The sequence below is a fragment of the Mediterraneibacter massiliensis genome (assembly GCF_001487105.1).
In the GTDB taxonomy this organism is placed as follows: domain Bacteria; phylum Bacillota; class Clostridia; order Lachnospirales; family Lachnospiraceae; genus Mediterraneibacter; species Mediterraneibacter massiliensis.
Genome location: NZ_LN913001.1, coordinates 1,670,257 through 1,727,927, shown reverse-complemented (window position 1 = coordinate 1,727,927; position 57,671 = coordinate 1,670,257). Strand labels below are relative to the sequence as shown.

The window sequence follows — 57,671 nt, the reverse complement described above, 5'->3', positions numbered from 1 at the left end:
CTGTCCGACGCAAAATGTTGGCTGATAAAGTTACAGCAGGACGGGCGCGGGTATAGCTCTATTCATTCTATCAGAGGTGTTATAAGACCAGCTTTTCAAATGGCGGTAGATGATGATTTGATACGCAAAAATCCGTTTGAATTTCAGCTTGCTACGGTTGTTGTAAACGACAGCGTAACAAGAGAAGCAATTACAAGAAAGCAAGAACGAGCATTTCTTGAATTTGTGGCAAATGATAAGCACTTTTGCAGATATTATGAGGGGATTTTTATCTTATTCAAAACAGGGCTTCGTATTTCAGAGTTTGTGGGATTGACATTATCAGATTTGGATATGCAGAATAGAAAAATTAGTGTCAATCATCAGTTACAAAGAAAACGGAATATGGAGTATGTAATTGAAGATACAAAGACTTCTTGTGGCACAAGAGAAATCCCTATGACAGATGAAGTTTATAAGTGCTTTCAACGTATTATTTCCAGTAGAAAGAAACCGAGGGTTGAACCTATTGTAGGAGGTAAATGTGGCTTCTTATATTTGGATAAAAACGATATGCCTATGGTAGCCTTGCACTGGGAAAAATACTTTCAGCATATTTGCGAGAAGTATAATAGTATTTATAGAGTGCAAATGCCAAAGGTTACGCCACACGTTTGCCGTCACACTTTTTGTTCTAATATGGCTAAAAGCGGCATGAACCCTAAAACTTTACAGTACCTCATGGGACATTCTGATATTAGCGTCACGTTAAATACTTATACACATATAGGCTATGACGACGCGAAAGAGGAACTGAAACGGGTAGTAAATGGCGAGTAGTAAAATGAGTATTCAGCCCTTAATTTACTACTTTTTGTACTACTTTTGAGGTAAAAGATGTGCTAATTTATGCTACGGTATGCCACGAATGAGAGGAAACAGCAAGCGAAAGAAAATGCCGATACATCAAGGAAATACAGTAAATTCAAGGAGTTTTACATAGATGATTAGAGTATTATTTATTTGCCACGGCAATATCTGCCGCAGCACCATGGCAGAATATGTTATGAAAGATTTGGTACATAGATCCGACCTATCGGATTCGTTTTATATTGATTCCGCGGCCACCAGCCGAGAGGAAATTGGCAATCCCGTTCACCACGGCACTCGTCGTAAGTTAAAAGAGGTAGGGATTCCCTGCGGAGACCACAAGGCACGCCAGATGGAGAAGGCGGACTATAGGAAATTTGACTATCTGATCGGGATGGAGGAGTGGAATCTGCGGAATATGCTGCGGATTTTAGGGGAGGATCCGAAGAAAAAGGTATATCGTCTTCTGGACTTTTCAGATTATCCAAGAGATATTGCAGATCCTTGGTATACAGGTGATTTTGACACAACGTACGAGGATGTAAAAGAGGGCTGTGAAGCCCTCCTCAAAGAATGTCTCCTACGCCTCTAAAGCGTAGGAGAGCAATTTTTTCAAATTGTGGTGAAATTGCCGGTTGCAAGATTTCAGCCGTAGTTTTTCCGCATTAGTTTTATTCTGTTCTACGAAAGCGTCATATCTGGCAAACAGAGTAAGATAATCTATGTTTTGTTTTTGTCCCCAGTGAACCAGAACCCAGTTCATAGCGTCAAGATTCCAGTAATCCATCGGGATTTCAGCATTTTTTAAAATAGCGATATATTGGATCGCCTGCAGAGATAATTGATTCAGCTGGCGAGTACGGAATGTATTTTCTTTTGCATCCTTCCCTATTTTTTTGAACAGCTTTTGGGGAAGGCGTTTTTTCGATGTCTTATGTTCCATCAGATGAATACTTTGTTCAAGCGTTTCATTCAATTTGCAGGCAGCGTTCCAGTAGGTAACAAAAGAAGGGGAAGAAGTTTTTTCTTCTTTTAGATCTGTCATTGTATAAGTACGGAAGACGCGCTGCTGTTTTCCGAATAATTTTTGATTGTATTTTTTTCTTTTTTCCGGATGAGAAAGTATCCGGTAAGCCTCCAGTATTTCCTGCATATATGCAGTTGTATCAATATCGTTTTGCATATTTGCATCTGGATGATAGACTTTTGCCAGCGCATTTTTTGCGCTGGTGATTTCTTCCAATGTTGCATCGCGGGATACGCCAAGGATTTCATAGTATGTACGAGTCCCCATGCCAACCTCCTTATTATTGTTCATTATTTATTCTACCCATGATAAATATACGCCATAAAAAAGGAAAAATCAAGAAAAATGACAGCGAAACCATTTTGCTGTATTGCAGATGAGCAGAGGCATGTTACAATAAAAACAGGAGGAAAGAATATGCAGTATACAGTTTTGCACTATTATAAAGAATTTACGTGCACGGCAGGGAAATGCCCGGATACTTGCTGTGCAGGCTGGAAGATCATGATCGATAAAAACTCTTTGAGAAAATACAAAAAAACAAAAACAGATTTTGGGAACCGTCTGAAAAATGAGATTGACTGGAAGGAAGGTTCCTTTCGGACCTACAGGGGAAGATGTGCATTTTTAAATGAGGAAAATCTATGCGATATTTACCGGGAAGCAGGGAAAGAAATGTTGTGCAGGACATGCAGGCAGTATCCCAGGCATATAGAAGAATATGAAGGACTTAGGGAAATTTCGCTTTGCCTATCTTGTCCTGAAGTAGCTAAAATTGTACTGGGGATGAAAGAGCCGGTAAGGTTTCTGACAGCAGAAACAGACAAAGAGGAAAGAGACTATTCTGAATTTGACTTTTTCTTATTTACCAAGCTGATGGATGCCAGAGATTTGATGATCGCTGTTTTACAAGACAGGAAGCATCCCATTGACGCAAGAATGGCAATGGTCTTATCGATGTCCCATGATCTGCAGGAACGGATCGACAAAAATGCACTGTCAGAAACAGGGAAGCTTTTTGCAAGATATGAGCAGCCGGAGGGGCTTGTGTGGTTTCAAAAAAGAGTAGAAGAGATTCGAAAAAAAGAGGGGTACCTCAAAGAGAAAGAAAGTATTATAAGAGAATGCTTCCGGCTGCTGGATAAGCTGGAAGTATTAAAGAAAGAATGGCCCGCTTATTTATCTGCGCTGCGGCAGAGACACGATCAAAAGAAACGAACGTCTGAGAAACAGGCTGAAAAAAGTGGGGGAAGGCAAATGGAGATCTGGACAGAACAGATCATGGTTTATTTTTTGTTTACCTATTTCTGCGGAGCCGTATATGACAGCGACGCCTACAGCAAATGTAAATTTTCGTTCGTATGTACGATCCTGCTGCGGGAAATGCTATGGGCGATGGATATAGAAAATATGGAAGAAGAAAAAAGCCTGGAAGAGGCGGCGGATTTGGTACATCAGTTTGCGCGGGAAGTGGAACATTCGGATAAAAATAAAAAGATCCTGGAGCAGCTTTTAAGAAAGGAGAATTTATTTTCCTTGGAAAGGCTTCTGGAAACGTTATAAACTTTGTGGTTGAACAGGAGGATAGAAAAAAGAATATGAAAGCAGTCGTATATCATGGAAATGGGAGGATTGGGCTGGAAGAACGTCCGATACCTGAACTTCGGGAAGACACAGATGCGTTGGTGGAAGTAACATTAACGACCATATGTTCCAGCGATATTCATATCAAACACGGGATGGTTCCCAAGGCAAAGGAAGGTGTCATACTGGGGCATGAATTTGTGGGAAAAGTCGTACAGACCGGAAGCGCGGTAAGGAAAATACAGCCTGGCGATCGAGTGGCAGTCAATGTGGAAACATTCTGCGGAGAATGTTATTTTTGCAAAAAAGGGTATGTGAACAACTGCCAGGATAAAAATGGCGGATGGGCGTTAGGATGTAGGATAGATGGCGGACAGGCAGAGTATGTACGTATTCCCTATGCGGATAATGGACTGACGAAGATACCGGCATCTGTCAGCGATGAAGCAGCTCTTTTTACAGGAGATTTACTTTCTACCGGTTACTGGGCGGCAAAAATGGCAGAGATACATCCGGAAGATACGGTGGCTGTGATCGGTGCTGGTCCGGCGGGGATCTGCACAATGCTTTGTGCGGCTCTGTACCATCCGGCAAAACTTATCGCCATAGACATAGATAAGCAGCGGCTGGAAGTGGTGAAACAAAAAGGGATAGCAGATGTAGTACTAGATTCCGGATCAGATCGTATAGAGGAAAGAATACGGGAACTGACAGAAGGCAGAGGTGCAGATTTTGTAATAGAAGCAGCCGGAACTTGTGAGACATTTGAGCTAGCGTGGAAGATCGCGCGTCCCAATGCAGTGGTCGGTATCGTAGCAATGTATGAAAGCCCGCAGATCCTCCCGCTTCCGGATATGTACGGAAAAAATCTGACATTTAAGACCGGAGGAGTAGATGCGGCAGACTGTAAAAAAATATTGGAGGAAATTGAAAAGGGAAATTTGAATACAGAATGTATGATCACACATCGGACTGCATTGGAGCATAGTATAGAAGCATATGATATATTTGAAAATAAGAAAGAGGGTGTCATCAAATACGCAATCAGGATGCGTGGAAAGTAAGTGTTGTATATGGTGTGGCGACACAACGGTCAGGGAAAAGCAAATGAAAAAGGAAGGGATATAAATATATATGAAGAGGGGTCGAAATATAGTGGCGTTTTTACTGTTCTTGGTATCCATGGTAAGTACTGCCGGATGTGAAAGTGTGATCACAGAAAACGCCTGTCTTTCCGAGGAACACGTGGAAGCATCGGATGTGCCGGCTTCAGAGAAAAAATATGAAAGCAGTAAACAGAACAAAAGTATAGAAGAAATGATGAGGGAGATAGAAAAAAAGCGCTTGCCCTCTTCAGTGGCCTTGGATGTGGAACCAATCTATCAGGAACCGGAACTTCCTACTGGCTGTGAAGCGGTATCCTTGACTATGCTGCTTGCGTACGAAGGGTTTGATCTGGAAAAGATGACCATTGCCGAGGAATATCTGGTCTATAGTAAAAACTGGGATTTGGATGAAGGATACGTAGGAAATCCGACTACATATGAAGGAGCAGGTTGTTTTCCGCCCACGATCGTGCAGACAGCAAAAAAATATCTCACAGCCCAAAAATCTTCTCTAGAGGCTGTGGATCTTACAGGAAAAAGTATGGAAGAATTACTCCATTATGTAGCGGATGGACATCCGGTGGCTGTGTGGACTTCTATGTACATGGAACCTCCTATTTTGACAGAACAGGAAGAAAGTACGTTTCCGTGGTATGATACGGAACATTGTGTCGTGCTTTCCGGGTATGATTTAGAAGAGGATATTTTGATCGTTCAGGATCCACTTATGGGAACGATCGACCGGAAACAGGAAGAATTTACAGAGATTTACGACTTCATTGGACAGTACGCTGTCGTACTTTTATGACAAGGATTTTTGTTCTATTTTCAAGCTTCCTTTACTATATTGATAATAGACGATATAGTAGAGGGAGTTATTTTATGAAAGCAGTTTTGGGAGTACTTTTAAGTGCCTTATTATGTGTGCAGAGTGTATATGCCATGCCGGCAGAAACAGAGATTTTGTATGAGGAGGAACAGGAGGAAACCATAGAAGAGACTGAGAAAGGAGAAGTACAAGAAAATACGGAACAGACAGATGATCTGGAAGTCAGTGCGCCGTCGGTGATCTTAATGGAGGCATCTACGGGCAGTGTGATATACGAAAAGGACGCAGATACAAAAAGACCCCCGGCAAGCGTAACTAAGATCATGACGCTTCTTCTGATATTTGATGCAATAGAAGAAGGCAAGATTTCATTGGAGGATAAAGTGACAACCTCGGAATATGCCGCATCCATGGGAGGTTCACAGGTTTTTCTGGAGGTCGGAGAAATGCAGACGGTGGATACGCTGCTCAAGTGCATCTCTGTTGCAAGCGCCAACGATGCCTGTGTGGCAATGGCAGAATATATAGCCGGCAATGAGGAAGAATTTGTTCGTAAGATGAATGAACGGGCAAGAAAACTGGGAATGGAAAATACAAATTTTGTCAATTGTAATGGATTGGATGCAGAAGGACATGAAACAAGTGCAAGAGATATTGCGTTGATGTCCAGAGAGCTGATCACAAAATATCCTCAGATACACGAATACTGTATGGTGTGGATGGAAAACATCACGCATACGACGGGAAAAGGAAGTTCCGAATTTGGGCTAACGAATACAAACAAACTTGTAAGACAGTATGAGTATACGACCGGATTGAAAACCGGCTCTACCGAGGACGCGAAATTTTGTGTTTCTGCTACAGCAGAAAAAAACGGTGTGGAACTGATCGCAGTCGTTATGGCGGCGGAAAATTCAAAAATAAGATTTAAGGATGCTACGACACTGTTAAATTATGGTTTTGGAAAATGCCAGGTCTATCGAGATGAAGAACCAGAGAAGATGAAGCCAATTGCTGTTGAAGGCGGCGTCCACGAGAAGGCTGCCTGCGGATATGCACAGACATTTACATATATGGACACGACCGGGGCAAACTTAAATGAAATTACAAAAAGTGTGGAAATAAAAGAACCGGTAAAAGCGCCTGTGAAAAAAGGAGAACAGATTGGAAAAATTATCTATAAACTGAACGGAAAAGAAATAGGCAGTACAATGATCATAGCAGAAGAAAACGTGAAAAAGGCAGGTATATGGGATCATCTGAAGAGGGTCTTCAAACAAGTATGTATTTGACAGCGCAAAAAGTGTATGCCGTCTGCCTGTGAGAGAAAAAAAGAAAGTCTGTACCAAATATAGACTATGTTTTATAATAGAAAAAGACATGATATGGCATAATGACAAGAAAGTACCAGAAGCATAAGGGGGATGGCAGATTGAAAACATTAGGGGTATTAGGGGGGATGGCAGCGGCAGCGTTGCTTTTATGTATTGGAGAAATGTATAGAGAACAAAAAATATTTCAAGTTACAAAATATGTATTTCAGACGAAAAAAGTATCCCCTTCGTCCGAAAAAATAAAGATCCTCTTTTTAAGTGATCAGCACAATAAAATATATGGAAATACGAATGAAGTGCTATATGAGGCTGTGGGGGAGGAAAAGCCTGATCTTATCTTGATCGGCGGAGACATGCTGATAGGGAAGCGGGGCGTTTCGGCAAAGCCGGCGCTTGATTTTGTAAGCCGGCTGCCCCGGATCTGTCCCGTGTATTATGTAAATGGGAACCACGAGCAGCGAATGAAAGAAGGAGAAGACTATTTTTGCAGTGCATATGAAAACTACAAGAAGATGCTGCAAAAAGCCGGTGTATATTTTTTGGAAAATGAAAGTGTAAATATAGATATACGAGGGACGGCTCTTTGTATCAGCGGCTTGGAACTGCCGCTGCATACATATAAAAAATTTCAGACATTTTCAATCTGCGCGGAAGATATCAAGAAATGTATTGGAGATGCTAGAGAAGAAAGACTGCATATATTGCTGGCCCATAATCCGGCTTTTGCAGAAGCTTATAAAAAATGGGGAGCAGATCTTGTGTTGGCAGGACATCTGCATGGCGGACTTGTCAGATTTCCGGGATGGAGAGGAGTGATCACTCCGCAATTTAAACTATTCCCAAAATATTCCGGAGAAATGCAAAAAGAGAACGGACAGGCGGTGATCGTAAGCCGCGGCCTGGGGATGCACACGATCAAGATCCGCCTGTTTAATAAAGCGGAGATTGTCTCTGTATCTCTCGTTCATCCGGCTGAAAAGATTTCCTTGTGAAAACAGAAAAATTCCCGTATAATGGGTAAAGTTGATATACATATGTGTATAAAACAAGATGGAGGAGATATGGGGATACCGGTAAAACTGGAGGTGTTTGAAGGTCCGCTGGATCTTTTGCTGCACCTGATCGATAAAAATAAAATAGATATTTATGATATTCCGATCGTAGAGATCACCAATCAGTATATGGAGTACATACGAAATATGCCGAGAGAGGATTTAAATATCATGAGTGAGTTCCTTGTGATGGCGGCCACTCTTTTGGATATTAAATGTAAAATGCTTCTTCCAAAAGAGATCAATGACGACGGCGAGGAGGAAGATCCACGAAAGGAGCTTGTAGAACAGCTTCTTCAGTATAAAATGTATACATATATGGCAGAGGAGTTAAAAGACAGGCAGGTAGAGGCGCAGTGTGTATTTTATAAAAAGTCAACTGTACCGCTTCAGGTACAGGAATATGAGGAACCTGTGGATCTGGACATGCTGCTGCAAGATCTGACTTTGCAGAAACTTCACCGTGTGTTTCAGGATGTTTTAAGACGACAGGACGAAAAGATCGATCCGGTCAGAAGTAAGTTTGGAAAAATAGAAAAAGAAGAAGTGACGTTAAATGATAAACTTGCCTATATCAAAGACTATATAGAAAAACATAGAAAATTTTCTTTTCGGCAGCTCTTGGAGAAACAAAGAAGCAGGATGCAGACAGTCGTTACTTTTCTCGCGGTGCTGGAGCTGATGAAAATGGGGACGATCCATGTGGAACAATCGGATATCTGCGGTGAGATTATGATTGAAAGGAATGTATAAACAGATGGAGATTGAAAAATTGCAGGGAATCATTGAAGCTATTCTCTTTACGATGGGTGATTCGGTAGAATTGAATAAGATCGCCGCGGCGATCGAACATGATGAAAATACGACAAGAAAGATCATCCACAACATGATGGACAGCTACGAAGAAGAAAATCGAGGCATACGTATTATCGAATTAGACGATTCGTTTCAGATGTGCACGAAAAAGGAAGACTATGAATATCTGATCCGGATCGCCAAACAGCCTAAGAGATATGTTTTGACGGATGTTTTGTTGGAGACATTGTCTATCGTCGCATATAAACAGCCGGTGACAAAGTTAGAGATTGAGAAAATCCGAGGGGTGAAATCAGATCATGCGGTAAATAAACTGGTAGAATATGGACTTGTGGAAGAAGCAGGCAGGATGGAGGCTCCGGGGAGACCGCTTTTATTTAAAACGACAGAAGAATTTTTACGGCGGTTTGGCGTGCAGTCTTTAGAAGATCTGCCTTCTCTGAACGAAGAACAGATCGAACACTTTAAGGAGGAAGCGGAAGATGAGGCGCAGTTGAAACTGGATATATAAGTGTTCTATTTTATCCGGAGGCAACATAGATAGTAGTAAGAGTATACTGTGGAGGCAGTATGGGAAAACGGATAGTATGCGTGATTCTTTTTTTGACACTTATTTTTATTTCACTGCCGGGAATGTCTTTAAAAGCCTTGGAGGAAGAAAAGACAAAAGAAACAGAACAGAAAATAGAGGAACCCCAAAATTTATACGCCCAGTCAGCAGTTTTGATGGATGCAGACAGCGGGCGTATTTTATTTGCGAAAAACGGACAAGAAGAACGTCCTATGGCAAGTACGACGAAGATCATGACGTGTATACTGGCATTGGAACTGGGAGAACCGGAAGAAAAAGTGACAGTGAGCAAAGAGGCGGCAGTACAGCCGCAGGTAAAATTAGGTATGCGTGAAGGCCAGACGTTTTATTTAAAAGACCTTTTGTATTCTTTGATGTTGGAATCGCATAATGATACGGCTGTTGCGGTAGCAGAACATATTGCGGGAAGCACAGAAAAATTTGCAGAAAAAATGAATGAAAAGGCAGAAGAATTAGGCTGTAGCCATACGTATTTTATCACGCCAAATGGTCTGGATGGAGAAGATGAAACCGGAAACCATCATACGACAGCAGAAGAACTGGCAGTGATCATGAAATATTGTATTACGAGTTCACCAAAAGCAAAAGAGTTTCTTACGGTCACACAGATGAAAGAATATAGCTTTTCAGACTGTGAAGGCACTGCAGAGTATCATTGTGTTAATCACAACGCATTTCTTGCCATGATGGAGGGAGCAATTTCGGGAAAAACGGGTTTTACGGCAGATGCAGGATATTGCTATGTAGGGGCGCTGACTGATGGAGGCAGGACCTTTATCGTGGTTCTTCTTGCCTGCGGATGGCCGAACCATAAAGGATATAAATGGGCAGATACAAGAAAGCTTATGCAGTATGGACTGGATAATTATCAATATAGAGACGTATGGAAAGATCTTCCGGTCCATACGATTTTCGTACAAAATGGCGTATCAAAAACTTTCCTGCCGGGAGAAAAAGCGAAAACAGCGGTATCGGTAACTGGGAAAGAATGTAAACTCCTTTTACGTAAAGATGAGCAGATCACGGTAGAATTTAAAATACCGGAGGAAATAACAGCTCCTGTAAAAAAGGGCAGTGTGATCGGAAAAGCGGTATATTCGGTTGGAGAAGAAAAGCTTGCGGAATATGAAATTTTAGCAGAAGAAAACGTTGAAAAGCGTTCCTTTTTCTGGAGTAGTACATATGTTTTTCGAAAATATTTTTTAAATGAGAATGCGTAGGTTAAAATAAATCAATATAAATGATTAATATTGCCACTGGTATATAGGGGATTACTGTGGTAGTATAAGGGAAAATAAAAAAAGACAATGAAATTGATAAAATATAAGGAGAAGAAAAATGAAAAACTGTGCGAAATACGAGAAAACTTATTTTATGCCTCCAGAAGAATGTTATGATTGGGTGAAAAAAGATTACATAGAGAAGCCTCCTGCCTGGTGTAGTGTGGATCTGCGGGATGGAAATCAGGCTCTGATCGAACCGATGAGTCTGGAAGAAAAGCTGGAGTTTTTCCAACTTTTAGTCGATGTAGGCTTTAAGTCGATTGAAGTTGGTTTTCCTGCCGCTTCAGAAACAGAATATCAATTCCTGCGGGCGCTGATCGAACAGAATATGATCCCCGAGGACGTGACAATACAGGTACTTACACAGGCCAGAGAGCATATTATCAGGAAGACATTTGAAGCAGTAAAAGGGGCACCTCATGCTGTTATACATGTATACAATTCTACGTCTGTGGCACAAAGAGAACAGGTGTTTAAAAAAGACAAGGAACAGATAAAGAAGATTGCCGTGGACGGTGCGAAACTTTTAAAGAAACTGGCACAGGAAACAGATGGAAATTTTACATTTGAATATAGTCCGGAGAGTTTTCAGGGGACAGAGGTGGAGTATGCGCTGGAGGTATGTAATGCGGTCTTAAAAGTGTGGAAACCGACGAAGAAGAATAAAGCGATCATCAATCTTCCTACGACAGTTGAGAATGCAATGCCGCATGTATTTGCGAGCCAGGTAGAATTTTTCCATAAGCATCTGCTTTATCGGGAAAATGTTATACTTTCTCTGCACCCACATAATGACAGAGGATCTGGGATCAGTGATGCGGAGTTGGGAATACTGGCAGGGGCAGACAGGATCGAAGGCACACTTTTCGGAAATGGAGAGAGAACCGGAAATGTAGATATTATCACGCTGGCTATGAATATGTTTTCACAGGGGGTGGATCCGGGACTGGACTTTTCGGATATGAGTGATATATGCGAAGTGTATGAGAGAGTTACACGGATGAAGGTCTCACCGCGTCAGCCTTATGCGGGAGAATTAGTATTTACAGCATTTTCCGGTTCCCACCAAGATGCGATCGCAAAGGGAATGGCATGGAGAGAAGAAAAGAACTGCAGTACATGGACGGTTCCTTATCTGCCCATTGATCCGCAGGATGTAGGCAGAAGATATGATTCTGATGTGATCAGGATCAACAGTCAGTCAGGAAAAGGTGGAATCAACTATATTTTAAAACAGAGTTTTGGTATCAGCCTTCCGGAAAAAATGAAGGAGGAAGTCGGATATCTTGTGAAAGATGTATCGGACAAAGCACACAAAGAGCTGACTCCAGATTGGGTATACCATATTTTTGAAGACCATTATATTAATGCAAAGACCACGTTTACAGTCGATGCATGTCATTTTAAACAGGAAGATGGGATCGTAGCAGAGGCGACGATCCATCACAAAGGAAATGATCGTGTGATCATGGGCGTAGGAAATGGGCGTCTGGATGCAGTCAGCAATGCGATCAAGCAGTATTTTGATATTAGTTATGAACTTGCGTTTTATGAAGAACATTCGCTGACAAAAGGGTCTTCCTCCAGAGCGGTTGCTTATGTGGGTGTGATCTGTAATAAAAAGAAATACTGGGGTGTTGGAATTGACGCAGATATTATCAAAGCGTCGGTGGAGGCTTTGGTAGTGGCTGTAAATAAGATAGAAGAAATTGCGAATCTGGATTCCTGCAAGGATGAAAGACTTTTAGAAATCACGAATTATATTTATGCCAATTACAAGGAAGTGACGCTGGATGATCTGTCGGAAAAATTCTTCCTTTCCAAACCGTATCTTTCTAAATATATCAAAGAAAAATCCGGTATGACGTTTGGCGACATTCTGAAAAAAGTAAGAATGAAAAAAGCAAGAGCCATGCTCAGAAGCAGCAATGCTACCGTTGAGAGTATAGCCGAAACTGTAGGGTATCAAAACGTAGAACACTTTAATCGTATATTTAAGAAAATGTATAATATCACACCAGTACAGTTTAGAAACAGAAAGGCTTGATTTAAGAAATGAGAAAATAGAGAAAACAGTTATAGTTGGACGTCCCATTACACAGACACGCCGCTATAGCTGTTTTTCTTCGTGTTTTATAAAAAATAGTTATTTTTTGTAGAAGAGATAATTGCAATTTTTGTTTTGTGATTTTTCATTATGTAGACAAGAAAAGAGGGGGAAGAAGAGGGGAGACAGTCTGTTTTACATTTAATATTTATGAAAGAAAATAGAAAAAATGCATGTAAAAAAGCCTTATCCGTTGTGCGGAAAAACTTTGTCATATGTCTTTGAAAATTTTAAAGAAGACACGACAAATACAGTGATCTTGCAAGTTTTAGAGAGTGGGATTTCATTCTGAAAATAGCGGGATTTCATTATGTGAAAAAAATGTCATTTTGGGTATTTATGAATTGAATTTTTAACGTAGATGTTATATACTTATAATTGGCAGAAATTTTGGTTTATTTAAAACAAATTTATTTATATGGAGGGCTAGAATATGAGCTACAATGCAACAGGAAACTCAGCAAGCAGAAGAATTGCCACTATGCTTGATGAGGGAAGCTTCGTTGAAATCGGCGGTGCTGTTACAGCCAGAAGCACGGATTTCAATCTGCAGGAACAAGAGACTCCTTCTGATGGCGTTATTACAGGATATGGGGTCATCGACGGAAATCTTGTGTATGTATACAGCCAGGACGCAACTGTATTAAAGGGAGCTATTGGCGAAATGCATGCCAAGAAGATTGCCAATATTTATGATATGGCAATGAAAATGGGAGCGCCGGTCATCGGATTGATCGACTGTGCGGGCTTAAGACTGCAGGAGGCGACAGATGCTCTTGAGGCGTTTGGAAGTGTTTATTACAAACAATCTATGGCATCCGGCGTGGTTCCACAGATCACGGCGATCTTCGGCATGTGCGGCGGTGGCCTTGCCGTTGTACCGGGACTTACGGATTTTACTTTTATGGAAAGTAAAGAAGGAAGATTGTTCGTGAATTCTCCGAATGCTCTGGAAGGAAATGAAATTTCTAAATGTGATACATCCAGTGCGCAGTACCAGAGTGCAACAGCAGGTCTGGTAGATGGGATCGGAACAGAAGAAGAAATCTTGGGACAGATACGGTCTCTTATCTGTATGATCCCGGCTAATTATGAAGATGATCTTTCTTACGTAGAGTGCACAGATGATCTGAACCGTGTCTGCGCAGAGATTGCAAACGCGGCAGAAGATACTTCGATCGCGCTTGCTATGCTGGCAGATGATCAGAACTTTTTTGAAACAAAGAAAGAGTACGCTCAAGATATGGTGACAGGTTTTCTGCGTCTGAACGGAATGACAGTAGGCGCCGTTGCAAATCGTTCTAAGGCATATGATGAAGAAGGAAAGGTTTCCGCGGAATTTGGCTGTGGACTTACTGTAGACGGCTGTAAAAAGGCAATTGATTTTGTGAATTTCTGTGATGCGTTTTCTATCCCAGTGTTGACACTTACAAATGTGTCCGGTTTTGCGGCAACAGTGGAATCAGAGAAAAATATGGCCAGAGCCGTTGCAAGAATGACTTATACATTTGCAAACGCAACAGTTCCAAAAGTGAATGTGATCGTAGGAAAGGCATATGGAAGCGCTTATGTGGCTATGAACAGTAAATCTATAGGAGCAGATATGGTGTATGCTTGGCCGTCAGCAGAAATTGGAATGATGGACTCTGCGCTTGCGGCAAAGATCATGTATGCAGATGCGGATGCGGATATGTTAAAGGCGAAAGCGGCAGAATATAAAGAACTGCAGTCGAGCCCAATGTCTGCGGCAAGAAGAGGATATGTAGATGCGATCATCGAGCCTGCAGATACAAGAAAATATGTGATCGGTGCGTTTGAAATGCTGTTCACAAAGAGAGAGGATCGTCCGGACAAAAAGCACGGTACGGTTTAGTGAGGTGAGGCGAAGTGAAGAAAAAAATTAGTTTATTAGGACTTGTCCTCATTCTCGTCCTTAGCTTTACAGGATGTGGCAGCAAGTCCGATGTACAAGAATATGATAAAAGCACCCTGGAAGAACAGGCTAATATGATTCTCTATAATTTCAGCATGATGACAGAGGAGGATTTTGAAACCTTTGAATCTATGTCTGACTTAGAATTGAATCTGACTCTGCTTCAATCAGGGATTAAAATGGAACCGGCTGATTTTCTGACGATGATCGAAGCGTGGAAGGCCGGGCAGGAAGAATGCGGCACCTATCAGAAAAATGACGCGTTTGAAATGGAAACGACAAATGAAGGTGTGAAATTGACAGCTCCGGCAGACTTTGAGGACAGAGACGGGACGATCGAATTTGTCTTTGATGAAGATATGAATATGGAAAGCCTGACTGTCAGTGCAGAGTATTCACTGGGAGAAATTCTTGAAAAAGCAGGATTGAATACAATATTAGGTATGGGAACTGTATTCGTAGTACTGATTTTTATTTCATTTATTATTTCCCTGTTTAAGTTTATTCCTGCAATTGAAAAGAAATTCAAAAAACAGGCTAAGACAGAGGCAGCAGAAACGCCGGCTGTACCGAAAGCAGAGCCAAAGGCAGCTGTATCAGAGCCTGATCAGGGAGACGAAGAACTGGCTGCAGTTATCGCAGCGGCAGTAGCTGCTTCGGAAGGAACTTCTACAGACGGCTTTATTGTCCGTTCAATTAAGAGAAGAAAATCAAATAAATGGAATTAATCAGGAGGAAACGAAAATGAAAAACTATACAATTACAGTAAATGGAAATGTGTATGATGTAACAGTAGAAGAAAAAGGCGCGGGCGTGGCACCGGCTGCACCAGTACCGGCAGCTGCACCGAAAGCAGCTCCAAAGGCTGCACCAGCACCGGCACCGAAAGCAGCAGGGGCAGGAAGCATTCAGGTGAAAGCCGGAGCAGCGGGAAAGGTATTTAAAATCGAAGCAAATGTAGGACAGAGTGTACAGTCGGGAGATACAGTCATCATTATCGAAGCTATGAAGATGGAAATCCCAGTAGTAGCCCCGGAAGCGGGTACAGTTGCTAGTATCGATGTGGCAGTAGGCGACGCCATTGAAGCAGGAGCAGTACTGGCTACATTAAACTAGTTTACCAGGAGGTTTGACAAATGGAATATATTTCAAATACGCTGGGGAATCTTGTACAGCAGACTGCCTTCATGAATCTTACGGTCGGAAACCTGATCATGATCGGCGTTGCGTGTATCTTTCTCTATTTAGCGATCAGACATGGTTTTGAGCCGCTTTTGCTTGTCCCGATTGCGTTTGGTATGCTGCTTGTTAATATCTATCCGGATATTATGCTGCATGCTGATGAAGCGGCAAATGGAACAGGCGGGCTTCTCTATTATTTTTATGTACTTGATGAATGGTCTATTCTTCCATCTCTGATTTTCCTAGGAGTTGGAGCAATGACAGACTTTGGTCCGTTGATTGCGAATCCGAAGAGCTTTTTGCTCGGTGCGGCGGCACAGTTCGGAATTTTTGCGGCATATCTTGGAGCTATGGCGATGGGATTCTCAGATAAAGCTGCTGCTGCGATCTCGATCATCGGCGGAGCAGACGGTCCGACATCTATCTTCCTGGCAGGAAAACTGCAGCAGACAGCGATCTTGGGACCGATTGCGGTGGCGGCATATTCTTATATGTCATTAGTGCCGATCATTCAGCCGCCGATCATGAAACTTCTGACGACGAAAAAAGAACGTCAGATCAAGATGGAACAGTTAAGACCTGTGTCCAAACTGGAAAGGATCCTGTTCCCGATTATTGTTACGATCGTTGTATGTGTGATCCTGCCTACTACAGCTCCTCTTGTAGGTATGTTGATGCTTGGAAACCTGTTCAGAGAGAGTGGTGTTGTAAGACAGCTTACAGAGACGGCTTCCAATGCTTTGATGTATATCGTCGTCATCCTGCTTGGTACATCTGTAGGCGCTACGACCAGTGCAGAGGCATTTCTGAACTGGGATACGATCAAGATCGTTATCCTTGGTCTGGTTGCGTTCGCGTTTGGTACAGCAGCAGGTGTATTGTTTGGTAAACTGATGTGTTGGGCTACGAAGGGAAAGGTAAATCCGTTGATCGGTTCTGCAGGTGTATCTGCGGTGCCTATGGCAGCCAGAGTTTCCCAGAAAGTCGGAGCAGAGGCAGATCCTACAAACTTCCTGCTGATGCATGCAATGGGGCCAAACGTTGCCGGAGTTATCGGTACTGCTGTTGCAGCCGGAACATTTATGGCGATCTTTGGTGTTAAATAAAAGTGGAGGAAAAATAAATGGCAGAGATTGAAAAGAAACCAGTTAAAATAACAGAGACCATTCTGCGTGACGCGCATCAGTCCTTGATCGCGACCAGAATGACAACAGAACAGATGTTACCGATTGTTGAAAAGATGGATAAGGTAGGCTATCACGCCGTAGAATGTTGGGGCGGGGCAACATTTGACGCTTCCCTTCGTTTCCTGCATGAAGATCCATGGGAAAGACTCCGCAAATTCCGCGATGGTTTCAAAAATACAAAATTGCAGATGCTTTTCCGTGGACAGAATATCCTTGGATACCGTCCATATGCAGATGATGTAGTAGAGTATTTTGTGCAGAAATCTGTAGCAAACGGAATCGATATTATCCGTATTTTTGACTGTTTAAATGATATCCGTAATCTTCAGACAGCTGTAACTGCCGCAAACAAAGAAAAAGCACATGCGCAGGTAGCGATGTCCTACACGCTGGGAGATGCTTATACATTAGAGTACTGGAAAGATCTTGCAAAGAAGATCGAGGATATGGGTGCGAATTCTATTTGCGTAAAAGACATGGCAGGGCTTCTTTGCCCATATCAGGCTACAGAGCTTGTAACAGCATTGAAAGAAGTCGTAGATATCCCGATCGAGATGCACACACATTATACATCCGGTGTTGCATCCATGACATATCTGAAGGCAGTAGAAGCGGGAGCCGACATTATTGATACAGCTATGTCACCGTTCGCACTGGGCACTTCACAGCCAGCTACAGAGGTTATGGTAGAAACATTTAAAGGCACACCATATGATACAGGACTGGATCAGAATCTTCTGGCAGAGATCGCAGATTATTTCAGACCGATCCGTGATGAAGCTCTGGATAGTGGCCTGTTAAATCCAAAGAATATGGGTGTAAACATTAAGACACTTTTATATCAGGTTCCAGGAGGTATGCTTTCTAACTTGACTTCTCAGTTAAAGGAACAGGGAGCAGAAGATAAATTCTACGATGTTCTGGAAGAAGTACCGCGTGTGCGCAAAGATTTGGGAGAGCCGCCTTTGGTTACGCCATCTTCACAGATTGTTGGCACACAGGCTGTATTTAATGTTCTGATGGGCGAACGCTATAAGATGGCTACAAAAGAAACAAAGGACATCCTGTCCGGAAAATACGGCGCGACTGTAAAACCGTTTAATGAAGAGATACAGAAGAAAGTAATCGGTGAGGATGCAGAAGTGATCACATGCCGTCCGGCAGACCTGATCCCTAATGAACTGGATACACTTCGTAAAGAATGCGAACAGTGGATACAGCAGGATGAAGATGTGCTCACATATGCACTTTTCCCACAAGTTGCGGTAGATTTCTTTAAATACAGAGAAGCACAGCAGACGAAAGTGGACGCAAAAGTTGCTGATACAGAGAATGGTTCTTATCCTGTATAAAGGCAGGAAAACTGTATAAAAATGAGAAAAAAGTAAATGGTATTCTTGAGAAAGAGTACCGTTTACTTTTTTTATGGCTGAAATCCATTTGTACTGGAAATGCTTTTCATGGTATAATGTTACAGGTTATAAGGAGGCATATATGAGTATAGCAGAGAGAATCGTCAGATTAAGGATGTATATGAAATCTCATGAGATAGATCTATGTATCATACCGACTGCAGACTATCATCAAAGTGAATATGTAGGAGAATATTTTAAATTAAGAGAATATATGACTGGTTTTACCGGCTCGGCGGGAACAGCAGTTTTTACGAGAGAAAAGGCTGGACTTTGGACAGACGGCCGGTATTTCCTCCAGGCAGAAGAACAGCTGAAAGGGACCGGGATTTCATTGTATCGCACAGGAGAACCAGGTGTGCCTTCTGTCGAGGAATTCATAAAGGAAGAACTGCCTGTGAAGGGCTGTATAGGGGTGGATGGAAGGACGATAGGCGTCAATACCGGAGAGGTGTATGAGAAGTTGGCGGCGGAAAAGAACGGCCGCTTTTTATATGATTTAGATATAGCTTCTTTCGTATGGAAAGAACGTCCCTCTTTGTCTCGCAAACCTGCTTTTTTTCTTCCTTTAAAATATACTGGAGAGAGTACACAGGAGAAACTGGGACGTGTGAGACAGGTTATGAAAAAGAACCGAGCAGATAGTCATATAGTGACAAGTCTGGACGATATAGGATGGCTTCTAAACATACGTGGACGGGATGTTGAATATTTTCCGCTGCTTTTGTCCTATTTGATGATCGGATCGGATACGGCGGAATTGTATGTTGACGAAAATAAGTTTTCAGAAGAAATAAAAGCAGAGCTAAAAAAGAATGGAGTCGTTCTTCTTCCCTACAACAGTATATATGAGCGGATAAAAAAGGCAGAATATAACGCAGTGCTTTTAGACAGAGATAGGGTAAATTATACATTATATAAAAATCTTCCTAAACAGGTGCGAGTCATCTGGAAGGAAAATCCGGAAATTATGATGAAGTGCGTGAAAAATGAAATAGAAGTAGAAAATATCAGGAAAGCGCATTTAAAGGATGGAGTTGCCCATACGAAATTTATGTATTGGCTGAAGAAAAATATAGGTACAAAAAAGATTACGGAATTGGAAGTATCCGACAAGTTAGAAGCCTTTCGAAAGGAACAAGAAGGCTTCTTATGGCCCAGTTTTGATCCAATCTGTGCGTATGGAGAACATGGGGCAATCGTCCATTACAGTGCCTCGCGAGAGACAAATGTCCAAATCAAGGAGGGAGGACTTCTTCTTACAGATACAGGCGGCAATTATTTGGAAGGTTCTACAGATATTACGAGAACGATTGCAATAGGAGAGATACCGCAGGAACAAAAAGAACATTTTACTCTGGTAGCTGCCAGTATGCTTAGGCTGTCCGATGCCCGATTTCTCTATGGATGTACCGGAGAAACTTTAGATTATGCGGCGCGGGAACCCTTCTGGAGAGAAAATCTGGATTTTAATCACGGAACAGGGCATGGAGTAGGATATCTGGGAAATATACATGAGCCTCCCATTGCTTTTCGCTGGAAAAGCGGCAAAAATTCTCTTCCGCCATTGGAAGAAAATATGGTGATCACAGACGAACCTGGGCTTTATATAACAGGGACATACGGAATACGGCTGGAAAATGAACTCTTGGTACGTGCGGGAGAAAAAAATGCCTATGGGCAGTTTATGTATTTTGAGACACTTACGTTCGTTCCCATTGATCTAGATGCAGTGGAACCGGAAAAATTGGACGAGCGGGAGAAGAAACTTCTGAACAGATATCATGCTGAAGTATATGAAAAGATCGCGCCATTCCTTTCAAAAGAGGAATGCAAATGGCTGCAGGAGTATACAAGACCAATATAAGAAGGATAGGTAGGAACATGGAAATAGGAGAAAACAGTGCAAATGAACTTTTGATCCGCATGGAAGAAAAATATGCGAAGCTGAGTAAAGGACAGAAGCGCCTTGCAGATTATGTACGGGAAAATTATGACAAAGCAGTATTTCTTACAGCATCTAAATTGGGGGAGATTGTGGGAGTCAGTGAATCTACAGTAGTCCGATTTGCCACACAGTTGGGATATAAAGGATACCCTGGATTCCAGAAAGCTTTGGAAGAATTAGTGAGAACGAGACTGAATTCCATACAGAGGATGGAAGTGACATACGGAAGGATCAGTCAGCCTGAGATATTAGCGACTGTCTTGCAGTCTGATATTGAAAAGATCAAACTGACGTTGGCCGGAATCGATCAGAAGGCTTTTGAGCTTGCAATCGATACGATATTACATGTAGAAAAGATTTATGTCATCGGCATCAGAAGCTGTGCTCCGCTTGCCTCTTTCTTAAGTTTTTATCTGAATCTGATCTGTGAGAATGTTGTTCTGGTCAATACAAACAGTTCCAGTGAGATTTTTGAGCAGCTGATCCGTATCAATGAGAAAGATGTGATCATTGGGATCAGCTTTCCGAGGTATTCGATGCGTACGTTGAAGGCATTGGAGTTTGCGAGCAACCGGAAAGCAAAGGTGATTACTTTGACGGACAGTGTGCATTCTCCGATGAATCTGTATTCGTCCTGTAATTTGATCGCCAGAAGTGATATGGCATCTATCGTGGATTCTTTGGTGGCGCCTTTAAGTGTGATCAATGCGCTTGTAGTCGCATTGTGCATGAAAAAGCAGACAGAAGTTGTCAGTACATTGGAAACATTAGAAAAAATCTGGGATGAATACCAGGTATACAGCGGGGATGAGTTGAATCATGTAAGTGATATGAGACTGCAAAAGGAGAAGAAGATAGATGAGTAAGGTACTCATAATCGGAGGCGGAGCCGCAGGGATGATGGCGGCAGTTTTTGCTGCCAGGCAAGGCAGTGAAGTACATATTTTTGAAAAGAATGAGAAACTTGGAAAGAAGCTGTTTATTACGGGAAAAGGGCGCTGTAATTTTACAAATGCCGCAGACGCGGAAGTATTTTTTGCTTCTGTTGTGAGCAATCCCAAATTTATGTACAGTGGTTTCTACAGCTTTACAAATGAACAGGTGATTCGTTTTTTTGAAGATCTTGGTGTGAAAACAAAGGTGGAGAGGGGAGAGCGGGCGTTCCCGGCATCGGATCATTCCTCTGATATCATACAAGCGCTGAAAAGAGAGATGGAAAGATTAGGTGTACACGTTCACCTGCAGACGGAGGTGGTAGAAGTATGTACAAAAGACGAAAGATTTAGCGCTCTTTGTATGAAAAACGGAGAAAGTATAGAAGGAGATGCCTGCATTGTGGCTACAGGAGGACTTTCTTATCCATCTACAGGTTCTACAGGAGACGGGTATCGTTTTGCCCGTGCATGCGGGCATACAGTGACAGAGCTTTTGCCGGCCCTTGTACCTTTGGAAGTAAAAGAGTGGTATGCAAAGGAACTGCAGGGACTCTCCCTTAAAAATATTTCTATACAAGTGACAGATGGAAAGAAAAAGTTATATGAAGAATTTGGAGAGATGCTGTTTACCCACTATGGTGTGAGCGGTCCGGTCATATTGAGCGCGAGCAGCATGGTGGGAAAGGCACTGAAGAAAAAGGAGCTGACACTTCATATTGATCTGAAGCCTGCGCTTTCTTATGAAAAGCTGGATCAAAGAATACTGCGAGAATTTGAAGCAAATCACAACAGGCAGTTTAAAAATGTAATCTCTGGTCTTTTTCCGGCAAAGCTGCGTCCTGTGATGATCGAACTGTCGGGTATACCTTCAGAGAAGAAAATCCACGAAATCACGAAGGAGGAACGAAAAGGTTTTATCCGTGTGATCAAGGACTTTCAGATGACACTGACAGGTTCGAGAGAATATCGAGAGGCGATCATCACACAGGGAGGAGTAAATGTTAAAGAAATCGATCCCGGAACAATGGAATCAAAATGTACGAAAGGTGTATATTTTGCAGGAGAAGTGTTGGATATAGATGCTCTAACCGGGGGATTTAATCTCCAGGTATGCTGGAGTACGGCATATTTAGCAGCATTTTCTGCGAGTGAGGAGATTTTCCAAGGAAAATAAAATAGAAAAAGACAGTAATAAAGAATACAAGGAGCGTGTATAAAATGGGATATAATGTAGCAGTGGATGGTCCGGCAGGTGCAGGAAAAAGCACGATTGCCAGACTGGTGGCTAAGAAAAAGGGATATATATATGTAGATACAGGAGCTATGTACCGTGCGCTTGCCGTATACTTCCTGGATAATGGAATAAAGGCGGAAAATACGGAAGAAGTGGTAAGAGCCTGTGAGAAAGCAGAAGTGAGTATTGCTTACAGAGACGGTGTTCAGCAGGTTATGTTAAATGGAGAAAACGTGACAGATAGATTAAGAAATGAAGAAGTGGGAAATATGGCGTCAGCTACTTCCGCTGTCCCCCAGGTACGGCAGAAACTACTTTCACTTCAAAAAAACCTGGCGAGGAAAGAAGATGTTATTATGGATGGACGAGATATAGGAACTAACATTCTTCCAAATGCGGATGTGAAAATTTATCTGACAGCGAGTGTGGATACAAGAGCTTTACGCAGATATAAAGAACTAAAAGAGAAAAAGATCCCATGTGATTTTGAAGAGATCAAACAGGATATTGCAAAACGGGATGAACAAGATATGAATCGGAAAACAGCACCTCTGCGCATGGCCGAGGATGCAATTTTGATCGATAGCTCGGATATGACGATTGAAGAAGTGGTGGAAAAAATTTGTAGTTACTGTAAATGAAAGGCAGGAAAATGAAGATCATAAAAGCAAAGACGGCAGGGTTTTGTTTTGGAGTCAGGCGCGCTGTAGATACGGTATATGAACAGCTTGCAGAAAACAGCGGACAGAAGATATATACCTATGGACCGATCATACACAATGAGGAAGTTATAAAGGACATGGAGAAAAGAGGGGTCACTGTTTTGCGGTCAGAGGAAGAACTAGAAGCGGTGACGGAAGGAATCGTGATCATCCGTTCTCATGGTGTTGAAAAGCGGATCTATGAAAAATTGAACAGCCGCCAGATCACTGTGGTGGATGCGACGTGTCCTTTTGTTAAAAAGATACACACGATCGTAGAGCGAGAAAGTGAGAAGGGAAAACATATCATCATTATAGGAGATCCCGAACATCCGGAGGTAAAGGGGATAAGAGGCTGGGCAGGTAAAGATACAACAGTTATACAGAGTGTTTCGGATATGGAAAAACTTCCTGTCGAAAAAAAGAAAAAAATCTGTATCGTCGCTCAGACGACATTTAATTACAACAAATTTAAAGATTTAGTTGAAATTATTTCGGAAAAGAGTTATGATGTAAGTGTTTTAAATACAATCTGTAATGCTACAAAGGAACGCCAGACTGAGGCACGAAGTATTGCAGAAGCGGTGGATGCTATGATAGTGATTGGCGATAAACATAGTTCCAATACCCAGAAGTTATTTGAAATTTGTAACAGAGCATGTAAAGATACGTACTATATACAGACGCTTGACGATTTGGATTTGAATCAATTAGGGTCAGTGGAAACAGTAGGTATTACAGCGGGGGCATCCACGCCCAACAATATAATTGAGGAGGTTCAAAATAATGTCAGAATTATCTTTTGAACAAATGTTAGATGAGTCATTCAAAACAATTCATAATGGAGAGGTAGTCGAGGGTACTGTGATCGATGTGAAGCCAGAGGAGATCATCCTGAACATCGGTTATAAAGCAGATGGTATCATTACGAAAAATGAGTACTCCAATGACCCGTCTATCGACCTTACGACAGTTGTTTCAGTCGGGGATACGATGAGTGTTAAAGTTTTGAAGGTAAATGATGGAGAAGGTCAGGTACTGCTTACATATAAGCGTCTTGCTGCTGAAAAGGGCAATGAAAGATTAAGAGAAGCGTACGAAAATAAAGAAGTATTAAAAGCAACGGTTACGCAGATTCTGGGTGGAGGCTTATGTGCAACTGTTGAGGAGGCACGTGTATTTATCCCGGCAAGTCTTGTATCAGACTCTTATGAAAAAGATCTCAGTAAATACGAAGGACAGGAGATTGAATTTGTGATCAGTGAATTCAATCCGCGCAGAAACCGTGTTATTGGAGATAGAAGACAGCTGTTAGTAGCAGAACGTGCAGAGAGACAAAAAGAGTTGTTCGCAAAACTGCATATCGGAGATACAGTGGAAGGTACTGTAAAGAATGTTACAGACTTTGGCGCATTTATTGATTTAGGTGGCGTTGATGGTCTTCTGCATATTTCTGAAATGTCTTGGGGCAGAGTAGAGAATCCTAAGAAGGTATTCCAGGTAGGGGATACATTGAAAGTTCTTGTAAAAGATATTCATGATACGAAGATTGCTTTGAGTTTGAAGTTCCCAGAGACGAATCCTTGGGCACATGCATCTGAGAATTTTGCGGTAGGTACTGTGATCAATGGAAAAGTAGCTAGGATGACAGATTTTGGCGCATTTATAGAGTTGGCGCCAGGAGTAGACGCATTGCTCCATGTTTCACAGATTTCAAGAGCACATGTGGAAAAGCCATCAGATGTACTTTCTATAGGACAGGAGATTACGGCTAAGATCGTGGATCTTAATGAGGCAGAAAAGAAGATCAGTCTGAGTATGAAAGTGTTGGAAGCAGAGGCAGTTCCTTCAGATGAAAGTGAGGAATAAGGGATTAGATTCTTTGGTGTTTAGAAAAGAATAAATGTATATTAAGAGGCGGTTGTGTTGACCGCCTCTTATTTTGGTTCTTTGCCAGTATATATTTTTAACAGGTAAGGACACTGTATTAAGAAAAGCAGAAATACCGTAGAAATAAATTTTAAGATGTTAAAAAATCGACAAAATGTACGTATAAATGTGCAATTATTCTATTTCAAATACTAGATTTTGTGTGGAGATTTTAGTACAATAAACATATTGTGAGACAAGCAAGGGAAAGGAAGGGAAAGAAAATGGGACTTTTAACTTTTAAAGGCGGCATCCATCCAAATGATGGAAAAAGTCTTGCAAAAGATCGGTCAATTATGCAGATCCTCCCAAAGGGACAGCTGGTCTATCCGCTTTCACAACATATAGGCGCTCCGGCAAATCCCGTTGTAAAAAAGGGAGATCATGTACTAAAAGGTCAAATGCTGGCAGAAGCAGGCGGGTTTGTTTCTGCTCCGATATATGCTTCTGTATCGGGGACTGTAAAGGGTCTGGAACAACACTTTAATCCAGCAGGAAGCAAGGTAGAGTGTATTGTTGTAGAAAACGACGGAGAATATGAGGAGATAGAATATGAACCGGTTAAGCCGCTTTCTGAGTTATCAAACGATGAAATTTTAACAAAGATAGGCAATGCAGGGATCGTAGGCATGGGAGGTGCCGGCTTTCCGACCAGAGTAAAACTGTCGCCAAAAGAGCCGGAAAAGATAGAGTATATCATTGCCAATTGTGCGGAATGTGAACCTTATATAACTGCAGATTACCGACGTATGTTAGAGAACACGCAGGAACTGGTAAGCGGAATGAAAGTGGTTCTTTCTCTTTTCCCTAAAGCAAAGGGGATTTTTGCAGTAGAGGACAATAAAAAGGATTGTATCGAGAAATTAAAAGCAGCTGTTGCAGATGAGCCTAGGATAGAAGTGAAGGTACTGATGACAAAGTATCCACAAGGAGCAGAACGGCAGCTGATTTATGCTGTAACAAAGAGAGCGATCAATTCGACGATGCTTCCGGCGGATGCAGGTTGTATTGTGGATAATGTGGAAACGATGATCGCAATCCATTATGCAGTGATCGAAGGAAAACCGCTGATGGAGAGAATTGTAACGGTAAGTGGAGACGATATTGAACATCCGGGCAATTTTAAAGTATTGCTGGGGACAAGCCATAGAGAATTAGTCGAAGCAGCGGGCGGTTTTAAAGAGGATCCTGAAAAATTGATTTCAGGAGGTCCTATGATGGGCTTTGCGATGGTCACGTTGGATGCACCTGTGACAAAGACATCTTCTTCCATCCTTGCCTTTAAAGAAGACATTGTGGCAAAATCACCTGCTACAGCCTGTATCAACTGTGGCAGATGTGTAGAGGTGTGTCCAAGCCGTATCATTCCTTCCAGATTGGCAGACTATGCCGAGAGGATGGATGAGGCTTCTTTTATCGGCATGAATGGATTGGAATGTGTAGAGTGCGGTTCCTGCAGTTATGTCTGTCCTGCAAAAAGGCCGTTGAAACAGGCGATTGGTTCCATGCGGAAAATTGCACTGGCAAATAAGAGGAAAAAGTAAGAGAGGTGGAAAAAGTGAAGGAAAATTTAAACGTATCATCCTCGCCGCACATTCGAGATAAGGTGACAAGCAGTAATATCATGCTCATGGTAGTGATTGCACTGCTTCCGGCAACTATATTTGGGATTTATAATTTCAGACATGAGGATGCGTGGATTTTAGTGGTTGTCACGACAGCGGCAGCGGTATTGTCTGAATATATTTATGAAAAACTTATGCATAAGCCAATTACGATCAAAGATTTCAGTGCTGTTGTAACCGGGCTTTTGCTGGCCTTGAACCTTCCACCGACACTTCCGTGGTGGATGGGAGTGCTAGGTGCAATATTCGCAATTATCGTAGTAAAACAGCTGTTTGGCGGTTTAGGACAGAATTTTATGAATCCAGCTCTGGGAGCAAGATGTTTTCTGCTGATCTGTTTTACCGGACGAATGACCTATTTTGTCTATGACGGAGTGACAGGCGCGACTCCGCTTGCAGAATTAAAAGCAGGACAGGCTGTGAATACGATGGATATGCTGCTGGGAAATATCCGCGGTACGATCGGGGAGACTTCCGTAATTGCGATCATGATAGGAGCAATGTTCCTTCTTCTAATGGGTGTGATCGATCTTCGGATACCGGGTACATATATTGTGACATTTGTAATTTTTATCACAATTTTTGGAGGACACGGGATAGATGCACAGTACATTACAGCACACTTGTGCGGCGGCGGTTTGATGCTTGGAGCGTGGTTTATGGCTACAGATTATGTGACGTCTCCGATCACAAGCAGCGGTAAAATCGTATACGGTGTCTGTTTGGGAATCCTGACAGGGCTGTTCCGGTTGTTTGGAGGTTCTGCAGAAGGGGTTTCCTATGCGATCATTATCAGTAACCTTTTGGTGCCATTGATCGAAAAGGTTACTCTTCCCAAACCATTTGGTAAAGGAGGAGAGAAATAATGCAAAAAATTATAAAAAATACGCTGATATTAACAGCAATCACAGTAGTTGCAGGGCTTTTGCTCGGAATCGTCTATGGAATCACAGAAAAGCCAATTGCGGTTTCACAGGAGAAAGCAAAACAAGAGGCATTTCAGGCAGTCTTAAAGGATGCCGCTTCCTTTGAGACATATAAGGAGTTTGACGCAGACGAGGCATCGTCTTTGTTAAAGGAAAACGGATATGCACAGGATGACATAATGGAAATTGCAGAGGCGAAAAATGCAGGAGGCGAAACAATCGGATATGTTATCAATGTAGCTTCCCATGAAGGTTATGGGGGAGATATAGAGATGTCCGTAGGTATCTTAAATGACGGTACTGTAAAAGGCATAGAAATGCTTTCGATCAGTGAAACAGCAGGACTTGGAATGAAAGCAAATGAAGCAGATTTCAAAGAACAGTTTAAGGATAAGCAAGTAGAAAAATTCTCTTATACAAAAACCGGAGAAGAAGGCGACGATAAAATCGATGCGATCAGCGGAGCTACGATTACAACAAACGCCGTCACGAATGCAGTGGATTCTGCGCTCGTATATTTTCAGAATGAGTTAGGGGGCGGTGTGAATGAGTAAATGTATAGAGCGAATTTATAATGGTGTGGTAAAAGAAAATCCGACTTTTGTTCTTATGCTGGGCATGTGTCCGACACTGGCGGTTACAACATCAGCTGTCAACGGTGTCGGTATGGGACTTTCTACGACTGCAGTGCTCGTTATGTCCAATATGCTTATTTCCATGCTCCGTAAGATCATACCGGATTCCGTGAGAATGCCGGCGTTTATAGTCGTTGTCGCATCTTTTGTGACAATTGTAGATTTCTTGTTGGAAGGTTTTGTTCCCTCCTTGTATGATGCTCTTGGGCTTTATATTCCGCTCATTGTTGTAAACTGTATCATTTTGGGAAGAGCAGAAAGTTATGCTTCGAAGAATCCGGTTTTGCCGTCCATTTTTGACGGAATTGGCATGGGGTTAGGTTTTACGATCGGACTCACCTGTATCGGGATCGTAAGAGAAATACTCGGCGCGGGGAAAGTGTTCAACATGCAGATACTTCCGGATTCCTATGAGCCATTGACGATCTTTATCCTGGCTCCGGGAGCGTTCTTTGTTCTTGCCGGGCTTGTTGCGCTGCAGAATAAAATAAAAAACAAGGCGGCAAAAAGAGGGGAGAAAAGGAATGAAACAGCACTGCATACTGGATGTGGAGAAGGATGCACATCCTGTGCAAATCAGTCAGTATGTAATGGGCATATATTCCCGACAGGTGCTGACAAGGAAGAGAAAGAATAGGAGGAAATGACAGTGAAAGAGTTATTATTGATCGCAGTAGGTTCTGCGCTTGTAAATAATGTAGTCCTTAGCCAATTTCTAGGTATCTGTCCTTTCCTGGGTGTCTCTAAGAATGTGAAGACAGCCGCCGGAATGGGCGGAGCCGTTGTATTTGTTATAACAATCGCATCTTTTGTGACTGGACTGATCTATAAATTCATACTTGGCAATAAAAATATTATGGGCGGAAAACTAGAATATCTTAACACAATCGTATTTATTCTGGTCATTGCCGCACTCGTTCAATTTGTAGAGATGTTTTTGAAAAAAGCAATGCCGCCGCTTTATAATGCGTTGGGTGTATATCTGCCCTTGATCACGACAAATTGTGCGGTTCTTGGTGTTGCGCTGACAAACGTGCAGGATGGATATGGTGTGCTGACAGGAGTGATAAATGGTTTTGCTACGGCAGTTGGTTTCCTTATTGCTATTGTTCTGATGGCTGGTATACGTGAGAAAATCGAATACAATGATATTTCGGAATCCTTTCAGGGAACTCCGATCGTTCTTGTGACGGCCGGATTAATGGCAATTGCATTTTTCGGATTTTCAGGATTGATATAGGAGGGACATAACGTATGAGTATAGGAGCAATAATTTTAGCCGCCGTTGTGGTAGGGGGTACAGGTGTATTCATCGGAGTCTTTCTTGGTATATCTGGAAAGAAATTTGCTGTTGAGGTCGATGAAAGAGAAGAGGCAATCCTTGGTGTTTTGCCAGGAAATAACTGTGGGGGCTGCGGATATGCAGGCTGTTCCGGACTTGCAGCTGCAATCGTTAAAGGAGAAGCGGAAGTGGGAGGCTGTCCGGTGGGCGGTTCTGAAGTTGCAGCAAAAATTGGAGAGATCATGGGACAGGCAGCTGGAGAACAAGAGCGTAAAGTTGCATTTGTAAAATGCGCCGGTACTTGTGAGAAAGCAAAGACAGAATATGAATATTTTGGGATAAAAGACTGCATCATGGCAAGTCAAATGCAAGATGGAGGCGCAAAAGGCTGTTCTTTCGGATGTTTGGGGTATGGAAGCTGTGTAAAAGCCTGTCCATTTGACGCCATCCATATTCAGGATGGTATAGCGGTAGTAGATAAAGAAGCCTGCAAAGCTTGTGGAAAGTGTATTGCTGCCTGCCCGAAACATTTGATAGAGTTGATTCCATATAAACAGAAAACATTCGTACAGTGCAGTTCAAATGATAAAGGAAAAGCACTCATGGATGTATGTGAGGTGGGATGTATCGGCTGTCGCCTGTGTGAAAAAAATTGTGAAGCAGGCGCGATCACAGTGAAAAATTTCCTTGCCCATATAGACGCAGATAAATGTACAAACTGCGGTGTCTGCGCAGAAAAATGCCCAAGGAAGATCATTAGAAGTTTCACTTTACTGCCAGAAGGCAGATTCCGCAATTAGATTTCAGAAGAAAAGACGACTTCACGCTGTTATATATCTCCAATCAGAAGGAAATACATACTTCTGTTTGGAAGTACGCAGCAGCGTGAAGTCGATTTTTTTAGCAGAAACATGAACTTAAGCGGAGAAAGTGTATGTGTGAGCGAGGAATTTCGGCAAAACTCTGACGAGCGATGTAATATACAGTTGACGCATAATCATTTTTTCGAATACTTCCGCAGTGTTAACTCAATTCCGCTTATGCTTCTTTTCGTACTGCTTGTTGTTTCGTTAAATGTATATTTAATTACTGTAGTGTAGTTCATAATCGTCTGTTACGAATATGGCTTCTATTCCATCCAGTTTTTGAATGAGTTCCATACCTTTTTCTAAACCTAGGTTATAGCAGGTTGTGCTCAGCGCGTCTCCATCCACGGAATATTCGGAAAGGATTGTTACTTGAACAAGGTTGTTTTCGCAAGGATAACCTGTATCGGGATCAAGGATATGATGATAGATCTTGCCTGCTTTTTCAAAGTATCGCACATAATTGCCGGAAGAAACGACAGAGCGGTCTTTGGTGTCCAGGTAGGTAATAGCAGTACCAGTTTCATCAAAGGGCTTTTGTATACCGATTTTAAAAGGAGTGCCGTCGACATGTCCGCCAAGAGCCAGGATATTTCCTCCCAGATTGATAAGGGCATGTTCGATTTCAGCACTTTCTAAATATTCTTTTAGTTTGTCTGCAATATATCCTTTTGCGATACCGCCAAGATCAATCTGGGCTTTTGGATCTTTTAAGGTAACTGTATTGCCGGTTACTTCTACATTTTGAAAGTTGATATGGGACAAAGCATCTTGAATAGCTTGTGGATCAGGAAGTTCTTTTGTTTCATTATCCTGAAACTTCCAGAGTGTGTTGACAGTTCCGACTGTAATATCAAATTTCCCATTAGAGAGTTCTCCGTAGTCAAGTCCGATCTGTATCAGTTCTGCCGTCTCATCTGCTACTTCTACAGGCATACCGTTAGAAGAATTAATACGAGATACATCACTACTTTCTATCGTACGGCTGAAAAGACTTTCATAGTATTCGCACAGGTCTTCACAATGGGCAAGTATTTCTTCGTCAGCTCCCCAAATAGTAAGTGTTATCACTGTATCAAAGTAAATACCTGTCATCTGCTGTTTTTCATTGAGCGGAGGAGAAGCACAGCCAACGACAGATACCATAATGGAACAAGAAAGCAAGTAAGTAAGTAATCGTTTCATAGGTACCTCACTTATTTTATCGTGTTTTAAATGACATAAAGCATTGTTGGTAAACAAAAATCATATTTTCCCTATTATACCGGGGATTCAGAAAAAGTACAATCGAACATGTGATTGCATTCTATATAACGGTATGCTATGATAATGCGTAAAGAGGTTGAAAAATGAAAAAAAATGATTGGTTTTTAGTTGGTATGGTATTGCTGACAGCAAGCGGCTTTTTCTTATTTCAATTTTTAAAGCCAGACAATGAAAACAAGCAGGTTGTCATAACGGTAGATAAGGAACTCTATGGAATCTATGACTTGGAAGAGGAGCAAAAGATTGATATAGAGGGAATGAATGTACTTGAAATAAAAGAGGGGCAGGTGAAGATGCAAGAAGCGGATTGTCCAGATTTGTTATGTGTTCATCACAAAGCAATTTCGAAAGAAGGAGAAAGTATCATCTGCCTTCCCAATAAGGTTGTAGTAACGATAAGAGGGGAAGAAGAAAGTAATGTAGATGCAATGACAAATTAGAGGAAGAGTTCCGACATAGGGGGAAATGGGGATAAGAAAGGAGACAGCTTGAAGAACAGAGCGGCATATTTCGGAGTATTTACAGCGCTGGCATTGATCTTTAGTTATGTGGAAACATGTATTCCCATCTCGTTTGGCATACCAGGAGTGAAATTAGGGCTTGCCAATCTTATGATCGTCATCATGCTGTACAAAGGAACTGCCAAAGAGGCCTGTTTGCTTTCTGTTGTGCGGATTTTACTTTCCGGTTTTTTATTTGGCAGTCTTTTTAGCATCTTGTATAGCCTTGCAGGGGGGATATTAAGCCTTGCTGTGATGATCGGATTAAAAAGAAAGAATACATACAGTGTGATCGGAGTCAGTATTGCGGGCGGTGTGTTTCACAATATTGGTCAGCTTATCGTAGCCATGATGGTCGTGGAGACGCTTTCGGTTGGCTATTATGTTCCGGTTTTACTTGTGGCAGGATGTGTGACAGGAGCGCTGATCGGAACAGTATCTGAAGCAGTATTAAAGCGTACGGCCAATATCAGATTAGAATGAGCGAAAGGAAATGCAGATGATTTCATATATCAGAGGAGAACTCGCAGCGATTGAAAAAGAAAAAGTAGTTGTAGATGTAGGCGGGGTGGGTTACGGTATCTATATGCCGGAACAATCTATGGGACTTCTGCCGTCTCCAGGGCATGAGGTAAAAATACATACGTACCTCAATGTGCGGGAGGACGCCATGCAGTTATTTGGCTTCTTGACAAAAGAAGAACTAGAGATTTTCAAAATGCTGATTGGTGTCAGCGGGATTGGACCCAAAGGCGGATTAAATATTTTATCCAGTTTATCTGGAGACGAGCTGCGTTTTGCGGTGCTTTCAGGAGATGTCAAAGCAATCTCAAAGGCACCGGGGATCGGAAAAAAAACGGCGGAGAAATTGATCATCGAACTGAAAGATAAGTTGGATATCGAGGATATACTGCATACAGATAAAGAAGAACCGAGGACGGCGCTGGACTCTGGCACAGGGGAAGTACAGACAGAGGCTGTACAGGCACTGGTTGCCTTGGGATATGGCAGTGCAGAAAGTCTAAGAGCTGTAAAAAAGGCAGGAGAACTTACGACAGTAGAAGCTGTCTTAAAAGAGGCGTTAAAATATTTATTCTAATACATTTACAGAAAAAATAGTATAAAGCAGGTTGGAAATATGGAAAAGCGAATTATCACAACAGAAAATCTGGAAGAGGACAGTAAGATCGAAAGCAGTTTGCGGCCTCAGTCTTTAGACGAGTATATCGGACAGGAGAAGGCAAAGAAAACGCTTTCTATATACATCAAAGCGGCTAAGGCAAGAAAGGAAGCGCTGGATCATGTATTGTTTTATGGACCGCCGGGACTTGGAAAGACGACATTAGCTGGCATTATTGCAAATGAAATGGGAGTCAACTTGAAAGTAACCAGCGGACCTGCTATAGAAAAACCAGGAGAGATGGCGGCAATCTTGAATAATCTACAGGAAAATGACGTTCTTTTTGTAGATGAGATACATAGGTTGAACAGGCAGGTGGAAGAAGTTTTGTATCCTGCTATGGAGGACTATGCGATCGATATAATGATCGGGAAAGGGGCGACCGCACGTTCTATCCGACTGGATCTGCCTAAATTTACACTGGTAGGAGCGACTACCAGAGCTGGTATGCTGACAGCACCGTTAAGAGACCGTTTCGGAGTTATAAACCGTCTGGAATTTTATACAGAGAAGGAACTTGCGACGATCATCATCCGCTCGGCAGCGCTGCTTGATGTTGCAATCGAACCGGATGGGGCGGTGGAACTGGCAAGACGCTCGCGGGGAACCCCCCGTTTGGCAAATCGTCTTTTAAAAAGAGTACGGGATTTTGCACAGGTAAAATATGATGGCATTATTACAGAACAAGTAGCGAATCTTGCGCTAGATCTTTTAGACGTAGATAAATATGGCCTGGATTCTATCGACAGAAATATTTTACAGACTATGATCGAGAAATTCAAAGGCGGTCCGGTAGGACTTGATACTCTGGCGGCCTCAATCTCTGAGGATGCAGGCACATTAGAGGAGGTATATGAACCATATCTGTTAAAAAATGGGTTTATCCAGAGGACACCGCGGGGCAGAGTCGTTACGGAACTTGCCTATGCACATTTAGGAATCCCGTTATAAAGCGAAAATACGTACAAACCGGACAAGACCGTCGGTTGTAGCGATGAAAAGGCTGATTCCAGGATCGGAACAACTATACGGATTCCTGACAGAGAAACGAAAAAAGAGTTGGTTTTTGTCTCTAAATAGTTTATAATAGCAGTTAGGAAATGCAAGGAGGAAGCTATGAGTTCAGCAAAGCACTATACAGAAGTATTGATCGGAGGAAAAGTATATACTTTAAGCGGGTTTGAAGGTGAGGAATATCTTCAGAAAGTGTCCTCCTATCTGAACCATAAGATCACAGAATGCGCAAACAGTGAGGGATACAGAAAGCAAAGCGCGGATACCCGTAATGTCCTTCTTGCTTTGAATATTGCAGATGATTATTTTAAGGCAAAAAAGCAGGGGGATTCCCTAGAGAACGATATAGAATTGAAAGATAAAGAGATGTATGATCTGAAGCATGAATTAATCTCAGCCCAGATCAAATTGGAAAATGCCGAGAAAGAACTTGCGAAGATGAAAGAGGATAACAATGACCTTCAGATGCAGATCGTAAAACTGGAGACAGAGATGAAGAACCGCAGAAGATAAGAATCTGTCATGGAAAGTCGGAGAAACTTCCTTTGTGAAGATAAACATGGGGTGTGTGGCTTTTGCCGGACATCCTTTCTTTATTGCCATGCAAAATAAAAGCAGTATACAGGAGAAAATGATATGTCTAGAATGCATAGGAAAATAGAAATTTTAGCACCGGCGGGAAATTTTGAAAGTTTTATGACTGCCGTGAACGCAGGGGCTGATGCAGTATATGCAGGAGGTCCCCGTTTTGGCGCGCGTGCGTATGCAGATAACTTTACCGTACAGGAATTGACAGAGGCGATCGACTATGCACATCTGCATCAGAAAAAGTTTTATCTGACAGTGAACACACTTTTAAAAAATAGTGAAATATCCGGACTTTACAAATATCTAGAACCTTTATACTGCCAGGGACTGGATGCGGTGATCGTGCAGGATATCGGTGTTTTATCTTTTGTTAGAACCTATTTTCCTGAGATGGAGATACATGCCAGTACACAGATGACGATCACCAATGTAAAGGGGGCACAGTTTTTAAAGGACGCAGGGGTAAAAAGGGTTGTGCCGGCAAGAGAATTGGCTCTTTCGGAAATTCAGGATATACAAAGGCAGACAGGAATGGATGTGGAATGTTTCGTGCATGGAGCACTTTGCTACTGTTATTCAGGACAGTGTCTGTTGAGCAGCTTTATCGGCGGTAGAAGTGGAAACCGAGGACAATGCGCGCAGCCGTGCAGGCTTCCATATTCTGTCGGAAAGAAAAAAGGATATCTCCTTAGTTTAAAGGATATTTGTACTTTAGATATGATCCCAGCATTGGCGGAGGCTGGAATTCATTCTTTTAAGATTGAAGGAAGAATGAAAAGGCCGGAATATGTGGCAGCAGTAACAGCTATGTACCGAAAATATCTGGATAAATATATGGCAGAAGGAAAAGAGAATTTTTCTGTGGAGCCGGAAGATATAGAGCGGTTAAAAGATATTTATAACAGGGGCGGTTTTCATGCAGGGTATTATAAGAAGCACAATGGGAAAGATATGCTGTCCCTTGACAGACCGAATCATGCAGGGGTGCCCGCAGTGAGAGTACTTTCTCAAACGAAACGGGAAGTAAAGGCAGATGCACTTGTCGATATTCATAAAGGGGATATACTGGAACTGACGGAAAAACGAGAAAACTATACATTTGGAAAAGATATAAAGAAGGGGGAGAAAGTTACATTTCTGGCTCCAAAGCAGCAGTTCTATAAAAAGGGAAAGATCTTAAACCGGATACGAAACAAAACGCTTCTGGATGAGATGGATAAAGCATATGTTTTTGCAAGAAAACAAGAGAAAGTGGATGGAAGTCTGCATATTTTGAAAGGAAGGCAGGCTGTGCTGCGCCTGACAAATGGAATGCATTCTGTTGAAGTATATACAGAAGAATGTGTATCTGAGGCACAGACAAGACCGCTTACGAAAGAAGAAGTAAAAGCACAGCTTACAAAAACAGGAAATACGCAGTTTTATTTTGAAAATTTAGAGATAGAGATGGAAGAAAATATCTTTTTGCCTATGCAGCAGATCAAGCAGATGCGAAGAGATGCTCTGGCAGCATTGGAAAAGGAAATCTGTCGAAGTTATCGAAGGGCTGCTGCAGCTGATGAGAAAAATGTACGGGATGCATTTGAAGTATTACAGGTGAGAAGCGGTAAAGACCGTGCAGATACTCTTCCGTTCGTGTCTGTATCGGTAGAAACAGAAGAACAATTGTACGCAGTGCTTGCATTTTGTGAGAAAATGCAGCAGCAGAAAGTAAAAGTTTCCCGTTTGTATTTGGATTTTCAGATCAGCGGAACATTATTCCTATCAAAAAACATATGTACAGTTTGTGAAAGAATCAGAAAATGCGGTGTAGAAATTTACTATGCTATGCCGCATATCTTCAGAGAGCAGGCACTTAGAGCCATGACAAAGTCATACGAGACATTTTATATGTTCTGCATGGACGGGGTACTCGTGCGAAACTATGAAGAGATCCAATTTTTAAGAGAGCAGAAATTTGACAAGCCGATAATTCTGGACCATAATCTATATATATTCAATCAATATGGGAAGCGGTTTTTTGAGGAACAGAAGTTTACCTCGTTTACTGCTCCGATGGAGCTGAATGTAAAGGAACTGGAAGAACTGGGGATTGAAAATGCAGAACTGACTGTATATGGGCATATTCCGGTAATGATAAGTGCACAGTGTATTACAAAAACTATGGATGGCTGCACAAAGGAACCAGGTATGTTAATGCTTACCGATCGGTATAAAAATCTGTTTCCAGTTAAAAATTACTGTAGTCTCTGCTATAATGTAATATATAATACTGCTCCGTTATATTTGGCGGATCTGACAGAAGAAATCAGAACGCTTTGTCCGAAAAGTCTGCGCTTTGCCTTTACTGTAGAAACGAAAGAGAGAACTTTGGAAATATTAGAAAAAGCAGGGCAGGATCTTACAGGAGAAACAAAAAATACAGCGTCTCATTTTTCTTATACAAGAGGACATTTCAGACGCGGAATCCTATAGAAGCAGGTGAAATCGTGATTAATATAATTGTGGAATTATCAAAATATATCATTGTCATTTTGATGGCTGCCTATACCTTTTCATGTTTTTCTATTTTTGCACAAAATTATGAAGATGATGAGAAGCGTGTATTAGTCAGACAGAATGTTTTGATGTTTACGTTGCAGCTGGCTGCATATGTTGTTATGTATTTAAAATCAAAAGATGGGAAAATACTATTTATCTATGCCGTGCAGACGGTTGTATTTTTGGCAGTCATCCTTTTGTATAATCTTATCTATCCGAATGTATCCAGGCTGGTCGTTAATAATATGTGTATGCTGATGAATGCAGGAATGATCATGATCACACGTTTGTCTTATGACAATGAAGTGCCGTTTGACAATGCGATAAAGCAAATGATATTTATCGCACTTGGAGTTACTTTTGGTCTGGTGGTGCCAATTCTTATCAAAAAACTGAAATCTCTGGCTGACTGGACGTATCTTTATGCAGGCGCGGGGCTGGCGGCGCTTTTACTTGTAGCAGTTTTCGCAGTGAGCTCCGGAGGAGCTAAATTAGGCTTTACTGTATTTGGTTTTGGGATACAGCCATCGGAGTTTGTTAAAATCTTATTTGTATTTTATGTGGCGGCAAGTCTGAAGAAGTCTACAGAATTTAAAAATATCGTGATTACGACTGCCGTGGCAGCGGCTCATGTTTTGATCTTAGTGTTGTCTACCGATCTGGGAGCGGCACTGATCTTATTTGTCGTTTATCTGATCATGCTCTATGTGGCGACACGCAAGCCTTTATATGCGGTGGCAGGGATTGCGGCGGGCAGTGCGGCAGCTGTGATCGGATATCATCTTTTTGCCCATATCAAAGTACGCGTATCTGTCTGGAAAGATCCGTTCGCTTCGTACAGTAACGGCGGTTATCAGGTGGCACAATCCTTGTTTGCGATCGGGACAGGCAGTTGGTTTGGAATGGGATTGTTTCAGGGGCTTCCCGATAGTATTCCGGTGGCAGAGACGGATTTTATTTTTTCGGCGATCGCGGAAGAACTGGGGCTTATTTTTGCACTGTGCTTGATCTTGATCTGTGTAAGCTGCTATGTGATGTTTTTAAATATTGCCATGGAGATTCGCAATCAGTTTTATAAACTTGTTGCTCTTGGATTAGGTACCTGTTATATTTTCCAAGTGTTTTTGACGATCGGTGGAGTGACTAAGTTCATTCCGTCGACTGGGGTCACACTTCCTCTTGTCAGCTATGGCGGCAGTTCTATGCTGAGTACAATGATCATGTTTGGCATCATACAAGGTCTCTATATCTTGAGAGAAGATGAAGAAGAAAAGCTGGAGCGAAGACGAGAAAGTAAGTTAAGAAAAGAGAGAGAGTTGAGAAATGAACCGAGAAGAACGACCAAGAAAAAAACAACAAAAGAAAAGCCGCGTTTCGAAGAAGTCCCGAAACAAAGAGTTCGCTAGAGTCACGTATCTTTTTGTTATTTTATTTCTTGCACTGATGGCATATATTGTCTATTTTAATATTGTGAAGGCAAAAACAATCGTAAACAGTCCTTATAATGAAAGACAGAATGCATTTGCAGATCGCATCGTCAGGGGAAGCATTACAGATCGGAACGGAAATGTTCTTGCTGAGACAGAAGTGGCAGAGGATGGAACAGAGATAAGGACGTATCCATATGGTCCTGCCTTTGCGCACGTCGTAGGCTACAGTAGTGAAACGGCAGGAAAAAGCGGATTGGAATCAGTGGAGAACTTTGAACTTTTGACGTCCAATGCATTTTTTGTTCAAAAAATCACGAATTCTTTCAAAGGAGAGAAGAATATAGGTGACACGGTTGTAACCACGCTGGATGCAGATCTCCAACAAGCCTCCTATGATGCTTTGGGAAGCAATAAAGGAGCTGTCATTGTGATGGAGGCAGATACAGGAAAAATTCTTGCGATGGTTTCCAGTCCGACTTATGATCCCAATACAGTGGACGTTGACTGGGGGTATTTAAACACAGAAGATAACGGGAGTCCGCTTTTGAACCGGGTGACGCAGGGAGCGTATGCGCCGGGATCTACGTTTAAGATCGTGACGACCCTGGAATTTATGCGTGAAGATAAAAATTATGGAGAGTATGGATATGAGTGCAGTGGAGAAATCACAGAAGATGGCACGACGATCCATTGCTTTGACAGTACAGTTCATGGATGGGAAGATCTGCGCAGTTCCTTTGCAAATTCCTGCAACGCCTCTTTTGCAAATATCGGTTTGTCTTTGGATAAGTCTTCTTACCGAAAGACAGCGGAAGATCTATTGTTTAACAAGGCACTTCCAACTGTGCTGGAATATTCTAAAAGTTCTTTTGCTGTAACAGAAAAAACAGACAGTGCGGAAATAATGATGACGGCAATGGGACAGGGCAAAACACTCGTAAGTCCATATCATATGGCTTTGATCACACAGGCAATAGCAAACGGCGGCACATTGATGGAGCCATATCTTGTCGATAAAGTGACGAATTATACCGGCAGTGAGATACGCAAAAATGTACCGAAAAGCTATAAGAGACTGATGACTTCAGCAGAAGCTTCACAGCTAAAGGAATATATGGAGGCAGTCGTGCAGGAGGGAACAGGCTCTTTGCTAAATGGCGATTCCTATACTGTGGCCGGAAAAACCGGAACTGCAGAATACAGTATGACGGACGGAGAAAAAACACATTCCTGGTTTGTAGGTTTTACAAATGTAGATAATCCAGAACTGGTGATCAGCGTGATCATAGAAGGATATGATGGAAATGATGGCGCAAAAGCCGTTCCGATCGCAAAACAGATCCTAGATTCCTATTATTATCAGTAAATGAAGGTGGCACAGAATATGCAGATGAAATTTTACTGTGATTTATATGTCAGTGATTCCTGGATGCATAAAAAAACAAAAATTGTGGAAAAATTACAGAAAAATAAATTGCAGCCACAAGTTTATATTATCGCACTGGCACAGGGAGAACAAAACCAGCTGGAAATTTTTTCAAGCATGCTTATCAAACAACATATCTTTGAACACAGTACGCTTTTTATCGTAGGGATTGTTTCCGGTTATGAAGAAGCGCTCTGTGTGCTGGAAGAGATTTCCCAAAAGGTATATGAAGAGACAAAAGGACTTTGCATCCGCCGTTATATAGTAAAGCGGCAGGAAGAATTTGAAAAGGCAGGGTATTGAGACTGATGATACATATCATTCTGTTTGTGTTAAAAATTTTAGGATGGATCGTTCTTGTAATACTGGGACTTCTTTTGCTTTTGAGCCTGACAGTCTTGTTTGCAGGCTTTCAGTACAGAGGTAAGGCAAAATGTATGGGGGCACTCGATACATTGAGTGTGGGGCTGGAGTTTTCCTGGCTTTTTCATTTGATAAAAGGAAGGTTTTTTTATGAGAATGGTAATATGAAATGGCGGCTGCGTGTGGCATGGAAGACCTTTCCGTCAGACAGGAAAACGAAAGATATGCATAAAACTGTTGCAGAACCAGAATTTGTAAAAACAAAAGAGAAAGAAGAACCGAATCTAAAAGAGAAGGATGTAGAAAAGAAAGATACAGAAGAAAAGGTACATACGGAGTATAAGAAGACAGCAGAAAAGACAGAAAGATATGATGCGTTTAAGGGGAAAAAGCAGAAAAAAGCAAATAAATTAGAATATACATTCCGTAAAATCTGTGATACTATAAAAGCACTGAAAACAAAAAAAGAACATGTCTTGGACTTTATAAGGGAAGAGGTCCATAGAAGTGCTTTCAAAAAAGGAGTAAAAGAGTTAAAGCGTCTGGGAGGCTTTTTAAAGCCGGATGTACTTGAAGCGGATTTGAAGTTCGGCTTTTCTGATCCGGCTGTAACGGGATATACACTTGGCGTGCTCAGTATGATTTATCCTTTTATAGGAGAACATGTACAGTTGGAACCGGATTTTGAAAATAAAATATTAAAAGGACAGGCATTTGTACAAGGCAAGATAAGGGGGATATATCCGGTTATTTTCTTGTGGAATATGCTGTGGAGTAAACAAGTGCGCCAAACGATAGCAGATATAAAAAATTTCCGGTTATAAAATCGAAGAAAAACCATCAATAAGGAGGCGTTTAATAATGGCAGAAGAAACGAATTTTAAGGCAACGGTAGAATCTTTGTTTAAAGGGATGGATGGGGTCATATCATCGAAGACAGTAGTCGGAGACGCGATCCATATCAATGATACGATCATTCTTCCTCTGGTAGATGTATCTTTTGGAATCGGCGCAGGGGCCTTTTCGGGAGACAAGAAGGAAAAAGGAATGGGAGGAATCGGCGGTAAAGTTACACCTAGCGCTGTGATCGTGATCCAAGGGGGAAAGACTAGACTTGTAAATATCAAAAATCAGGATACCATTACAAAAATTTTGGATATGGTGCCGGATGTAGTAGACCGTTTTGCCTCCAGAAAAGAGGATAAGGTCACAGAAGAAGATGTTATGGATATTTTAAGTACAGAAGCAGAGGACGAAAAAAAGGAATAATGGTGCTTTTGCCGTCATAAATATAGAAGTAAGCAATCAGTCGGAAGTGAAAGAGATGAAAAGAGTAATCGGATTTGCATTATTCTGGATGGCTCTGGGAATGTTCTTGATGCTGCTGCTTTCGAATATGGTATGGGGAGTCATTCTTATTCTTGTTTTCCTCATATTGGGATATAAGTTATTTTGCTGTTAAAAAAACTGCCGTCTATAAAAGAAATTATATATTTCCTCTATAGACGGCAATTTTTCATAGCTGTGATATTTTCTGCATTATGCACGTTCTACGCGTCCGGATTTCAGACAAGATGTACATACATACATTCTTTTTGCCCCGCCTTCTGTTTTTACACGAACGGATTTTACATTTGATTTCCACATTTTTGGTGTTTTTCTATGAGAGTGACTTACGTGATTCCCGAAGTGAGCACCCTTTTCACAAATAGCACATTTAGCCATCATTGCACCTCCTAACAATCTGAACTCGTCCATATAGGCTCATAACAATGATATTTTAACAGAAAGAATACATGATTGCAAGCATTTTTTCTATTTTCTCTTTTGCGGTTCACATAATTCTTTTTTCGTGATAAAATCATAGTAAGAAAATCAAGGTAGAAAGCGGGGATCATTATGAAGAAAAGAATTATCACGATAGGAAGACAATATGGCAGCAATGGACGTTCTATTGCACAGAAACTGTCCGATAAACTCGGAATTCATTATTATGACAAGGAATTGATCTACCTTGCCAGTCAAAAAAATGATATTTCCTATGAAGAACTGTTAAAAGTGGATGAAAAGAGAGCGGATCCCTGGCGTTATCCGGTGGAAGACGATATGCAGATGAACCGCCGTTTCCGCTATGAGCCTATGAATGATGTCTTGTTTGAAACAGAAAAAAAAGTGATTTTGGAATTGGCAGAAAAAGAAGATTGTATTATTGTCGGGAGATGTGCAAACTATGTACTAAGAGAAAAAGAAAATGTCCGCAACATCTTTTTCTATGCGCCGTTAGAAGAAAGGATAAAGACGATCATGGAACGTGCTTCTGTAGATGAAAAAGAAGCGGCATACCTGATCAAGAAAATTGACAAGCAGAGACGGTACTATTATAATTCTTATACGGATCGTCGGTGGGAAGATATGGAACAGTATGATATCTGCATGGATACAGTGAAGATGTCAGTAGATTCTATATTAGATATTTTATGTGCAGTTTATGAATCTATATTGTAAATTTGTGGAAGAGATAGTATAATACCCATATCAGCGTCCTATATTTGGGCGCTGTTTGTGAGCGAAATCCATTTTAGAATTGGAGGGAATATATGATGAAGGGAAGCATGAGTACAGAATTGGGAGTGATCACTGTAAATCCAGATGTCATTGCTAAATATGCCGGTTCCATGGCAGTAGAATGTTTCGGGATCGTGGGCATGGCAGCGGTGAATATGAAAGATGGTCTCGTAAGGCTGCTGAAAAAAGAGAGTCTGACCCATGGAATCCAGGTGGAGATTACAGAGGACAACATTCTGACGCTGGATTTTCATGTTATTGTAGCATACGGGGTGAATATCCTGTCTGTTTCTGATAATCTTATGAATAATGTGAAATATAAGGTGGAAGAGTTCACCGGTATGACAGTAGATAAAATAAACATCTTCGTTGAAGGTGTCAGAGTGATTGATTAAGGAGGATACTTATCGTGGGTATTAAAACGATAGATACAAGCATGCTTCAAAAGATGTTTCTTGCCGGCGCGGCAAATTTAGAAGCAAAAAAGGAATTCATTAATGAATTAAATGTCTTTCCGGTTCCGGACGGAGATACAGGAACGAATATGACACTGACGATCATGTCAGCGGCTAAGGAGGTAAGCGCGCTTGAAAAAGCGGATATGAATTCTGTCTCTAAAGCGATCTCTTCTGGCTCTTTGCGGGGAGCAAGAGGAAATTCGGGTGTGATCTTGTCGCAGCTTTTGAGAGGATTTACAAAAGAAATCAGGGAGTGTCAAGAAATTAATGTTCCTATTTTGGCAAAAGCATGCGAGAGAGCTACAATGACTGCCTACAAGGCGGTTATGAAGCCGAAAGAAGGAACGATACTGACTGTAGCAAAGGGGATTGCGCAGAAGGCAGCCGAACTGGCGGAGACAACAGATGATCTGGAAATCTTTCTTCCAGAAGTACTTTCACATGCGAAGGATGTGCTCGCACAGACGCCGGAACTTCTCCCGGTACTGAAAGAAGCAGGCGTTGTAGATTCCGGGGGACAAGGACTTTTAGAAGTGTTAAATGGCGCTTACGACGCTTTTCTTGGAAAAGAGATTGATTATTCTAAAATAGCTTCTGGCAGCGGCGCTAAGATTGTAAAACCGTCCTCTCAGGCGGAAGCAGACATTAAATTTGGTTACTGTACGGAATTTATTATTCTGACAGAAAAAGCTTTTGTGGAAAAGGATGAGACAGAATTCAAGGGATATTTAGAGTCTATTGGAGATTCCATTGTTTGTGTAGCAGACGATGATATCGTAAAGATCCATGTACACACGAACGATCCCGGACTTGCTATCCAGAAGGCGCTTACGTATGGACAGCTTTCACGCATAAAAATTGACAATATGCGGGAAGAGCATCAGGAAAAGCTGATCAGAGACGCGGAAAAAGTCGCGGCACAGCAAAAGAAACAAGAACCACGTAAATCAGTTGGATTTATTGCGGTGTCCATCGGAGACGGCATGAATGATATTTTCCGTGAATTAGGAGTGGATTATATTATCGAAGGCGGACAGACGATGAATCCGAGCACGGAGGATATGCTAACAGCTATCGACAATGTCAATGCAGACCATATTTTTATCCTTCCTAATAATAAAAATATCATTTTAGCGGCGAACCAAGCACAGTCGCTTACAAAAGATAAAGATATCCTTGTGATCCCAACCAAAACGGTTCCGCAGGGCATCACGGCGGTGATCAATTATATGCCGGAGGCAGACGTTGATACAAATATGGAAGTGATGAGCGAGGGGATTGCAAATGTAAAAACAGGACAGATCACTTACGCGGTGAGAGACACGAAGATCGACGATAAAGAGATCCATGAAGGAGATATCATGGGAATCGGAGATGCGGGAATTCTTTCCGTAGGGGAGTCTGTAGAGCAGACTGCAAAAGAAATGCTTGCCCTTTTAGTGGACGATGAATCAGAATTGATCAGTCTGTATTATGGTCAAGACATTTTGGAAGAAGATGCAGTCAGGTTCGCAAAAGAAGTAGAAGAACTTTATCCGGACGTAGATGTGGATATGCATGCAGGAGGACAGCCGATCTACTATTACGTGCTCTCTGTGGAGTAAGCCGATGGATATAAATTCCAGGATTAGCGCTTTAAAGGGTGTAGGAGAAAAGACAGAGAAATTGTTTGCTAAATTAGGTGTCCATACAATACAGGAACTTCTTTCTTTTTACCCACGTAGTTATGAAGTGTATGAAAAGCCGGTGCCGATCAAAGAGGCGGAAGAAGGAAAGACGGTCACGATATCCGGCGTGATCTTTGGCAGAGTGATGACAGGAGGCAGCCGCTCCCTGCAGATCACAACACTCCACGTCAAAGATTTGACGGGAACGATGAAAGTAGTCTGGTTTCGCATGCCATTTTTGAAAAGTACACTGTCAAAAGGTGGAACAGTTACCCTGCGGGGGCGGATCGTAAAGCGAAAAGGGCAGATTCTGATGGAACATCCGGAGCTTTTTTATCCGGCTTGTGATTACGAAAAAAAATTAGATACTCTGCAGCCGGTCTATTCTTTAACTGCGGGTCTTACAAATAATATGATAGGAAAACTTGTGAAACAGGCAATGGGTGTTTTGGATGACAAGTGGGACTTCCTGCCTGAAGAAATCCGCAGAAAATATGAATTGGCCGGTTATGCAGAGGCTGTAAAAGAGATGCATTTTCCTAGAGAAAAGGCATCTTTTTATCATGCCAGGAAGCGGATCGTCTTTGATGAGTTCCTGATATTTATCTTGTCTTTACGACAGGGGAAAAATAGAGAAGATCGGGCTGTAAATTCGTTTTGTTTTAAAAAGTGTCCTGAAATAGACGTTTTTTTGCATTCTCTTCCGTATGAATTGACAAGTGCGCAGAAAAGGGTATGGAAAGAAATATACAAGGATCTGGGGAGCAGACATGTAATGTCTAGATTGGTACAAGGTGATGTAGGGTCAGGAAAAACGATCGTAGCGGTGCTGGGTCTTTTATATGCAGCGCTAAATGGTTATCAGGGGGCACTTATGGCGCCTACGGAAGTTCTTGCTCGTCAACATTATGCAAATATTACCAATATGTTGGAGCAATACGGTTTTTCTGTAACAGCAGAGCTTCTGACGGGTTCTATGAGCGCAAAAGAAAAACGGCTTGCCTACGAGCGTATTGAGAACGGGAAAGCAGCAATCATTATAGGCACGCATGCATTGATACAAGAGAGGGTAATCTATCATGATCTTGCTTTGGTGATAACGGACGAGCAGCACCGGTTTGGAGTAAAGCAAAGAGAAGCATTGGCAGGAAAAGGGCGGCTGCCTCATATTCTTGTTATGAGCGCAACGCCGATCCCGCGTACACTTGCTATCATCCTGTATGGTGACCTGGATATTTCGGTGATCGACGAACTGCCTAAAAACAGGCTTCCCATCAAAAACTGTGTAGTAGATACTAGTTACAGAAATACAGCCTATGCATTTATGAAAAAACAGATAGCATCCGGGCGGCAATGTTATATTATATGTCCTATGGTAGAAGAAAGTGAACATCTTGAAATGGAGAATGTGCTGGATTATGCTGCGGAACTAAGAGATATTATGGGAGCGAATATCCAAATCGGCGTATTGCATGGCAGAATGAAACCGGCAGAAAAAGAGGAAATCATGGAAGCATTCGCAAAAAATGAGATCCAAGTGCTTGTATCTACTACCGTAGTCGAAGTCGGGATCGATGTTCCCAATGCCACCGTGATCATGATCGAAAATGCAGAACGATTTGGACTTGCACAGCTCCATCAGCTGCGAGGCAGGGTAGGACGTGGGAATGAACAGTCCTATTGTATATTTATGAGTGCCTCAAAAACAAAAGAAACAAAAGCACGTTTAGATATATTGAACCATTCTAATGATGGATTTTATATTGCAGGTGAGGATTTAAAACTGCGTGGTCCCGGAGATTTATTTGGAATTCGACAGAGCGGAATGTTGGATTTTAAGGTGGCAGATATTTTTCAGGATGCCAGCCTGCTAAAGCAGGCAAGTGAAGCGGCCGACAGTATTCTGGAGGCCGATCCTTCTCTACATGAAGAAAGTTTGCGCAGGTTAAAAATAGTTCTGCAAAAATATATGTCGGAAGCTATGTTGGAAACAACTCTTTGAAAATTGCAGGAAGTGACAAAAAAGGAAGGAATTTCTAGTGTAAAAGAATAAAACCTCCATATACTATGGTTGTAACTTAAAAAAAGTTACAAATACTTGAGACGTAACGAAACGTTACAAAAAAGTTGCAAAAGGAGGAAAAGTAACATGGCAAATCGTTCATCTAACAGAGCAGCAGTACCGGAAGCCAAAGGCGCGCTGGACAAATTTAAGTATGAGGTAGCAAATGAATTGGGAGTACCACTTACTGACGGATACAACGGAGATCTTACTTCCAAGCAGAATGGTTCCGTTGGCGGTTATATGGTCAAGAAAATGATCGAACAGCAGGAAAAACAGATGGCTGGCAAATAAGTATTTTTTATAGAGGAAAGCACTTAGGAATTGACCTGAGTGCTTTTTTCTGCTAAAATTCACCATAGTTAAAACTCCACAGTGAAAGCGGGAGGTTGCATATGAGAGTGATCGCAGGCAGTGCGAAAAGAGCACAGTTAAAGACTTTGGATGGAATGGATACGAGACCTACAACGGACAGGATCAAAGAGACATTGTTCAATATGATCGCGCCAGGTCTCTATGATTGTATCTTCCTGGATCTGTTCAGCGGCAGCGGCGGCATAGGAATAGAAGCACTAAGCCGGGGAGCAAAAGAAGCTGTCTTTGTGGAACAGAATCCAAAAGCGATGGAGTGTATCAAATATAATTTGAAAACGACCCGTTTGGAAGGCAAAGCGCTGACGCTTACAAAAGATGTTATGACAGCGTTATACCAGTTGGAAGGTGAAAAGACGTTTGATTATATTTTCATGGATCCACCGTATCATCAGGGATTAGAGGAGAAAGTACTTCATTATTTAAAAGATTCTGAACTGGTATATGACGATACACTGCTGATCGTCGAAGCAGCAAAAGAGACCGATTTTTCCTATGTGGAAGAATATGGATACGAGATTATAAAAATAAAAGAATATAAAACTAATAAACACGTTTTTTTAGAACGTGCCGGAAAGGAAGAAGTATGCTAAGAGCAATTTATCCCGGAAGTTTTGATCCGGTTACATATGGACATTTGGATGTCATCCGCAGATCCTGCAAAATCGTGGACGAATTAATTGTCGGTGTATTAAATAATAATGCGAAAATGCCGTTGTTTTCTGTAGAAGAACGTGTTAAAATGTTAAAAGAAGTGACAAAAGACTTGACAAATGTAAAGATTGTTCCTTTTCATGGGTTGTTGATCGACTTTGCCAGAGAAACCGGGGCAGATGTCGTGATCAGGGGATTGAGGGCGATCACAGATTTTGAATATGAGTTACAGATGTCACAGACAAATCACAAGTTGGAACCAAATGTTGAGACGATGTTTCTGACGACCAGTATTGAATATTCTTATTTGAGTTCTACGACAGTGAAGGAGATTGCCGCTTTTGGGGGAGATATCACACAATTTGTGCCGGAAGCGGTGGCTGTTAAATTAAGGGAAAAGATGAACGCAAAAGGAGAGTGTAATAATGAGTAGCCGTATTGAACAGATTATTGAGGAAATCGAAGAATATATTGACAGAGACTGTAAATTCCAGCCATTATCGACAACGAAGATTATTGTAAACAAGGAGCACCTGGATGAGCTTCTGAGAGAACTCCGTATGAAGACACCGGATGAGATTAAGCGTTATCAGAAGATCATCAGTAATCGGGATGCTATCCTGGCGGATGCAAAAGCGAAGGCAGACGCGATGATCGAGGAAGCACAGGTACAGACAACAGAACTTGTCAGTGAACATGAGATCATGCAGCAGGCATATGCACAGGCAAATGAGATTGTGACGCAGGCGACGGCACAGGCGCAGGAGATCATAGACAATGCCACATCTGATGCGAATGCGATCCGGATCGGAGCGATCCAGTATACAGATGATCTGCTTGCAAATGCGGAAAGTATCATCGGACATACACTGGATAGTTATGCAACGAAGTATGATGGTCTGATAAATTCTTTGCAGGAATGTTATGATACAGTGCGTTCCAATCGTGCTGAATTGGAAATACCAGATGAAAATGCACAGGACTATCCGGAACAGAACAGCTTGGAAAATATGTAAAAGTTAAAGTATAGAATTCTTTACTAAGAGATAAATAAATGCCAGTAGACTGGCTGCCAACGAGGCAGCCAGTTTTTCTATGATATAAGGAAGTAAGGGGATCCCGGTTTTCTGTATCATACATTGCGTTTGGGCGACTGAGCAGAAGCCGCCGAATGATGTGAGGGCAAGGATTGCCGGATATTCTATTATAAATGGAAGAGAATATCGGTGCAGCAACAAAATTCCATTTGTAACTTCCAAGGTTGGGAGCGCAAAATCAAAAAGTGGATTTTTCCACGGAAATTCCTGCAGAAGTGTTAGAATAACGGAAAAGAGTATGATATAGCCTCCGACTTTTACAATAGTCTCAAAACTATTCATCATACAGGAATCCAACATAGAAAAATCCAGCTTTTTCTTTTTACAATCTCTTTTCTCGATGTTTTGAAAAGCAGACTGGTCCTTTAAGTAAAAACGACGTGTCACAAAGCTTACGAATATAGGAGCGGTCAGAAGGATCAGAAACGTAGGAAGGGCGAATTCCTCTTTTCCCAGGGTTTTCCATACAATAAAATTAAGGATGAATACAGGACTTGTATTATTACAAAAAGATAAAAGATATTTTCCTTCCGCTTCGGTGATCTTATGTGAAATAACGAGATCGGCTGCCATTTTCGCACCCATCGGATAACCACACAGGAAACCGATAAGCAGTACAAAACTTCCGTTATCTGATACGCGAAAAAGAAAACGTAGAGGACCGGCTATACTCTGGGCAATATAGTGGATACTGTCTGTTAAAAGTAAAAGATTGGTGATAAGAAGAAAGGGAAATAATGTGGGGAAAATAATCTGGAACCATAGCAGAAGGCCTTCGCTTGCACCATTGAAGACTGCTTTTGGAAATGCAAGCATGGCTACAAATGTAAAAATACATAAAATGATCGAAATATATCGTTTTGTCATAGATAGTGCCTTCCTTTCCCGTGTTCATGCCATGCAGGAGGTTCCCCTTTCTGGATTTGGACGTAGGATGCCCCCTTCTCTTGATATATGAAGCAGTATGCTTTTTTATGCTGTATTGCAGATATATTTATAAAAGTCTTGCAAGGAACATATAGTAAAATAAAAAGAGGTTTTTTTGAAAAGAAATCGAGTAAAACGGTATCTGATTTTTAATTTCTGTCTTCTTCTATTTCTATCCACCGCATTTCACAATCTGAGGGAACATGCGGCATTAAGCAGGCTTTCCGAGACAACGGCCGCAACAGAAAAATTTCGTTCTCAGCCGGTTGATACACAGATGCAGAAACAGATACAAAATATGGAAGAGCCAGGAGAAGTCCTGGCGCTGTACTGGCTGGAACAAGACTTTGAGACGAAACAGGCAGCTAAGATGCCGACTGTGGAGACGTTAAAGGATACAAAAGAAAAGTGGGAAAAAGCGAAAGGCTGGGATACATATAATAAAGCATGCAAAGCAATATGGGATGATTTAGAATATTTTCCGATCCCAGAAGCTTCCAACCATTCCCATGTAGCAGTTACATTTGAAAATTCGTGGATGTTTTCACGCAGCTACAAAGGGGAGAGAGGGCATGAGGGGACAGATATCATGCCTACAGTAGACAAACGGGGATACTATCCGGTCATCAGTATGACGGACGGTGTGGTAAGACAGAAAGGCTGGCTGGAACTAGGTGGCTGGCGGCTGGGGATTGAAACGGAAAAAGGTGCCTATTTTTACTATGCGCATATGGATTCCTATGCGGACATTGAGGAGGGAGATATAGTACATGCAGGAGATCTCCTTGGATATATGGGGGATACGGGGTACGGCAAAAAAGAAGGAACAAAAGGAAATTTTCCGGTGCATCTCCATGTAGGAATTTATTTGAATGTAAATGGAAAGGAGATCAGTATCAATCCTTATCCGGCATTGAAGTATTTGGAATCACGTAAGATCTCCTGTGTGTATTAGCGCATGGGTAGTTTTATGGATGGTTTTATGCTATAATCATTCACGTGTGGAGGAAAAAAGATGAATTTACCCAAATTATTTGAAGAAAAGATGCAGACGCTTTTAGGTGCTGACTATGAAAAGTATATACAGTGTTTTGAGGAAGAACGGCATTATGGTCTGCGTGTCAATACAAACAAGATTTCTGTAGAAGACTTTTTGAAAATCGCCCCCTGGCATTTAGAGCCGATCCCCTGGATACATAATGGTTTTTATTATGATGGTGAAGTGGTACAGCCGGCAAAGCATCCGTACTATTTTGCCGGACTCTACTATCTGCAGGAACCAAGCGCAATGACACCGGCGGACAGACTTCCGATCTGCCCGGGAGATAAAGTACTGGATGTCTGTGCGGCTCCGGGAGGGAAAGCTACGGAGTTGGGAGCACGATTAAAAGGGGAAGGACTTTTGGCTGCAAACGATATCAGTTCATCCAGAGCTAAGGGGCTTTTAAAGAACCTGGAACTATTCGGAATCGGGAATCTGCTTATATTAAATGAAGAGCCTGGTAATTTGACAAAAATATTTGCAGAATATTTTGATAAAATACTGATCGATGCGCCTTGTTCCGGAGAAGGGATGTTCCGCAAAGATAAAAAAATGATAAAAGCATGGGAAGAACACGGACCGTCCTACTTTTCTAAAATACAGAAGAATATCATCATGCAGGCGGCTTCCATGCTGCGTCCCGGGGGAATGATGCTGTATTCCACCTGTACGTTTGACCGCAGCGAAAATGAACAGGTGATCGCCTGTCTGTTAGAGCAGTGCCCGGAATTTGAACTATGTGAAATAGACGGATATGACGGTTTTTCTCCAGGTATTCCAAAAGGAGCAGAAGAAGAAAATCTAAATCTTAATAAAACGGTGCGTATTTTCCCGCATCGTATGAAGGGAGAAGGACATTTTCTGGCATTACTCAAGAAAAAAGAGAGGGGTTTTGAAGACGATAAGTCTCAAAAAGGGCATGCACTTTCCGGAAAGCTGCCGGAAGAATTAGAGGAGTTTCTTCAATTGGTGAAACGATCCTTTGACAGAAGCAGATTTGAAATCAATAACGGGAAAGTCTATTATATGCCTACAGGGCTTCCTAAGATGCAAAAGTTGCGATTCCTTCGTACAGGATTGTTCTTGGGAGAAGTAAAGAAGAAACGTTTTGAACCAAGTCAGGCGTTTGCGATGAACTTAAAAAAAGAGGAATATCCGTTTGTTTTAAATTTTCCCTGTACAGACGAACGTGTCATTAAGTATTTAAAAGGAGAGACACTAGATGTTTCCGACCTTGTCCAGGAGAATGATAAAGGCTGGTATCTTGTCTGTGTGGATGGATATTCTCTCGGATTCGGAAAATTATTAAGCGGTATGCTCAAAAACAAATACTTGCCGGGATGGCGCTGGCAGTCATCCAGATAGAGAATAGATACAAGAAAAGGAAAACAGCATATGAAAATAAGACTGGACAAATACCTTGCGGATATGACTGCCGCTGCAAGAAGCGAAGTAAAAAAGCAGATTGCGAAAGGTCTGGTGAAAGTAGACGGTCAGACTGTCCGAAGACCGGAGGCAAAGGTTGATACAAAAGAAAGTATTGTATGTCTGGAGGGAACTCAGATTTCTTATACTTCTTTTGTATATTATATGATGAATAAGCCGTCGGGCGTAGTATCTGCGACACAGGATAAAAGCGAAAAGACAGTACTTTCCCTTATGGAAGCTCCAAGAAAAGATCTGTTCCCAGCCGGCAGGCTGGACAAGGATACGGAAGGACTTCTTTTGCTTACCAACGACGGCGGATTTGCGCATCGCATACTTTCTCCCAAAAAGCATGTAGACAAAATCTATTATGCCAAAATAGAAGGTCCGGTAACAGAGGCAGATGTAGATGTATTTGCAGAGGGAATGGATATTGGAGAAAAAAGGCGAACGTTGCCGGGAAAGCTAAAAATCCTTTTTTCCGGTGAGATTTCAGAAATTGAACTGACCATACAGGAAGGAAAATTCCATCAGGTAAAGCGAATGTTCCAAGCCATTGGAAAAAGAGTGCTGTATTTAAAACGTATACAGATGGGCAATCTGCGATTGGATGAGACATTGAAGCCGGGGGAATACCGGGAATTGACAGAGGAAGAAAAGGAAAAGTTATGTTAAAAAAGAAAAAAGCAGTGATCTTTGATATGGATGGATCTTTGGTAGATTCTATGTGGATCTGGCCGGAAGTGGATAGAAAATACGTACAGAAGTACCACCTTACCTTACCGGAAGATTTTCACAGGGCAATTGAAGGGAAAAGTTATACAGAAACAGCGCTGTATTTCGTAGACACCTTTCCTAACCTGCATAAAACCGTGGAGGAAGTGCAGGCAGAATGGATAGAGATGACAATGGAACTGTATAAGACAAAGGTTCTTTTAAAACCAGGGGCAAAAGAATTTTTGGATAAAATGAAAGAGCGACATATACTTCTCGGGATCGCCACCAGCAATGCGAGAACTCTTGCGGAGGCGGCGCTTAAAGCACTGGATATAGACTGGTATTTTCAGTCAGTCAAGACTTCCTGCGAGGTGCCTTGCGGAAAGCCAAGCCCGGATATCTATTTGCAAGTGGCAAAGGAACTGCAGGTTTCGCCTGAAGCGTGCCTCGTATTTGAAGATATACCAAATGGAATACGAGCCGGAAAGAATGCGGGCATGGAAGTATGTGCAGTGGATGACGCGTTTTCCCGCCCGCTCACAGATGAAAAAAAGGAGCTTGCGGATTATTTCATTCATGACTATTTTGAAATATTCCAGGATACCTATGAAAGATGTTTTTAAAAAGTGGTAAAACACAGGGAGTATAAAGATGAACCGGGAATTTTTGCCGATATGCAGACAGGATATGGAGAAAAGAGGCTGGAAATATGTAGATTTTGTTTATGTCATTGGGGATGCTTATGTCGATCATCCTTCTTTTGGACATGCGATCATCAGCCGGCTTCTGGAAGCACATGGATATAAAGTCGGAATCCTTTCGCAGCCAGATTGGAAAAAGAAAGAGAGTATTATGGAATACGGGAAACCCCGTCTTGCATTTCTTGTATCGGCGGGCAATATGGATTCTATGGTCAACCATTATTCTGTATCTGGAAAAAGACGAAAGAAAGATGCTTATACTCCCGGCGGAGAAATCGGAAAACGGCCAGATTACGCGACGGCTGTGTATGGCAATCTGATCCGGCAGGCATATAAAGACGTGCCGATTATTTTAGGCGGCATAGAAGCGAGCCTGAGGCGGCTCGCTCACTATGATTACTGGTCGGACAGGCTCAGACGTTCCATTTTATTAGATTCCGCCGCAGACATGATCTCTTATGGCATGGGAGAACATTCTATCTTAGAGATCGCAGAAGGATTAGATGCAGGAATTGCGGTACAGGATCTGACTTATATTGATGGGACGGTTGTCAAAGTATCTTCGATAGATGCTGTCTATGACTATGTTGCCCTGCCTTCCTTTGAGAAAATGAAAACAGATAAAAAGCAGTATGCACAGAGTTTCTACACACAGTACTGTAATACGGATCCGTTTACAGGAAAACGTCTTGTGGAAAAGTATAGTGAACATGTATATGTTCTGCAAAATCCTCCCTCCAAACCGCTTACTGAGATGGAAATGGATGATGTGTATGCACTGCCCTATATGCGTACTTTCCATCCATCCTATAAAGAAGCGGGAGGGATTCCAGCGATTGCAGAAGTGAAATTCAGCCTGATCAGCAATCGAGGCTGCTTTGGCGGCTGTAATTTTTGTGCGCTGACTTTCCATCAGGGTAGGATCATACAGACGAGAAGTCATGAATCTCTGCTCACAGAAGCAAAAATACTTACCCAAGAAAAGGAATTTAAGGGTTATATCCATGATGTGGGAGGTCCTACGGCGGATTTCAGACATCCGGCATGTAAAAAACAGCTGCGTGTGGGAACTTGCAAGGACAGGCAGTGTCTGTTTCCTTCTCCTTGTAAAAATTTAGATGCCAGCCATAAAAACTATATACAGTTACTAAAAAAATTAAGAAATATACCAAAAGTGAAAAAAGTATTTATACGTTCCGGTATTCGGTTTGACTATGTACTTGCAGAAAAAGACCAGTCGTTTTTAAAAGAACTGTGTGAGCATCATGTGAGCGGGCAATTAAAAGTAGCCCCGGAACATGTCTCAGATACTGTGCTTCATATGATGGGGAAGCCAAAGAACAGTGTATATCGGGAATTTATAAAAGAATACACAGAAATGAACAAACGATTAAACAAGGAGCAGTATCTTGTCCCTTACTTAATGTCCTCACATCCTGGTTCTTCACTGAAAGAAGCAGTAGAGTTGGCAGAGTACTGTAGGGACTTAGGGTATATGCCGGAACAAGTACAAGATTTTTATCCGACGCCTTCTACGATATCGACTTGTATGTATTATACAGGTTTGGATCCACGAACGATGAAAGAGGTCTATGTTCCGCGTTCTCCTCATGAAAAAGCAATGCAGCGGGCGCTGATACAATACAGAAGGCCAGAAAATTATGAATTGGTTTATGAAGCACTGAAAAAAGCAGGCAGAACTGATCTGATCGGATTTGGTCCGCAGTGTCTGATCGCGCCAAGACGGATAAAGAATAAACAGGATAAAGGAAAGGAACAGCCAAAGGCGGGAAGAAATACGGAATTCAAAAACAGGAGGAAAAAGACGATACGCAATACGCACAGAAAGAAGGGAACTAGATGAAGATCGGGATCATAACAGGCGCCTCTTCCGGTATAGGAAGAGAATTTGCAAGACAAATGGAGTATTTTTATCAAACACTAGATGAAATATGGGTGATCGCCAGACGGAAGGAAAAGCTTCTCGCACTTTCGGCACAGATACGTGTCCCGGTGCGGATTTTTAACGGGGATCTGACAGAAAAAGAAATATATACAGAATTGAGCAATCTTTTGGAAACTGAAAAACCGGATATCCGTATGTTAGTCAATGCAGCCGGTTTCGGAAAGTCTGGAAACGCAGAAGATATACGGCGAAAAGAAGCAGGATGTCAGAGCCGTATGATAGACTTAAACTGCCGTGCATTGACAGAAATGACTTTTGTATGTCTGCCATATATGTCAGCAGGAAGCCGGATCTTAAACATTGCGTCCGCCGCCGCATTTTGTCCGCAGCCCGGATTTGCCGTATATGCGGCGACAAAAGCCTATGTGCTGAGTTTTTCCAGAGCATTGGGAGAAGAAGTAAAAAACAGAAGAATCTATGTTACAGCCGTATGTCCGGGACCGGTAGATACGGAATTTTTTGAAACAGCGGGCAGACCGGAAAGTTTCCTAAAAGAAAAAGTCATGGCAGAAGCGCCGCAGGTGGTACGAAAAGCGCTTTTGGACAGCCACGCCAGGAAATCTTTGTCTATATATGGACTTCCTATGAAGGGAGCGCAGATAGCGGCAAAGGTCTTGCCGCACCGTCTTGTGTTAAAACTAGAACAAATTGGGAGAAAGTAAGGAGTCATACAGATGAAAAGAGTACAAAAAGGTACCCCGGGATTTTTAGATTATAAAAGAAAAGTAGAGATTCTGCGCACCATTATTTACTTTGGGATCGTGCTTTTGATTTTTCTGCTCGGATACAGCCAGACACATACACGGCTGAATATGCTTACAGTAGTAGCCGTGCTTGGCTGTCTGCCTGCTTCTAAAGCACTGGTAGGGGTCATCAGCAGATTTCCATACCATTCGGTCAAGGAAAAGCTGGTAAAAGAGGTGAAAGCTGTCACTACACATCTGACAGTTGGTTATGATATGATTATCACGAGCCGTGAAAAGATCATGCCCATAGACTGCATTGTCATATCCGGGCATACTGTTTTTGGCTATACGCACTACAGTAAAGTAAATGTGCAGGAGGCTTCCAGATATATACGGAGTATCCTGGTTGAAAATCAGTTTTCCAATGCCAATGTAAAAATTTTAAATCAGTATAAGGCTTTCTTGGCACGGGCAGAAGGTCTTAACAATATCGCAGCTGTAGAAAAAAAAGATACAAAGGAAACGGAAGCGCGTATTTTGCACACGATCTTAAATATTTCTATGTAGCGCAAACGACGGAAGAAAAAACGAAATGGGTGGAATATGAAAGAAATTTATATCAGTGAAAAGGAAGCGGGGCAGCGATTGGA

General features: G+C 41.9%; 60 protein-coding genes (2 of these 60 only partly in view). 56 read left to right on the top strand and 4 right to left on the bottom strand.

Annotated elements, in window-relative coordinates:
• Nucleotides 1–819 carry the 3' portion of an integrase DNA-binding domain-containing protein gene (locus BN3282_RS12455; protein ID WP_032509761.1) on the top strand. Its footprint begins 381 nt before the window's first position, so only the last 819 of its 1,200 coding nucleotides appear in the window; the start codon falls outside the window, past its left edge; it ends in the stop codon at nt 817–819.
• Between the two features lie 163 nt (nt 820–982).
• The gene (locus BN3282_RS12450) at nt 983–1,441 is read left to right on the top strand and encodes a low molecular weight protein-tyrosine-phosphatase (protein ID WP_059069642.1); all 459 of its coding nucleotides are present in this window, start codon (nt 983–985) and stop codon (nt 1,439–1,441) included.
• On the opposite strand, the gene BN3282_RS12445 is transcribed toward BN3282_RS12450, so the two are convergent.
• On the bottom strand, nt 1,430–2,143 hold the full coding sequence (locus BN3282_RS12445; protein ID WP_059069640.1) for a J domain-containing protein: 714 nt from the start codon (nt 2,141–2,143) through the stop codon (nt 1,430–1,432). The two genes, BN3282_RS12450 and BN3282_RS12445, sit on opposite strands and share 12 nt — an antisense overlap.
• Nucleotides 2,144–2,293: 150 nt before the next feature.
• On the opposite strand from BN3282_RS12445, the gene fliB reads away from it, so the two are divergent.
• The 26 genes from fliB (at nt 2,294) to rnfB (ending at nt 30,308) form a co-directional block, all read left to right on the top strand.
• Nucleotides 2,294–3,439, top strand: a complete 1,146-nt coding sequence (gene fliB, locus BN3282_RS12440) for a flagellin lysine-N-methylase (RefSeq protein WP_059070476.1) — start codon at nt 2,294–2,296, stop codon at nt 3,437–3,439.
• 35 nt (nt 3,440–3,474) lie between these two features.
• Complete coding sequence (locus BN3282_RS12435; RefSeq protein WP_059069638.1) at nt 3,475–4,524, top strand: alcohol dehydrogenase; 1,050 nt, start codon at nt 3,475–3,477, stop codon at nt 4,522–4,524.
• Nucleotides 4,525–4,594: 70 nt separating this feature from the next.
• Nucleotides 4,595–5,374 carry a C39 family peptidase gene (locus BN3282_RS12430; protein ID WP_059069637.1) on the top strand — a complete coding sequence of 260 codons (780 nt, stop codon included), beginning with the start codon at nt 4,595–4,597 and terminating at the stop codon, nt 5,372–5,374.
• Between the two features lie 74 nt (nt 5,375–5,448).
• Nucleotides 5,449–6,687 carry a D-alanyl-D-alanine carboxypeptidase family protein gene (locus BN3282_RS12425; protein WP_059069634.1) on the top strand — a complete coding sequence of 413 codons (1,239 nt, stop codon included), beginning with the start codon at nt 5,449–5,451 and terminating at the stop codon, nt 6,685–6,687.
• A 140-nt stretch (nt 6,688–6,827) separates the two neighbouring features.
• Entirely contained in the window at nt 6,828–7,721 is an 894-nt protein-coding gene (locus BN3282_RS12420; protein WP_242866635.1) for a metallophosphoesterase, read from the top strand.
• A gap of 69 nt (nt 7,722–7,790) precedes the next feature.
• Complete coding sequence (locus BN3282_RS12415; protein WP_059070472.1) at nt 7,791–8,534, top strand: segregation and condensation protein A; 744 nt, start codon at nt 7,791–7,793, stop codon at nt 8,532–8,534.
• A 4-nt stretch (nt 8,535–8,538) separates the two neighbouring features.
• The gene (scpB, locus tag BN3282_RS12410) at nt 8,539–9,108 is read left to right on the top strand and encodes an SMC-Scp complex subunit ScpB (RefSeq protein ID WP_059070471.1); all 570 of its coding nucleotides are present in this window, start codon (nt 8,539–8,541) and stop codon (nt 9,106–9,108) included.
• A gap of 59 nt (nt 9,109–9,167) precedes the next feature.
• Nucleotides 9,168–10,409: a D-alanyl-D-alanine carboxypeptidase family protein gene (locus BN3282_RS12405; RefSeq protein ID WP_059069632.1), complete on the top strand. Its 1,242-nt coding sequence runs from the start codon at nt 9,168–9,170 to the stop codon at nt 10,407–10,409.
• 118 nt (nt 10,410–10,527) lie between these two features.
• Nucleotides 10,528–12,519, top strand: a complete 1,992-nt coding sequence (locus BN3282_RS12400; RefSeq protein ID WP_059069630.1) for a 2-isopropylmalate synthase — start codon at nt 10,528–10,530, stop codon at nt 12,517–12,519.
• Nucleotides 12,520–13,012: 493 nt separating this feature from the next.
• Nucleotides 13,013–14,452, top strand: coding sequence for an acyl-CoA carboxylase subunit beta (locus BN3282_RS12395; protein WP_059069627.1), 1,440 nt, complete (start codon nt 13,013–13,015; stop codon nt 14,450–14,452).
• 14 nt (nt 14,453–14,466) lie between these two features.
• Entirely contained in the window at nt 14,467–15,240 is a 774-nt protein-coding gene (locus BN3282_RS12390) for an OadG family transporter subunit (RefSeq protein ID WP_059069625.1), read from the top strand.
• 16 nt (nt 15,241–15,256) lie between these two features.
• Complete coding sequence (locus BN3282_RS12385; protein WP_059069623.1) at nt 15,257–15,628, top strand: biotin/lipoyl-containing protein; 372 nt, start codon at nt 15,257–15,259, stop codon at nt 15,626–15,628.
• Nucleotides 15,629–15,648: 20 nt separating this feature from the next.
• The gene (locus BN3282_RS12380; RefSeq protein WP_059069622.1) at nt 15,649–16,800 is read left to right on the top strand and encodes a sodium ion-translocating decarboxylase subunit beta; all 1,152 of its coding nucleotides are present in this window, start codon (nt 15,649–15,651) and stop codon (nt 16,798–16,800) included.
• A 17-nt stretch (nt 16,801–16,817) separates the two neighbouring features.
• Nucleotides 16,818–18,233, top strand: coding sequence for an oxaloacetate decarboxylase subunit alpha (locus BN3282_RS12375; protein ID WP_059069620.1), 1,416 nt, complete (start codon nt 16,818–16,820; stop codon nt 18,231–18,233).
• Between the two features lie 142 nt (nt 18,234–18,375).
• Nucleotides 18,376–20,160 carry an aminopeptidase P family protein gene (locus tag BN3282_RS12370; RefSeq protein ID WP_059069617.1) on the top strand — a complete coding sequence of 595 codons (1,785 nt, stop codon included), beginning with the start codon at nt 18,376–18,378 and terminating at the stop codon, nt 20,158–20,160.
• 17 nt (nt 20,161–20,177) lie between these two features.
• On the top strand, nt 20,178–21,107 hold the full coding sequence (locus BN3282_RS12365; protein WP_059070469.1) for a MurR/RpiR family transcriptional regulator: 930 nt from the start codon (nt 20,178–20,180) through the stop codon (nt 21,105–21,107).
• Complete coding sequence (locus BN3282_RS12360) at nt 21,100–22,350, top strand: BaiN/RdsA family NAD(P)/FAD-dependent oxidoreductase (protein WP_059069615.1); 1,251 nt, start codon at nt 21,100–21,102, stop codon at nt 22,348–22,350. The genes BN3282_RS12365 and BN3282_RS12360 overlap by 8 nt, the downstream gene beginning before the upstream one ends.
• Before the next feature lie 44 nt (nt 22,351–22,394).
• Nucleotides 22,395–23,051, top strand: a complete 657-nt coding sequence (cmk, locus tag BN3282_RS12355) for a (d)CMP kinase (protein ID WP_059069613.1) — start codon at nt 22,395–22,397, stop codon at nt 23,049–23,051.
• Nucleotides 23,052–23,062: 11 nt separating this feature from the next.
• A complete protein-coding gene (ispH, locus tag BN3282_RS12350; protein ID WP_059070467.1) occupies nt 23,063–23,917 on the top strand; it encodes a 4-hydroxy-3-methylbut-2-enyl diphosphate reductase in 855 nt (284 codons plus the stop codon).
• Complete coding sequence (gene rpsA, locus BN3282_RS12345; protein ID WP_059069611.1) at nt 23,898–24,980, top strand: 30S ribosomal protein S1; 1,083 nt, start codon at nt 23,898–23,900, stop codon at nt 24,978–24,980. The genes ispH and rpsA overlap by 20 nt, the downstream gene beginning before the upstream one ends.
• A 284-nt stretch (nt 24,981–25,264) precedes the next feature.
• Complete coding sequence (gene rsxC, locus BN3282_RS12340) at nt 25,265–26,584, top strand: electron transport complex subunit RsxC (RefSeq protein ID WP_059069610.1); 1,320 nt, start codon at nt 25,265–25,267, stop codon at nt 26,582–26,584.
• A 14-nt stretch (nt 26,585–26,598) separates the two neighbouring features.
• Complete coding sequence (locus BN3282_RS12335) at nt 26,599–27,531, top strand: RnfABCDGE type electron transport complex subunit D (protein ID WP_059070466.1); 933 nt, start codon at nt 26,599–26,601, stop codon at nt 27,529–27,531.
• Nucleotides 27,531–28,145 (top strand): RnfABCDGE type electron transport complex subunit G, encoded by a 615-nt coding sequence (locus tag BN3282_RS12330; protein ID WP_059069608.1) that lies wholly within the window; start codon nt 27,531–27,533, stop codon nt 28,143–28,145. Before BN3282_RS12335 ends, BN3282_RS12330 begins: the two co-directional genes overlap by 1 nt.
• Complete coding sequence (gene rsxE / locus BN3282_RS12325) at nt 28,138–28,863, top strand: electron transport complex subunit RsxE (RefSeq protein WP_059069606.1); 726 nt, start codon at nt 28,138–28,140, stop codon at nt 28,861–28,863. The genes BN3282_RS12330 and rsxE overlap by 8 nt, the downstream gene beginning before the upstream one ends.
• A 12-nt stretch (nt 28,864–28,875) precedes the next feature.
• Complete coding sequence (locus BN3282_RS12320; RefSeq protein ID WP_059070464.1) at nt 28,876–29,466, top strand: electron transport complex protein RnfA; 591 nt, start codon at nt 28,876–28,878, stop codon at nt 29,464–29,466.
• A 14-nt stretch (nt 29,467–29,480) separates the two neighbouring features.
• Complete coding sequence (gene rnfB, locus BN3282_RS12315; protein WP_059069604.1) at nt 29,481–30,308, top strand: RnfABCDGE type electron transport complex subunit B; 828 nt, start codon at nt 29,481–29,483, stop codon at nt 30,306–30,308.
• Between the two features lie 282 nt (nt 30,309–30,590).
• On the opposite strand, the gene BN3282_RS12310 is transcribed toward rnfB, so the two are convergent.
• Nucleotides 30,591–31,559, bottom strand: coding sequence for an FAD:protein FMN transferase (locus BN3282_RS12310; protein WP_059069603.1), 969 nt, complete (start codon nt 31,557–31,559; stop codon nt 30,591–30,593).
• 164 nt (nt 31,560–31,723) lie between these two features.
• Between BN3282_RS12310 and BN3282_RS12305 the strand changes: the two genes are divergently transcribed.
• From BN3282_RS12305 to BN3282_RS15110, 12 genes are all read left to right on the top strand, one after another.
• Nucleotides 31,724–32,080, top strand: coding sequence for a NusG domain II-containing protein (locus tag BN3282_RS12305; protein WP_059069600.1), 357 nt, complete (start codon nt 31,724–31,726; stop codon nt 32,078–32,080).
• A 48-nt stretch (nt 32,081–32,128) separates the two neighbouring features.
• A complete protein-coding gene (locus tag BN3282_RS12300; protein WP_059069597.1) occupies nt 32,129–32,623 on the top strand; it encodes a Gx transporter family protein in 495 nt (164 codons plus the stop codon).
• Nucleotides 32,624–32,639: 16 nt separating this feature from the next.
• Entirely contained in the window at nt 32,640–33,239 is a 600-nt protein-coding gene (gene ruvA / locus BN3282_RS12295) for a Holliday junction branch migration protein RuvA (protein ID WP_059069595.1), read from the top strand.
• A 39-nt stretch (nt 33,240–33,278) separates the two neighbouring features.
• Complete coding sequence (gene ruvB, locus BN3282_RS12290) at nt 33,279–34,271, top strand: Holliday junction branch migration DNA helicase RuvB (RefSeq protein WP_059069594.1); 993 nt, start codon at nt 33,279–33,281, stop codon at nt 34,269–34,271.
• A gap of 165 nt (nt 34,272–34,436) precedes the next feature.
• Nucleotides 34,437–34,847 (top strand): cell division protein ZapA, encoded by a 411-nt coding sequence (gene zapA / locus BN3282_RS12285; RefSeq protein WP_059069592.1) that lies wholly within the window; start codon nt 34,437–34,439, stop codon nt 34,845–34,847.
• 123 nt (nt 34,848–34,970) lie between these two features.
• Nucleotides 34,971–37,397 carry a U32 family peptidase gene (locus tag BN3282_RS12280; RefSeq protein WP_082667542.1) on the top strand — a complete coding sequence of 809 codons (2,427 nt, stop codon included), beginning with the start codon at nt 34,971–34,973 and terminating at the stop codon, nt 37,395–37,397.
• 14 nt (nt 37,398–37,411) lie between these two features.
• The gene (locus BN3282_RS12275) at nt 37,412–38,869 is read left to right on the top strand and encodes an FtsW/RodA/SpoVE family cell cycle protein (RefSeq protein WP_059069590.1); all 1,458 of its coding nucleotides are present in this window, start codon (nt 37,412–37,414) and stop codon (nt 38,867–38,869) included.
• A 37-nt stretch (nt 38,870–38,906) separates the two neighbouring features.
• The gene (locus BN3282_RS12270; protein ID WP_059070460.1) at nt 38,907–40,259 is read left to right on the top strand and encodes a peptidoglycan D,D-transpeptidase FtsI family protein; all 1,353 of its coding nucleotides are present in this window, start codon (nt 38,907–38,909) and stop codon (nt 40,257–40,259) included.
• Between the two features lie 18 nt (nt 40,260–40,277).
• On the top strand, nt 40,278–40,622 hold the full coding sequence (locus tag BN3282_RS12265) for a hypothetical protein (protein WP_117974203.1): 345 nt from the start codon (nt 40,278–40,280) through the stop codon (nt 40,620–40,622).
• A 5-nt stretch (nt 40,623–40,627) separates the two neighbouring features.
• On the top strand, nt 40,628–41,506 hold the full coding sequence (locus tag BN3282_RS12260; RefSeq protein WP_117974205.1) for a DUF2953 domain-containing protein: 879 nt from the start codon (nt 40,628–40,630) through the stop codon (nt 41,504–41,506).
• Between the two features lie 37 nt (nt 41,507–41,543).
• Nucleotides 41,544–41,951, top strand: a complete 408-nt coding sequence (locus BN3282_RS12255; RefSeq protein ID WP_059069584.1) for a GerW family sporulation protein — start codon at nt 41,544–41,546, stop codon at nt 41,949–41,951.
• Nucleotides 41,952–42,006: 55 nt separating this feature from the next.
• Nucleotides 42,007–42,144: a hypothetical protein gene (locus tag BN3282_RS15110; RefSeq protein WP_162858245.1), complete on the top strand. Its 138-nt coding sequence runs from the start codon at nt 42,007–42,009 to the stop codon at nt 42,142–42,144.
• A 77-nt stretch (nt 42,145–42,221) separates the two neighbouring features.
• Here the strand turns inward: BN3282_RS15110 and rpmB are convergent, their stop codons facing one another.
• Nucleotides 42,222–42,407, bottom strand: coding sequence for a 50S ribosomal protein L28 (gene rpmB, locus BN3282_RS12250; RefSeq protein ID WP_059069581.1), 186 nt, complete (start codon nt 42,405–42,407; stop codon nt 42,222–42,224).
• 174 nt (nt 42,408–42,581) lie between these two features.
• On the opposite strand from rpmB, the gene BN3282_RS12245 reads away from it, so the two are divergent.
• From BN3282_RS12245 to BN3282_RS12210, 8 genes are all read left to right on the top strand, one after another.
• A complete protein-coding gene (locus BN3282_RS12245) occupies nt 42,582–43,187 on the top strand; it encodes a cytidylate kinase-like family protein (RefSeq protein WP_059069579.1) in 606 nt (201 codons plus the stop codon).
• 95 nt (nt 43,188–43,282) lie between these two features.
• Entirely contained in the window at nt 43,283–43,642 is a 360-nt protein-coding gene (locus tag BN3282_RS12240) for an Asp23/Gls24 family envelope stress response protein (protein ID WP_059070458.1), read from the top strand.
• 14 nt (nt 43,643–43,656) lie between these two features.
• Nucleotides 43,657–45,309: a DAK2 domain-containing protein gene (locus tag BN3282_RS12235; RefSeq protein ID WP_059069577.1), complete on the top strand. Its 1,653-nt coding sequence runs from the start codon at nt 43,657–43,659 to the stop codon at nt 45,307–45,309.
• 4 nt (nt 45,310–45,313) lie between these two features.
• Nucleotides 45,314–47,374 carry an ATP-dependent DNA helicase RecG gene (recG, locus tag BN3282_RS12230; protein WP_059069575.1) on the top strand — a complete coding sequence of 687 codons (2,061 nt, stop codon included), beginning with the start codon at nt 45,314–45,316 and terminating at the stop codon, nt 47,372–47,374.
• Nucleotides 47,375–47,521: 147 nt separating this feature from the next.
• On the top strand, nt 47,522–47,728 hold the full coding sequence (locus tag BN3282_RS12225) for an alpha/beta-type small acid-soluble spore protein (RefSeq protein ID WP_059069574.1): 207 nt from the start codon (nt 47,522–47,524) through the stop codon (nt 47,726–47,728).
• 101 nt (nt 47,729–47,829) lie between these two features.
• Entirely contained in the window at nt 47,830–48,399 is a 570-nt protein-coding gene (gene rsmD, locus BN3282_RS12220; protein ID WP_059069572.1) for a 16S rRNA (guanine(966)-N(2))-methyltransferase RsmD, read from the top strand.
• Nucleotides 48,393–48,893: a pantetheine-phosphate adenylyltransferase gene (coaD, locus tag BN3282_RS12215; protein WP_059069570.1), complete on the top strand. Its 501-nt coding sequence runs from the start codon at nt 48,393–48,395 to the stop codon at nt 48,891–48,893. Before rsmD ends, coaD begins: the two co-directional genes overlap by 7 nt.
• Nucleotides 48,886–49,476: an ATP synthase subunit B family protein gene (locus tag BN3282_RS12210; protein ID WP_059069568.1), complete on the top strand. Its 591-nt coding sequence runs from the start codon at nt 48,886–48,888 to the stop codon at nt 49,474–49,476. Before coaD ends, BN3282_RS12210 begins: the two co-directional genes overlap by 8 nt.
• 3 nt (nt 49,477–49,479) lie before the next feature.
• On the opposite strand, the gene BN3282_RS12205 is transcribed toward BN3282_RS12210, so the two are convergent.
• Nucleotides 49,480–50,424 (bottom strand): hypothetical protein, encoded by a 945-nt coding sequence (locus BN3282_RS12205; protein ID WP_059069566.1) that lies wholly within the window; start codon nt 50,422–50,424, stop codon nt 49,480–49,482.
• 175 nt (nt 50,425–50,599) lie between these two features.
• Between BN3282_RS12205 and BN3282_RS12200 the strand changes: the two genes are divergently transcribed.
• The 8 genes in view from BN3282_RS12200 to BN3282_RS12165 are tightly spaced (at most 60 nt apart) and all read left to right on the top strand, a layout consistent with a single transcriptional unit that may run on beyond the window.
• Complete coding sequence (locus BN3282_RS12200) at nt 50,600–51,439, top strand: M23 family metallopeptidase (protein ID WP_059069564.1); 840 nt, start codon at nt 50,600–50,602, stop codon at nt 51,437–51,439.
• A gap of 60 nt (nt 51,440–51,499) precedes the next feature.
• The gene (locus tag BN3282_RS12195) at nt 51,500–52,891 is read left to right on the top strand and encodes an RsmF rRNA methyltransferase first C-terminal domain-containing protein (RefSeq protein ID WP_059069562.1); all 1,392 of its coding nucleotides are present in this window, start codon (nt 51,500–51,502) and stop codon (nt 52,889–52,891) included.
• Between the two features lie 30 nt (nt 52,892–52,921).
• Entirely contained in the window at nt 52,922–53,626 is a 705-nt protein-coding gene (locus BN3282_RS12190) for a pseudouridine synthase (protein ID WP_059069560.1), read from the top strand.
• Nucleotides 53,620–54,291 carry an HAD family hydrolase gene (locus BN3282_RS12185; protein ID WP_059069558.1) on the top strand — a complete coding sequence of 224 codons (672 nt, stop codon included), beginning with the start codon at nt 53,620–53,622 and terminating at the stop codon, nt 54,289–54,291. The genes BN3282_RS12190 and BN3282_RS12185 overlap by 7 nt, the downstream gene beginning before the upstream one ends.
• 28 nt (nt 54,292–54,319) lie before the next feature.
• Nucleotides 54,320–56,233 (top strand): YgiQ family radical SAM protein, encoded by a 1,914-nt coding sequence (locus BN3282_RS12180; RefSeq protein WP_059069556.1) that lies wholly within the window; start codon nt 54,320–54,322, stop codon nt 56,231–56,233.
• Nucleotides 56,230–56,997, top strand: a complete 768-nt coding sequence (locus tag BN3282_RS12175) for an SDR family NAD(P)-dependent oxidoreductase (protein WP_059069554.1) — start codon at nt 56,230–56,232, stop codon at nt 56,995–56,997. Before BN3282_RS12180 ends, BN3282_RS12175 begins: the two co-directional genes overlap by 4 nt.
• A 12-nt stretch (nt 56,998–57,009) precedes the next feature.
• Nucleotides 57,010–57,588 carry a hypothetical protein gene (locus BN3282_RS12170; protein WP_059069552.1) on the top strand — a complete coding sequence of 193 codons (579 nt, stop codon included), beginning with the start codon at nt 57,010–57,012 and terminating at the stop codon, nt 57,586–57,588.
• A 36-nt stretch (nt 57,589–57,624) separates the two neighbouring features.
• Nucleotides 57,625–57,671: the 5' portion of an RluA family pseudouridine synthase gene (locus BN3282_RS12165; RefSeq protein WP_059069550.1), read on the top strand. The gene runs 976 nt beyond the window's last position; 47 of the gene's 1,023 nt are visible here — the first part of the coding sequence; the start codon lies at nt 57,625–57,627; its stop codon lies beyond the right edge, outside the window.

What these genes read in the sequence shown, in the direction of transcription:
- BN3282_RS12450 (WP_059069642.1), top strand. Translation starts at nt 983, where the DNA reads ATGATTAGAGTATTATTTATTTGCCACGGCAATATCTGCCGCAGCACC.
- BN3282_RS12445 (WP_059069640.1), bottom strand. Translation starts at nt 2,143, where the DNA reads ATGGGGACTCGTACATACTATGAAATCCTTGGCGTATCCCGCGATGCA.
- fliB (WP_059070476.1), top strand. Translation starts at nt 2,294, where the DNA reads ATGCAGTATACAGTTTTGCACTATTATAAAGAATTTACGTGCACGGCA.
- BN3282_RS12435 (WP_059069638.1), top strand. Translation starts at nt 3,475, where the DNA reads ATGAAAGCAGTCGTATATCATGGAAATGGGAGGATTGGGCTGGAAGAA.
- BN3282_RS12430 (WP_059069637.1), top strand. Translation starts at nt 4,595, where the DNA reads ATGAAGAGGGGTCGAAATATAGTGGCGTTTTTACTGTTCTTGGTATCC.
- BN3282_RS12425 (WP_059069634.1), top strand. Translation starts at nt 5,449, where the DNA reads ATGAAAGCAGTTTTGGGAGTACTTTTAAGTGCCTTATTATGTGTGCAG.
- BN3282_RS12415 (WP_059070472.1), top strand. Translation starts at nt 7,791, where the DNA reads ATGGGGATACCGGTAAAACTGGAGGTGTTTGAAGGTCCGCTGGATCTT.
- scpB (WP_059070471.1), top strand. Translation starts at nt 8,539, where the DNA reads ATGGAGATTGAAAAATTGCAGGGAATCATTGAAGCTATTCTCTTTACG.
- BN3282_RS12405 (WP_059069632.1), top strand. Translation starts at nt 9,168, where the DNA reads ATGGGAAAACGGATAGTATGCGTGATTCTTTTTTTGACACTTATTTTT.
- BN3282_RS12400 (WP_059069630.1), top strand. Translation starts at nt 10,528, where the DNA reads ATGAAAAACTGTGCGAAATACGAGAAAACTTATTTTATGCCTCCAGAA.
- BN3282_RS12395 (WP_059069627.1), top strand. Translation starts at nt 13,013, where the DNA reads ATGAGCTACAATGCAACAGGAAACTCAGCAAGCAGAAGAATTGCCACT.
- BN3282_RS12385 (WP_059069623.1), top strand. Translation starts at nt 15,257, where the DNA reads ATGAAAAACTATACAATTACAGTAAATGGAAATGTGTATGATGTAACA.
- BN3282_RS12380 (WP_059069622.1), top strand. Translation starts at nt 15,649, where the DNA reads ATGGAATATATTTCAAATACGCTGGGGAATCTTGTACAGCAGACTGCC.
- BN3282_RS12375 (WP_059069620.1), top strand. Translation starts at nt 16,818, where the DNA reads ATGGCAGAGATTGAAAAGAAACCAGTTAAAATAACAGAGACCATTCTG.
- BN3282_RS12370 (WP_059069617.1), top strand. Translation starts at nt 18,376, where the DNA reads ATGAGTATAGCAGAGAGAATCGTCAGATTAAGGATGTATATGAAATCT.
- BN3282_RS12365 (WP_059070469.1), top strand. Translation starts at nt 20,178, where the DNA reads ATGGAAATAGGAGAAAACAGTGCAAATGAACTTTTGATCCGCATGGAA.
- BN3282_RS12360 (WP_059069615.1), top strand. Translation starts at nt 21,100, where the DNA reads ATGAGTAAGGTACTCATAATCGGAGGCGGAGCCGCAGGGATGATGGCG.
- cmk (WP_059069613.1), top strand. Translation starts at nt 22,395, where the DNA reads ATGGGATATAATGTAGCAGTGGATGGTCCGGCAGGTGCAGGAAAAAGC.
- ispH (WP_059070467.1), top strand. Translation starts at nt 23,063, where the DNA reads ATGAAGATCATAAAAGCAAAGACGGCAGGGTTTTGTTTTGGAGTCAGG.
- rpsA (WP_059069611.1), top strand. Translation starts at nt 23,898, where the DNA reads ATGTCAGAATTATCTTTTGAACAAATGTTAGATGAGTCATTCAAAACA.
- rsxC (WP_059069610.1), top strand. Translation starts at nt 25,265, where the DNA reads ATGGGACTTTTAACTTTTAAAGGCGGCATCCATCCAAATGATGGAAAA.
- BN3282_RS12330 (WP_059069608.1), top strand. Translation starts at nt 27,531, where the DNA reads ATGCAAAAAATTATAAAAAATACGCTGATATTAACAGCAATCACAGTA.
- rsxE (WP_059069606.1), top strand. Translation starts at nt 28,138, where the DNA reads ATGAGTAAATGTATAGAGCGAATTTATAATGGTGTGGTAAAAGAAAAT.
- rnfB (WP_059069604.1), top strand. Translation starts at nt 29,481, where the DNA reads ATGAGTATAGGAGCAATAATTTTAGCCGCCGTTGTGGTAGGGGGTACA.
- BN3282_RS12310 (WP_059069603.1), bottom strand. Translation starts at nt 31,559, where the DNA reads ATGAAACGATTACTTACTTACTTGCTTTCTTGTTCCATTATGGTATCT.
- BN3282_RS12305 (WP_059069600.1), top strand. Translation starts at nt 31,724, where the DNA reads ATGAAAAAAAATGATTGGTTTTTAGTTGGTATGGTATTGCTGACAGCA.
- ruvA (WP_059069595.1), top strand. Translation starts at nt 32,640, where the DNA reads ATGATTTCATATATCAGAGGAGAACTCGCAGCGATTGAAAAAGAAAAA.
- ruvB (WP_059069594.1), top strand. Translation starts at nt 33,279, where the DNA reads ATGGAAAAGCGAATTATCACAACAGAAAATCTGGAAGAGGACAGTAAG.
- zapA (WP_059069592.1), top strand. Translation starts at nt 34,437, where the DNA reads ATGAGTTCAGCAAAGCACTATACAGAAGTATTGATCGGAGGAAAAGTA.
- BN3282_RS12280 (WP_082667542.1), top strand. Translation starts at nt 34,971, where the DNA reads ATGTCTAGAATGCATAGGAAAATAGAAATTTTAGCACCGGCGGGAAAT.
- BN3282_RS12270 (WP_059070460.1), top strand. Translation starts at nt 38,907, where the DNA reads ATGGCATATATTGTCTATTTTAATATTGTGAAGGCAAAAACAATCGTA.
- BN3282_RS12265 (WP_117974203.1), top strand. Translation starts at nt 40,278, where the DNA reads ATGCAGATGAAATTTTACTGTGATTTATATGTCAGTGATTCCTGGATG.
- BN3282_RS12260 (WP_117974205.1), top strand. Translation starts at nt 40,628, where the DNA reads ATGATACATATCATTCTGTTTGTGTTAAAAATTTTAGGATGGATCGTT.
- BN3282_RS12255 (WP_059069584.1), top strand. Translation starts at nt 41,544, where the DNA reads ATGGCAGAAGAAACGAATTTTAAGGCAACGGTAGAATCTTTGTTTAAA.
- BN3282_RS15110 (WP_162858245.1), top strand. Translation starts at nt 42,007, where the DNA reads ATGAAAAGAGTAATCGGATTTGCATTATTCTGGATGGCTCTGGGAATG.
- rpmB (WP_059069581.1), bottom strand. Translation starts at nt 42,407, where the DNA reads ATGGCTAAATGTGCTATTTGTGAAAAGGGTGCTCACTTCGGGAATCAC.
- BN3282_RS12245 (WP_059069579.1), top strand. Translation starts at nt 42,582, where the DNA reads ATGAAGAAAAGAATTATCACGATAGGAAGACAATATGGCAGCAATGGA.
- BN3282_RS12240 (WP_059070458.1), top strand. Translation starts at nt 43,283, where the DNA reads ATGAAGGGAAGCATGAGTACAGAATTGGGAGTGATCACTGTAAATCCA.
- recG (WP_059069575.1), top strand. Translation starts at nt 45,314, where the DNA reads ATGGATATAAATTCCAGGATTAGCGCTTTAAAGGGTGTAGGAGAAAAG.
- BN3282_RS12225 (WP_059069574.1), top strand. Translation starts at nt 47,522, where the DNA reads ATGGCAAATCGTTCATCTAACAGAGCAGCAGTACCGGAAGCCAAAGGC.
- rsmD (WP_059069572.1), top strand. Translation starts at nt 47,830, where the DNA reads ATGAGAGTGATCGCAGGCAGTGCGAAAAGAGCACAGTTAAAGACTTTG.
- coaD (WP_059069570.1), top strand. Translation starts at nt 48,393, where the DNA reads ATGCTAAGAGCAATTTATCCCGGAAGTTTTGATCCGGTTACATATGGA.
- BN3282_RS12210 (WP_059069568.1), top strand. Translation starts at nt 48,886, where the DNA reads ATGAGTAGCCGTATTGAACAGATTATTGAGGAAATCGAAGAATATATT.
- BN3282_RS12205 (WP_059069566.1), bottom strand. Translation starts at nt 50,424, where the DNA reads ATGACAAAACGATATATTTCGATCATTTTATGTATTTTTACATTTGTA.
- BN3282_RS12195 (WP_059069562.1), top strand. Translation starts at nt 51,500, where the DNA reads ATGAATTTACCCAAATTATTTGAAGAAAAGATGCAGACGCTTTTAGGT.
- BN3282_RS12190 (WP_059069560.1), top strand. Translation starts at nt 52,922, where the DNA reads ATGAAAATAAGACTGGACAAATACCTTGCGGATATGACTGCCGCTGCA.
- BN3282_RS12185 (WP_059069558.1), top strand. Translation starts at nt 53,620, where the DNA reads ATGTTAAAAAAGAAAAAAGCAGTGATCTTTGATATGGATGGATCTTTG.
- BN3282_RS12180 (WP_059069556.1), top strand. Translation starts at nt 54,320, where the DNA reads ATGAACCGGGAATTTTTGCCGATATGCAGACAGGATATGGAGAAAAGA.
- BN3282_RS12175 (WP_059069554.1), top strand. Translation starts at nt 56,230, where the DNA reads ATGAAGATCGGGATCATAACAGGCGCCTCTTCCGGTATAGGAAGAGAA.
- BN3282_RS12170 (WP_059069552.1), top strand. Translation starts at nt 57,010, where the DNA reads ATGAAAAGAGTACAAAAAGGTACCCCGGGATTTTTAGATTATAAAAGA.